Origin of the sequence: Rhizobium sp. 3T7 (assembly GCF_020166565.1) — a bacterium.
In the GTDB taxonomy this organism is placed as follows: Bacteria; Pseudomonadota; Alphaproteobacteria; order Rhizobiales; family Rhizobiaceae; genus Rhizobium.
This window is the reverse complement of sequence record NZ_JAIQXS010000009.1, coordinates 1-57,281: the sequence shown is the minus strand read 5'-3', so window position 1 is coordinate 57,281 and position 57,281 is coordinate 1. Positions and strand designations below refer to the sequence as shown.

Annotated in this window: 51 protein-coding genes, 1 tRNA gene, 2 pseudogenes and 1 riboswitch (1 of these 55 running past the window's edge); of the genes and pseudogenes, 35 read left to right on the top strand and 19 right to left on the bottom strand. The window is 60.3% G+C overall.

Annotated elements, in window-relative coordinates:
* From tolR to K9B32_RS14845, 13 genes are all read left to right on the top strand, one after another.
* Positions 1 to 368: the 3' portion of a protein TolR gene (gene tolR / locus K9B32_RS14905; protein WP_224563618.1), read on the top strand. Its footprint begins 88 nt before the window's first position; only the last 368 of its 456 coding nucleotides appear in the window; its start codon lies off the left edge, out of view; its stop codon occupies positions 366 to 368.
* A gap of 8 nt (positions 369 to 376) precedes the next feature.
* The gene (locus K9B32_RS14900; RefSeq protein WP_224563358.1) at positions 377 to 1,513 is read left to right on the top strand and encodes a hypothetical protein; all 1,137 of its coding nucleotides are present in this window, start codon (positions 377 to 379) and stop codon (positions 1,511 to 1,513) included.
* A gap of 22 nt (positions 1,514 to 1,535) precedes the next feature.
* Positions 1,536 to 2,846 carry a Tol-Pal system beta propeller repeat protein TolB gene (gene tolB / locus K9B32_RS14895; RefSeq protein WP_007802637.1) on the top strand — a complete coding sequence of 437 codons (1,311 nt, stop codon included), beginning with the start codon at positions 1,536 to 1,538 and terminating at the stop codon, positions 2,844 to 2,846.
* Positions 2,847 to 3,002: 156 nt separating this feature from the next.
* Positions 3,003 to 3,533: a peptidoglycan-associated lipoprotein Pal gene (pal, locus tag K9B32_RS14890; RefSeq protein WP_007802639.1), complete on the top strand. Its 531-nt coding sequence runs from the start codon at positions 3,003 to 3,005 to the stop codon at positions 3,531 to 3,533.
* Positions 3,534 to 3,693: 160 nt separating this feature from the next.
* Positions 3,694 to 4,701, top strand: coding sequence for a tol-pal system protein YbgF (gene ybgF, locus K9B32_RS14885; protein WP_224563355.1), 1,008 nt, complete (start codon positions 3,694 to 3,696; stop codon positions 4,699 to 4,701).
* Between the two features lie 11 nt (positions 4,702 to 4,712).
* Positions 4,713 to 6,038, top strand: a complete 1,326-nt coding sequence (tilS, locus tag K9B32_RS14880) for a tRNA lysidine(34) synthetase TilS (RefSeq protein WP_224563352.1) — start codon at positions 4,713 to 4,715, stop codon at positions 6,036 to 6,038.
* Between the two features lie 98 nt (positions 6,039 to 6,136).
* On the top strand, positions 6,137 to 8,068 hold the full coding sequence (ftsH, locus tag K9B32_RS14875) for an ATP-dependent zinc metalloprotease FtsH (protein WP_007802644.1): 1,932 nt from the start codon (positions 6,137 to 6,139) through the stop codon (positions 8,066 to 8,068).
* A gap of 239 nt (positions 8,069 to 8,307) precedes the next feature.
* On the top strand, positions 8,308 to 9,660 hold the full coding sequence (glmM, locus tag K9B32_RS14870; RefSeq protein ID WP_224563349.1) for a phosphoglucosamine mutase: 1,353 nt from the start codon (positions 8,308 to 8,310) through the stop codon (positions 9,658 to 9,660).
* A gap of 179 nt (positions 9,661 to 9,839) precedes the next feature.
* Entirely contained in the window at positions 9,840 to 10,607 is a 768-nt protein-coding gene (locus K9B32_RS14865) for an outer membrane protein (protein WP_224563346.1), read from the top strand.
* A 184-nt stretch (positions 10,608 to 10,791) separates the two neighbouring features.
* Positions 10,792 to 11,592 carry an outer membrane protein gene (locus K9B32_RS14860; protein ID WP_224563343.1) on the top strand — a complete coding sequence of 267 codons (801 nt, stop codon included), beginning with the start codon at positions 10,792 to 10,794 and terminating at the stop codon, positions 11,590 to 11,592.
* 149 nt (positions 11,593 to 11,741) lie between these two features.
* Positions 11,742 to 12,920 (top strand): phosphoserine transaminase, encoded by a 1,179-nt coding sequence (locus tag K9B32_RS14855; protein ID WP_224563341.1) that lies wholly within the window; start codon positions 11,742 to 11,744, stop codon positions 12,918 to 12,920.
* Positions 12,921 to 13,004: 84 nt separating this feature from the next.
* Positions 13,005 to 14,600 carry a phosphoglycerate dehydrogenase gene (serA, locus tag K9B32_RS14850; protein ID WP_224563338.1) on the top strand — a complete coding sequence of 532 codons (1,596 nt, stop codon included), beginning with the start codon at positions 13,005 to 13,007 and terminating at the stop codon, positions 14,598 to 14,600.
* A 152-nt stretch (positions 14,601 to 14,752) separates the two neighbouring features.
* Entirely contained in the window at positions 14,753 to 14,911 is a 159-nt protein-coding gene (locus K9B32_RS14845; RefSeq protein WP_224563334.1) for an entericidin, read from the top strand.
* Between the two features lie 131 nt (positions 14,912 to 15,042).
* Here the strand turns inward: K9B32_RS14845 and K9B32_RS14840 are convergent, their stop codons facing one another.
* Together K9B32_RS14840 and K9B32_RS14835 are read right to left on the bottom strand one after the other, a co-directional pair.
* Entirely contained in the window at positions 15,043 to 15,222 is a 180-nt protein-coding gene (locus K9B32_RS14840) for a hypothetical protein (RefSeq protein ID WP_224563333.1), read from the bottom strand.
* Between the two features lie 484 nt (positions 15,223 to 15,706).
* On the bottom strand, positions 15,707 to 17,932 hold the full coding sequence (locus K9B32_RS14835) for a heavy metal translocating P-type ATPase (protein ID WP_224563615.1): 2,226 nt from the start codon (positions 17,930 to 17,932) through the stop codon (positions 15,707 to 15,709).
* A gap of 71 nt (positions 17,933 to 18,003) precedes the next feature.
* On the opposite strand from K9B32_RS14835, the gene K9B32_RS14830 reads away from it, so the two are divergent.
* Both K9B32_RS14830 and K9B32_RS14825 read left to right on the top strand, forming a co-directional pair.
* Positions 18,004 to 18,426, top strand: coding sequence for a MerR family transcriptional regulator (locus tag K9B32_RS14830; RefSeq protein ID WP_224563331.1), 423 nt, complete (start codon positions 18,004 to 18,006; stop codon positions 18,424 to 18,426).
* A 175-nt stretch (positions 18,427 to 18,601) separates the two neighbouring features.
* A complete protein-coding gene (locus K9B32_RS14825; RefSeq protein WP_224563329.1) occupies positions 18,602 to 20,692 on the top strand; it encodes a putative bifunctional diguanylate cyclase/phosphodiesterase in 2,091 nt (696 codons plus the stop codon).
* 177 nt (positions 20,693 to 20,869) lie between these two features.
* Here K9B32_RS14825 and K9B32_RS14820 read toward each other — a convergent pair whose 3' ends face one another.
* Positions 20,870 to 21,484 carry an O-methyltransferase gene (locus tag K9B32_RS14820; protein WP_224563327.1) on the bottom strand — a complete coding sequence of 205 codons (615 nt, stop codon included), beginning with the start codon at positions 21,482 to 21,484 and terminating at the stop codon, positions 20,870 to 20,872.
* Positions 21,485 to 21,782: 298 nt separating this feature from the next.
* On the opposite strand from K9B32_RS14820, the gene K9B32_RS14815 reads away from it, so the two are divergent.
* Both K9B32_RS14815 and K9B32_RS14810 read left to right on the top strand, forming a co-directional pair.
* A complete protein-coding gene (locus K9B32_RS14815; protein ID WP_224563324.1) occupies positions 21,783 to 22,553 on the top strand; it encodes a siderophore-interacting protein in 771 nt (256 codons plus the stop codon).
* A 240-nt stretch (positions 22,554 to 22,793) separates the two neighbouring features.
* The gene (locus K9B32_RS14810) at positions 22,794 to 23,018 is read left to right on the top strand and encodes a DUF2798 domain-containing protein (protein ID WP_224563323.1); all 225 of its coding nucleotides are present in this window, start codon (positions 22,794 to 22,796) and stop codon (positions 23,016 to 23,018) included.
* Positions 23,019 to 23,108: 90 nt separating this feature from the next.
* On the opposite strand, the gene K9B32_RS14805 is transcribed toward K9B32_RS14810, so the two are convergent.
* Positions 23,109 to 24,317, bottom strand: coding sequence for an MFS transporter (locus tag K9B32_RS14805; protein ID WP_224563322.1), 1,209 nt, complete (start codon positions 24,315 to 24,317; stop codon positions 23,109 to 23,111).
* 258 nt (positions 24,318 to 24,575) lie between these two features.
* On the opposite strand from K9B32_RS14805, the gene K9B32_RS14800 reads away from it, so the two are divergent.
* From K9B32_RS14800 to K9B32_RS14785, 4 genes are all read left to right on the top strand, one after another.
* Positions 24,576 to 25,391 (top strand): chromate resistance protein ChrB domain-containing protein, encoded by an 816-nt coding sequence (locus K9B32_RS14800; RefSeq protein WP_224563320.1) that lies wholly within the window; start codon positions 24,576 to 24,578, stop codon positions 25,389 to 25,391.
* A gap of 1 nt (position 25,392) precedes the next feature.
* Entirely contained in the window at positions 25,393 to 26,802 is a 1,410-nt protein-coding gene (chrA, locus tag K9B32_RS14795; RefSeq protein WP_224563318.1) for a chromate efflux transporter, read from the top strand.
* A 179-nt stretch (positions 26,803 to 26,981) separates the two neighbouring features.
* Entirely contained in the window at positions 26,982 to 28,181 is a 1,200-nt protein-coding gene (gene mnmA, locus K9B32_RS14790) for a tRNA 2-thiouridine(34) synthase MnmA (protein WP_224563316.1), read from the top strand.
* 109 nt (positions 28,182 to 28,290) lie between these two features.
* Positions 28,291 to 28,367 (top strand) — tRNA-Met (locus tag K9B32_RS14785).
* Between the two features lie 37 nt (positions 28,368 to 28,404).
* On the opposite strand, the pseudogene K9B32_RS14780 reads toward K9B32_RS14785, so the two are convergent.
* Positions 28,405 to 29,096 (bottom strand): annotated as a pseudogene (locus K9B32_RS14780) (integrase core domain-containing protein); the annotation flags it as partial.
* 227 nt (positions 29,097 to 29,323) lie between these two features.
* Between K9B32_RS14780 and K9B32_RS14775 the strand changes: the two are divergent.
* Together K9B32_RS14775 and K9B32_RS14770 are read left to right on the top strand one after the other, a co-directional pair.
* Entirely contained in the window at positions 29,324 to 29,965 is a 642-nt protein-coding gene (locus K9B32_RS14775) for a peroxiredoxin-like family protein (RefSeq protein WP_224563314.1), read from the top strand.
* Between the two features lie 1,191 nt (positions 29,966 to 31,156).
* Positions 31,157 to 31,894, top strand: a complete 738-nt coding sequence (locus tag K9B32_RS14770; protein ID WP_224563313.1) for a membrane-anchored protein — start codon at positions 31,157 to 31,159, stop codon at positions 31,892 to 31,894.
* 4 nt (positions 31,895 to 31,898) lie between these two features.
* Here K9B32_RS14770 and K9B32_RS14765 read toward each other — a convergent pair whose 3' ends face one another.
* Positions 31,899 to 32,282, bottom strand: a complete 384-nt coding sequence (locus K9B32_RS14765) for an acyltransferase (protein WP_224563311.1) — start codon at positions 32,280 to 32,282, stop codon at positions 31,899 to 31,901.
* Positions 32,283 to 32,914: 632 nt separating this feature from the next.
* Between K9B32_RS14765 and K9B32_RS14760 the strand changes: the two genes are divergently transcribed.
* A complete protein-coding gene (locus tag K9B32_RS14760) occupies positions 32,915 to 33,502 on the top strand; it encodes a hypothetical protein (protein ID WP_224563309.1) in 588 nt (195 codons plus the stop codon).
* 637 nt (positions 33,503 to 34,139) lie between these two features.
* The gene (locus tag K9B32_RS14755; protein WP_007802691.1) at positions 34,140 to 34,400 is read left to right on the top strand and encodes a hypothetical protein; all 261 of its coding nucleotides are present in this window, start codon (positions 34,140 to 34,142) and stop codon (positions 34,398 to 34,400) included.
* Positions 34,401 to 34,527: 127 nt separating this feature from the next.
* Here K9B32_RS14755 and K9B32_RS14750 read toward each other — a convergent pair whose 3' ends face one another.
* Positions 34,528 to 36,093, bottom strand: coding sequence for a putative bifunctional diguanylate cyclase/phosphodiesterase (locus tag K9B32_RS14750; protein ID WP_224563308.1), 1,566 nt, complete (start codon positions 36,091 to 36,093; stop codon positions 34,528 to 34,530).
* A gap of 382 nt (positions 36,094 to 36,475) precedes the next feature.
* The gene (locus K9B32_RS14745; protein ID WP_224563613.1) at positions 36,476 to 37,039 is read right to left on the bottom strand and encodes a histidine phosphatase family protein; all 564 of its coding nucleotides are present in this window, start codon (positions 37,037 to 37,039) and stop codon (positions 36,476 to 36,478) included.
* Positions 37,040 to 37,140: 101 nt separating this feature from the next.
* Positions 37,141 to 37,213: riboswitch (cobalamin riboswitch) on the top strand.
* A gap of 49 nt (positions 37,214 to 37,262) precedes the next feature.
* Between K9B32_RS14745 and K9B32_RS14740 the strand changes: the two genes are divergently transcribed.
* From K9B32_RS14740 to K9B32_RS14730, 3 genes and pseudogenes are all read left to right on the top strand, one after another.
* Positions 37,263 to 37,472: a CbtB domain-containing protein gene (locus tag K9B32_RS14740; RefSeq protein ID WP_007801801.1), complete on the top strand. Its 210-nt coding sequence runs from the start codon at positions 37,263 to 37,265 to the stop codon at positions 37,470 to 37,472.
* 13 nt (positions 37,473 to 37,485) lie between these two features.
* A complete protein-coding gene (locus tag K9B32_RS14735) occupies positions 37,486 to 38,229 on the top strand; it encodes a CbtA family protein (RefSeq protein ID WP_224563307.1) in 744 nt (247 codons plus the stop codon).
* Positions 38,230 to 38,270: 41 nt separating this feature from the next.
* Positions 38,271 to 38,881 (top strand): annotated as a pseudogene (locus tag K9B32_RS14730) (hypothetical protein).
* On the opposite strand, the gene K9B32_RS14725 reads toward K9B32_RS14730, so the two are convergent.
* The 3 genes from K9B32_RS14725 to K9B32_RS14715 all read right to left on the bottom strand — a co-directional run bounded on the left by K9B32_RS14725 (position 38,878) and on the right by K9B32_RS14715 (position 41,271).
* Positions 38,878 to 39,513, bottom strand: a complete 636-nt coding sequence (locus K9B32_RS14725; RefSeq protein WP_224563306.1) for a helix-turn-helix domain-containing protein — start codon at positions 39,511 to 39,513, stop codon at positions 38,878 to 38,880. The pseudogene K9B32_RS14730 and the gene K9B32_RS14725 overlap by 4 nt on opposite strands.
* Before the next feature lie 333 nt (positions 39,514 to 39,846).
* Positions 39,847 to 40,509, bottom strand: a complete 663-nt coding sequence (locus tag K9B32_RS14720; protein ID WP_224563305.1) for a sulfite oxidase-like oxidoreductase — start codon at positions 40,507 to 40,509, stop codon at positions 39,847 to 39,849.
* 111 nt (positions 40,510 to 40,620) lie between these two features.
* Entirely contained in the window at positions 40,621 to 41,271 is a 651-nt protein-coding gene (locus K9B32_RS14715; protein WP_224563304.1) for a glutathione S-transferase family protein, read from the bottom strand.
* 176 nt (positions 41,272 to 41,447) lie between these two features.
* Here K9B32_RS14715 and K9B32_RS14710 point away from each other — a divergent pair, with 176 nt between their 5' ends.
* On the top strand, positions 41,448 to 42,419 hold the full coding sequence (locus K9B32_RS14710; protein WP_224563303.1) for a DMT family transporter: 972 nt from the start codon (positions 41,448 to 41,450) through the stop codon (positions 42,417 to 42,419).
* A 76-nt stretch (positions 42,420 to 42,495) separates the two neighbouring features.
* Here K9B32_RS14710 and K9B32_RS14705 read toward each other — a convergent pair whose 3' ends face one another.
* Positions 42,496 to 43,311, bottom strand: coding sequence for a response regulator transcription factor (locus tag K9B32_RS14705; protein ID WP_224563302.1), 816 nt, complete (start codon positions 43,309 to 43,311; stop codon positions 42,496 to 42,498).
* Positions 43,312 to 43,505: 194 nt separating this feature from the next.
* Between K9B32_RS14705 and K9B32_RS14700 the strand changes: the two genes are divergently transcribed.
* From K9B32_RS14700 to K9B32_RS14675, 6 genes are all read left to right on the top strand, one after another.
* Positions 43,506 to 44,606 carry an ABC transporter ATP-binding protein gene (locus K9B32_RS14700; protein ID WP_132594914.1) on the top strand — a complete coding sequence of 367 codons (1,101 nt, stop codon included), beginning with the start codon at positions 43,506 to 43,508 and terminating at the stop codon, positions 44,604 to 44,606.
* A 23-nt stretch (positions 44,607 to 44,629) separates the two neighbouring features.
* Positions 44,630 to 45,793: a spermidine/putrescine ABC transporter substrate-binding protein gene (locus K9B32_RS14695; protein ID WP_224563300.1), complete on the top strand. Its 1,164-nt coding sequence runs from the start codon at positions 44,630 to 44,632 to the stop codon at positions 45,791 to 45,793.
* An 80-nt stretch (positions 45,794 to 45,873) separates the two neighbouring features.
* Positions 45,874 to 46,740 (top strand): ABC transporter permease, encoded by an 867-nt coding sequence (locus K9B32_RS14690; RefSeq protein WP_224563610.1) that lies wholly within the window; start codon positions 45,874 to 45,876, stop codon positions 46,738 to 46,740.
* Positions 46,740 to 47,552: an ABC transporter permease gene (locus K9B32_RS14685; RefSeq protein WP_224563298.1), complete on the top strand. Its 813-nt coding sequence runs from the start codon at positions 46,740 to 46,742 to the stop codon at positions 47,550 to 47,552. The genes K9B32_RS14690 and K9B32_RS14685 overlap by 1 nt, the downstream gene beginning before the upstream one ends.
* Positions 47,553 to 47,564: 12 nt before the next feature.
* The gene (locus K9B32_RS14680) at positions 47,565 to 48,326 is read left to right on the top strand and encodes an SDR family NAD(P)-dependent oxidoreductase (RefSeq protein ID WP_224563295.1); all 762 of its coding nucleotides are present in this window, start codon (positions 47,565 to 47,567) and stop codon (positions 48,324 to 48,326) included.
* Between the two features lie 103 nt (positions 48,327 to 48,429).
* Positions 48,430 to 49,605, top strand: a complete 1,176-nt coding sequence (locus K9B32_RS14675; RefSeq protein ID WP_224563292.1) for a M20 aminoacylase family protein — start codon at positions 48,430 to 48,432, stop codon at positions 49,603 to 49,605.
* Positions 49,606 to 49,669: 64 nt separating this feature from the next.
* Here the strand turns inward: K9B32_RS14675 and K9B32_RS14670 are convergent, their stop codons facing one another.
* From K9B32_RS14670 to K9B32_RS14640, 7 genes are read right to left on the bottom strand one after another with little or no spacing between them, the layout of a single operon-like run.
* Positions 49,670 to 51,460, bottom strand: a complete 1,791-nt coding sequence (locus K9B32_RS14670; protein WP_224563289.1) for an adenine deaminase — start codon at positions 51,458 to 51,460, stop codon at positions 49,670 to 49,672.
* Positions 51,457 to 52,377 carry a nucleoside hydrolase gene (locus tag K9B32_RS14665; RefSeq protein WP_224563286.1) on the bottom strand — a complete coding sequence of 307 codons (921 nt, stop codon included), beginning with the start codon at positions 52,375 to 52,377 and terminating at the stop codon, positions 51,457 to 51,459. The genes K9B32_RS14670 and K9B32_RS14665 overlap by 4 nt, the downstream gene beginning before the upstream one ends.
* Before the next feature lie 4 nt (positions 52,378 to 52,381).
* Entirely contained in the window at positions 52,382 to 53,407 is a 1,026-nt protein-coding gene (locus K9B32_RS14660; RefSeq protein WP_224563283.1) for an ABC transporter ATP-binding protein, read from the bottom strand.
* Entirely contained in the window at positions 53,400 to 54,179 is a 780-nt protein-coding gene (locus tag K9B32_RS14655; RefSeq protein ID WP_224563281.1) for an ABC transporter permease, read from the bottom strand. Before K9B32_RS14655 ends, K9B32_RS14660 begins: the two co-directional genes overlap by 8 nt.
* On the bottom strand, positions 54,176 to 55,003 hold the full coding sequence (locus K9B32_RS14650) for an ABC transporter permease (protein ID WP_224563279.1): 828 nt from the start codon (positions 55,001 to 55,003) through the stop codon (positions 54,176 to 54,178). The genes K9B32_RS14655 and K9B32_RS14650 overlap by 4 nt, the downstream gene beginning before the upstream one ends.
* A gap of 60 nt (positions 55,004 to 55,063) precedes the next feature.
* Positions 55,064 to 56,086, bottom strand: coding sequence for a PotD/PotF family extracellular solute-binding protein (locus K9B32_RS14645; protein WP_224563277.1), 1,023 nt, complete (start codon positions 56,084 to 56,086; stop codon positions 55,064 to 55,066).
* A gap of 19 nt (positions 56,087 to 56,105) precedes the next feature.
* Entirely contained in the window at positions 56,106 to 57,131 is a 1,026-nt protein-coding gene (locus tag K9B32_RS14640; RefSeq protein ID WP_224563275.1) for a LacI family DNA-binding transcriptional regulator, read from the bottom strand.
* Positions 57,132 to 57,281 lie beyond the last annotated feature (150 nt).

The following is a 57,281-nucleotide window of genomic DNA, read 5'->3' as shown; positions in this document are numbered from 1 at the left end:
ACGTGACGCCGCTCGTCGACGTTATGCTCGTGCTTTTGATCATCTTCATGGTCGCCGCACCGATGATGACCGTCGGCGTGCCGGTCGACCTGCCGGAAACGCAGGCGAAGGCACTGAATTCCGAAACGCAGCCGATCACGATCTCGGTTAAGAATGACGGCCAGGTGTTCCTGCAGGAAACGCCGATCCCGGCCGAGGAGATCGCTGCGAAGCTCGAGGCGATCGCGACGACCGGCTACAATGAGCGCATCTTCGTTCGCGGCGACGCGACCGCGCCTTATGGCGTGATCGCCGACGTCATGGCCCGCATCCAGGGTGCCGGCTACAAGAACATCGGGCTCGTGACGCAGCAGAAGAAGGACCAATAGCGAACGCTATGAAGGCCAGTATCGTCACATCTGCGGCTCTGCACTGTGCACTGCTTGCCTGGGCGCTGATCTCGATCGGCTCCCCAGAGCAGTTCAAAGTCGAGGATTTCGAGGCGATGCCCGTCGATCTCGTGCCTGTCGAAGACATGTCGCAGCTGCAGCAGGGTGACAAGACGGCGCCCCCGAAGGAAAAGGCGGCGCCGAAGCCGACGACCAAGCCGGCGACAGTCGATAAGGCGGAAAACATGGGCGATAACAATATCGACCTCAAGACGCCGCCGGTCCCGAACGCCAAGCCCAGCAACAATGAGAGCGCTGCTGCCCCGAAGGCGGCCGAAAAGCCTCTTCCGCAGAATGATCCCGTGCCCAACGAGGTGAAGGAGATCATGAAGGAGGAGACGGACGTCGAGCCGAAGCAAGTCGCTTCCATCACGCCGCCGAAGCCGGAAATCACCCCCCCGACCCCGACGCCGCCGAAGGCTGAGGAACCGCCGCAGGAACAGGCCGAGCCGCCGAAGCCGGACGCTGAGGCGCTGCCGGACAAAGTTCCGACTCCGGTCGTGAAGCCGCAGCCAAAACCACCGGAACAGAAGCCAGCCGAAAAGCCCCCGGAAAAGAAAACCGAGGACCAGGCGACGGCCGACGACAAGCCGACGGACAAGAAGAAGGCTGAGAAGAAGCAGGAGAAGGCCAAGTCTGCCTCTTCCAAGCAGAGCGATTTCAACGCTGACGATATTGCGGCTCTGCTGAACAAGCAGGATCCTTCTTCCGGCGGTGCCAAGCGCTCGACGGAAGTTGCGTCGCTCGGTGCGAAGAAGACCACGAGCGGCTCCAAGCTCTCGATGAGTGAGATGGACGCGCTGCGCAGCGCGATTGCCGGCAACTGGTCGGTTATCCCCGGGATGGAAGGCGCAAGCGAAGTTCGCATCAAGGTCCACATGAAGCTCGACCCTGATGGCAACATCATCGGCTCACCCGAGGTTGAAGCGACCGGCGGCACCAACGAGGCGACGCGGATGGCGTTGGCAAGCGGTGCCAAGCGCGCCGTCATGAAGTCGTCGCCCTTCACCAATCTCCCGAAAGACAAATACGACGCCTGGGGCGAAGTTATCGTCAACTTCGATCCTAGCGATCTAGCCCTTTAAAATGCTGAAAGGCTTGTCCTCCATGACCAAGTGTTCCCTCATCCGCGCCTTGATGGTCGCCGTCGGCATGATAACCACTGCGGTTGTCGCCACGCCGGCGAACGCGCTTGTCGAAATCAACATCAACAAGGGTAACGTCGAGCCGCTGCCGATCGCGATCACTGACTTCCTGCAGGGTGACATGGGCGCGCAGGTATCGCAGGTTATCGCTGCCGATCTCCAGCGCTCCGGCCTTTTCGCGCCGATCAACAAGAACGCCTTCATCGAGAAGATCTCCAACCCGGATGCCGCTCCGCGCTTCGAGGACTGGAAGGTCATCAATGCACAGGCCCTCGTCACCGGTCGCGTGACGCAGGAAAGCGACGGCCGCCTCCGCGCCGAGTTCCGCCTCTGGGATACGTTTGCCGGCACCCAGATGACCGGTCAGCAGTTCTATACGCAGCCGGAGAACTGGCGCCGCGTAGCCCATATTATCGCCGATGCGATCTACAAGCAGATCACCGGCGAGGAGGGCTACTTCGATACCCGCGTCGTCTTCGTGTCCGAATCCGGCACCAAGCAGGATCGCAAGCGTCAGCTCGCCATCATGGACCAGGATGGCTTCAACGTCCGCATGTTGACGAACGGCAGCGACCTCGTTCTGACGCCGCGCTTCTCGCCGAACCGTCAGGAAGTCACATACATGTCCTTCGCCAACCAGCAGCCGCGGGTCTACCTGCTGCAGCTTGAGACGGGACAGCGCGAGGTCGTCGGTAATTTCCCGGGCATGACCTTCTCGCCGCGCTTCTCGCCCGACGGTCAGAAGGTCGTCATGAGCCTTCAGCAGGAAGGCAATGCCAATATCTACACGATGGACCTGCGTTCGCGCACCACGACGCGCCTGACCTCGACGGCCGCGATTGATACGTCGCCGTCCTATTCGCCGGATGGCGGGCGCATCGTGTTCGAAAGCGACCGCGGCGGCAAGCAGCAGATCTACGTCATGAACGCCGACGGCTCCGGCCAGACGCGCATCTCCTTCGGTGACGGCAACTACTCCACGCCGGTCTGGTCTCCGCGCGGCGATCTGATTGCCTTCACCAAGCAGTCGGGCGGTAAGTTCTCGATCGGTGTGATGAAGCCGGACGGTTCGGGCGAGCGCATCCTGACGACGGGTTTCCACAACGAAGGCCCGACCTGGGCGCCGAATGGCCGCGTCATCATGTTCTTCCGCCAGGCGGCGGGTGCCGGTGGTCCGCAGCTCTACTCGATCGATCTGACAGGCTACAACGAGCAGCTCATCAAGACCCCGACCTACGCTTCGGACCCAGCTTGGTCGCCGCTTCTCGAGTAGTAAAGCCTGTGGATGTGCCTTTTTGTCGCCGCAAAAATCCCTGATTGGGGCGACTGAGGGACAAATCAACCATCTGTTAACCATAATTCTTGAATGCCGATTAACCCAACGAGGTTACAGTCCGGCAACCTTAATCAAGTCGCAAGGAGACCGGCCATGAGCCGAATTCACACCCCGGCAATGAGCCGCATGCAGAATTTTGCCCGTAACCCCGTCATGATCGCGCTTGTCGCCGGTCTTGCTCTGGCCGGTTGCGCCAACAAGAAGAACATGGCGAACAGTGCAGGCGACCTCGGCCTTGGCGCCGGCGCCGCAACGCCTGGTTCCGCCCAGGACTTTACTGTCAACGTCGGCGACCGCATCTTCTTCGACACGGACTCCACCTCGATCCGCGCGGACGCTTCCCAGACGCTCGATCGTCAGGCTCAGTGGCTCGCCCGCTATCCGAAGTACGCGATCACCATCGAAGGCCACGCCGACGAACGCGGTACGCGCGAATACAATCTCGCTCTCGGTGCTCGCCGTGCAGCCGCCACCAAGGATTACCTTGCTTCGCGTGGTGTTCCGGCTCAGCGCATGAAGACGATCTCCTACGGCAAGGAACGTCCGGTTGCCGTCTGCGACGATATTTCCTGCTGGTCGCAGAACCGCCGTGCGGTTACCGTTCTCGGTGGCGCCGGTATGTAATTGCCGGGAAATACTACAATTTCGAAAGGCGGCTCCATCGCGGGCCGCCTTTTCTTTTTGAACAAACTTTGGCCAGTTTCCGTTGCTTTTTGAAAGCAATTGGAAAAATCTCCTGTTCGTGCCGATGGGCGCGAAGAATCACAGGGACAGGACAAACCATATGAAAAAACTTGTCGTTGCGGGCATGCTGTGCCTCGCGGCCGTGGCCGGGGCGGGCCAATCGGCGAATGCGACGTCGCTCTTTGGGTGGCAGATCGGCGGCAAGGCTGCGGATCGGCAGCCGCCGCAGGCACCGGTTGTAAACGTGCAGGCCGCCGGCGGCGCCGAAGTTCGCATCCAGCAGTTGGAAGAGCAACTGCGTCAGCTGAACGGCCGCATCGAGGAGATGAGCTTCCAGCTCCTGCAGATGCAGGAAACGATCCGCAAGGCGCAGGAAGACAACGAATTCCGTTTCCAGGAGCTGGAAAAGGGCGGTGGCGGTAGTGCCGGCAGCAGCTCCAAGACGATGAAAAAGAGCGAGGCCAATGCGCCTCCTTCGGTTCAAGGTCAGAGCGGTGGTGACGATGTCGCCCGTGTAATCCAAGCACCGCAGGGAGCCGAGACGGCTCCCTCGACCGATGTTCCGGCAAACGATGGCCTCGGCCAGCCGCCGAAGCAGCTCGGTTCGATGGAGTTCGACCAGAACGGCAATCCGATCGGTGGCTCGGTCAACGAGGGTGCCACAGTTGGATCCGGCCCGCTTCCGGGCGTCGATTCCGGCCGCTCGTCGCAGACTGCCTCGCTCGGCAGCGAAGCCGACCAATACAAGGCTGCCTATGGCCACGTCCTTTCGGGTGACTACTCGACGGCCGAGCAGGAGTTCACCCAGTACATCGCTCAATACCCGAGCAGTGCTCGAGCCGCCGATGCCAATTTCTGGCTTGGCGAGGCGCTCTACTCGCAGGGCAAGTACAACGAGGCCGCCAAGACGTTCCTCGATGCTCACAAGAAGTATGGCAGCTCTGAAAAGGCGCCGGAAATGCTACTGAAGCTCGGCATGTCGCTTGCCGCGCTCGACAATACGGAAACCGCATGCGCCACGCTGCGCGAAGTTTCGAAGCGTTATCCCAAGGCTTCTCGTGCCGTGATAACCAAGGTTGCCAGCGAGCAAAAGCGTCTCGCCTGCTAGGGCTTTCCGGTTTGCGCCCGGACGGCCTCCATCTACTCGAGACGGCAGCACGCCGTTTCCTCGACTCGCTGATCAAGCCCTCGCGCATCCTTGTCGCGATTTCGGGTGGAAGCGATTCAACTGGCCTGCTTCTGGCGCTCGCCGAAGCACTCGAGGCCGCGCCCAATTCGAAAATATCCCTTTGTGCCGTAACAGTCGACCATGCGTTGCGGATAGAATCGGCCGAGGAGGCGCACCAGGTTGCAGCCTTCTGTCGGTCGCTCGATATTCCGCACCTGACCAAGACATGGCGCGGTGAAAAGCCCAAGACTGGTACGATGCTGGCCGCACGCGAAGCCCGCTACGCTCTGCTTGCCGATGCCGCTGAAAGCCTGAACGCGGATCTTGTCGTGACCGCGCATACAGCCGACGATCAGCGCGAGACACTCGCCATGCGACGGGAGCGTTCAGAACAGCCAAGCACCGGCATTGCCGATCTCGTCCTCTTTGATCGCCGCTTGTGGGTCGCTCGACCGTTGCTTGGTTGCCGGCGGGAGGCGATCCGCGATTACCTTCGCGCGCGGCAGGTCGCCTGGATCGACGACCCAAGCAATGATGACCCGAAGTACGAACGTGTGCGGATGCGGTCGCGCCTTGCTGAAGAGGCTGATGTTGTTTCGGCTCCGGACGAGGTGGGCGATTTACGAGCGGGCGTCGCCGTTTTGGCGGCTCGATGGCTGGATCAGTATTTCGTTCTACATTCTCCCTTGATCGGCCACGTGATCCCGGCCGGGCTCGTCGCCGAGAGGCAGATCCTTAGCTACGCCGTCGCCCGCCTTGCAGCGGTATTTGGTGGGCAAGCGTTTACGCTCGGTCGCAAGCAGATAGACAACGTGCTGGCGTTTATCGAAAAAGGTGGGGTGGGCCGGATGACGGCGGGGAGGGTGGTTTTCGACCTTCGGCGCGACGGGCTCTTTCTCGTTCGCGAGAACCGCGGCATCGTGCCGTTGACGCTGGCATCCGCCACGCGCGCTGTGTGGGACGGCCGATTCCTGGTTGAAAACGCAGCTCAAACGGAAATCGGCATCGTTGCTGGCGGAACAGTGGCACAGAGCGGTCAACTACCTAGGGGCGTCGTCAGACAGGCCCTGGTGGCCATGCCACGTATCGTCGACGTGGCAGGACACGAGGCTCCTGGCAGTGTTGCGGAGAAAGTCCGCATCACACCCTATTTTTCACCCTTCGACCGTTTTTTGACACGATTTGATTTCATCTTTGCGGAGAGCCTTGCGGCTGCCTTTGGAACACGCCCCTATCCAAAACCGCCTTTAGGTCGTATTGACGGAAAATCTATCTAACAGTCCAGTTTGCCTTGGCAATCACCTACGGCAATCCTATGTTAGAGGCCAAATAAGACGGTCGCCATGAGGCGGTTGTTCCAGTGCTGGGGAGTTCGATGAACCCTAACTTACGTAATTTCGCCTTGTGGGCAATCATAGCGCTTCTGCTGATTGCCCTGTTCAGCATGTTCCAGACGTCGCCGGCGCAGACCAGCTCCCGCGAAATCCCTTACTCGCAGTTCCTGCGTGAAGTGGATGCGGGCCGCGTCAAGGAAGTCGTCGTCACGGGCAACCGCGTTTCCGGCAGCTATGTTGAAAACGGCACCACCTTCCAGACCTATACGCCAGTCGTTGACGACAACCTGCTCGATCGTCTGCAGCAGAAGAATGTTCTCGTTTCCGCGCGCCCGGAAACCGATGGTTCGTCGGGCTTCCTAAGCTATATCGGCACGCTGTTGCCGATGCTTCTGATCCTTGGCGTCTGGCTGTTCTTCATGCGGCAGATGCAGGGCGGTTCGCGTGGCGCGATGGGCTTCGGCAAGTCCAAGGCTAAGCTTCTGACCGAAGCGCATGGCCGCGTGACCTTCGATGACGTCGCAGGCGTGGACGAAGCCAAGCAAGACCTCGAGGAAATCGTCGAATTCCTGCGCGATCCGCAGAAGTTCCAGCGTCTCGGCGGCAAGATTCCGCGCGGTGTTCTGCTGGTTGGCCCTCCCGGTACCGGTAAGACACTGCTCGCCCGCTCTGTCGCCGGCGAAGCAAACGTTCCGTTCTTCACGATCTCCGGCTCCGACTTCGTTGAAATGTTCGTCGGCGTCGGCGCGAGCCGTGTCCGTGACATGTTCGAACAGGCCAAGAAGAATGCGCCTTGCATCATCTTCATCGACGAAATCGATGCCGTCGGTCGCCATCGTGGCGCCGGTCTCGGCGGCGGTAACGACGAACGCGAGCAGACGTTGAACCAGCTGCTGGTCGAAATGGACGGCTTCGAGGCAAACGAAGGCATCATCTTAATCGCGGCGACCAACCGCCCCGACGTTCTCGATCCGGCGCTTTTGCGTCCGGGCCGTTTCGACCGTCAGGTCGTCGTTCCGAACCCCGACATCGTCGGCCGCGAGCGTATCCTCAAGGTGCATGCCCGCAACGTGCCGCTGGCACCGAATGTCGATCTCAAGGTTCTGGCGCGCGGTACGCCCGGCTTTTCCGGTGCCGATCTGATGAACCTCGTCAACGAAGCTGCCCTGATGGCTGCGCGCCGCAATAAGCGCGTCGTCACCATGCAGGAGTTCGAAGACGCCAAGGACAAGATCATGATGGGCGCCGAGCGCCGCTCTTCGGCGATGACCGAAGCGGAGAAGAAGCTCACGGCCTATCACGAAGCTGGTCATGCGATCACAGCGCTCAACGTTGCCGTCGCCGATCCGTTGCACAAGGCAACGATCATCCCGCGTGGCCGTGCGCTTGGCATGGTCATGCAGCTCCCCGAGGGCGATCGCTACTCGATGAGCTACAAGTGGATGGTCTCGCGTCTCTGCATCATGATGGGCGGCCGCGTTGCCGAAGAGCTGACGTTCGGTAAGGAGAACATCACTTCGGGTGCATCCTCGGACATCGAGCAGGCCACCAAACTTGCCCGTGCGATGGTGACCCAGTGGGGCTTCTCCGACGAGCTCGGCCAGGTTGCCTACGGCGAGAACCAGCAGGAGGTCTTCCTCGGCCATTCTGTTTCGCAGTCGAAGAATGTCTCCGAAGCGACAGCCCAGAAGATCGACAATGAAGTGCGCCGCCTGATCGACGAAGCCTACACTCAGGCTCGCGACATCTTGACGGACAAGCACGACGAGTTCGTTGCGCTTGCCGAAGGCCTGCTCGAATACGAGACGCTGACTGGCGAGGAAATCAAGGCGCTGATTCGTGGCGAGAAGCCGTCGCGCGACCTCGGTGACGATGCACCGCCCAGCCGCGGCTCTGCTGTGCCGAAGACCGGTACGCGGCCGGTGGCAAAGGGTGACGAGCCGGAAGCCGGCTTGGAGCCGCAGCCACATTGATTTCTCTTGAAGAATGACGGTAAGGCCGGGGTCCATTCTGGACGCCGGCCTTTTGCGTCGGTAACGCGATGTAATGGGTTTTCTTGCTAATTTACGTGATGGTCACCGCGATTTGTGTCATGCCGGTGACATAGCGAGGCCTCATTTGGGGCTCTTGTAGCGATATTCCGCCTGTGGCGGCTGATTTTTTGCAAGTGATGATGCGCAGCCTGAAGGCGCGCCAAGGCACAGGGGTGCATATGAAAAGACGCTATTTCGGTACGGATGGCATTCGCGGTCAATCCAACGTGTTCCCGATGACACCGGATCTTGCGATGCGGGTCGGCATTGCAGTTGGGACGATCTTTCGCCGAGGCAACCATCGTCACCGCGTCGTCATAGGTAAGGACACGCGCCTTTCGGGCTACATGTTGGAAAACGCGATGGTTGCCGGCTTCACCGCTGCCGGTGTCGATGCGTTCGTTCTCGGTCCTATCCCGACACCGGCCGTGGCGATGCTGACACGTTCGCTGCGCGCCGACATTGGTGTCATGATCTCTGCCTCCCACAATCCCTATCAGGACAATGGCATCAAGCTCTTCGGGCCTGATGGCTACAAGCTTTCCGACGATCTGGAATCGCAGATCGAAGACCTGCTTGAAAAGGATCTCTCCACGCAGCTTGCGAAGGCCGATGATATCGGCCGCGCCAAGCGCGTTGACGGCGTTCACGACCGCTATATCGAGCATGCCAAGCGTACGCTGCCGCGCGACGTCACATTGCAGGGCTTGAGGATCGCGATCGACTGCGCAAACGGGGCCGCCTACAAGGTGGCGCCTGCCGTGCTCTGGGAGCTCGGTGCTGATGTCGTGACCATCGGCAACGAGCCGAACGGCACGAACATCAACCTCAATTGTGGCTCCACGAGCCCGGTCGCGCTGCAGAAGAAGGTCGACGAAGTGCGCGCCGATATTGGCATTGCGCTCGATGGCGACGCCGACCGTGTCATCATCGTCGATGAGAACGGTGCGGTCGTCGACGGTGACCAGCTGATGGCCGTTATCGCCGAAAGCTATGCCGAGAGCCAGCAGCTTCGCGGCGGTGGTATCGTCGCGACGGTCATGTCGAATCTCGGGTTGGAGCGCTTCCTCGGCGATAAGGGACTTGGTCTTGTGCGTACGATGGTCGGTGATCGCTACGTTGTCGAACACATGCGCCAGCACAACTACAATGTCGGCGGCGAGCAGTCCGGCCACATCGTGCTGTCCGACTATGGCACGACGGGCGACGGTCTTGTGGCGGCCCTGCAGATTCTTGCTGCGGTCAAGCGGACCGGCAAGACGGTGAGCGAAGTTTGCCGTCGCTTCGACCCGGTGCCCCAACTGCTACGCAACGTCCGCATCTCCGGCGGCAAGCCGCTGGAGGATATGCTGGTGCAGAAGGCGATCGCCGATGCAGAGGCCGAGCTTGCCAAGAACGGTCGCCTCGTTATCCGTCCGTCGGGCACCGAGCCACTGATCCGTGTCATGGCCGAGGGCGACGACCGCGCCCAGATTGAACGCATCGTCAATGATCTGACCGGCGTGATCGGTGGGGTGCGCGACGCGGCGTGAAGGCGGCCGTGCATGGCGAATGTCGATTCGACCTCGCTATGCACCTTTTTGCATAAGGTCATGATGAATATCTTGTAAATTTAATCGGACATTAACTCTGATTTGTAAGACTTCGGAACGAATAAGAGCCGTATGCGGTCGACTGACACGCGGACTATTTGTGTTCCTGGAGAATTATTATGAAGAGATTTTTGATTGCCGTGGCTTCGGTGCTGGTGGGAACTACCCCAGTTCTCGCGGCCGATCTCTATGTTGACCCGCCGGCACCGGCGCCTGTCTTCGGCGGATGGTATTTGCGCGGCGAATTGGGCATGAGCAACCAGCGTCTTGGCGGGTTGCAACAAGAATTGTTTGACGATGTCGAGCTCCATCCATTTCTGGACGATGGCGGCTTCGACAGCGCGCCGTTGGGTGGACTGGGTGTAGGCTATCAATTCAACCAGTGGCTACGCGCTGACGCGATCGTCCAGTATCGCGGCAAAGCCGACTTCTCCGCACTCGATCGTTATGGACACACCGACGCATCCGGGACGGCTGTTTGGGATGGCACCAATGACTATGACGGTGCCAAGTCGGAATGGCTGTTGATGGCCAACGCCTATGTCGATCTAGGCACCTGGTACGGCATCACGCCATATGTCGGAGCCGGTGTCGGTACCTCCCGCAACACCATCTCCGGGTTCAGGGACATTAACGTCCCGACGCAAGGCGTCGCTTATGCCGATAGCGACTCGACCTGGAACTTTGCCTGGGCGCTGCATGCGGGCCTCGGCTATCAAGTGACAGATCGTCTTACCGTCGATTTCGGTTATACCTACCTTGATCTAGGCGATGCAAAGACCGGCCGGATCCACTCCTATGACGACACGGTGGACACCGGGCCGATGCATTTCAACAACATTACCTCGCACGATTTCAAACTCGCCTTGCGCTACTCATTGCAATAGCCAGCCACGTTCCTTGTTGCATGAGTTCTAAACTTACAAGGCTGCCTTCACGGCAGCCTTTTTCGCATGGGTCGAACGCTGATCGCAGTTAACAAATATGGTTAACCGCGCGTTAGCATCTCGCTGGAATAATGTCCGCGTAGTCAGTCATGCGGGCGTTCTATTGTCCGGCCGGGAATTTGCAATGAAATCGTCCAAAGTGATGCTTGCCACGGTAGCAAGCCTTATGCTGCTCGGCACTCCGGTGGCGGCGGAAGAACCACTGATCACGGACGTACCGGAGGTTAGCATTGCCGGCAGCTCAATGACGACTGGATGGTATCTTCGGGGTGATCTCGGCTATGCGATGTGGACGGGCAACGAAAAACCGACTTATCACGTCGGTGGTGCCGGCGACGGCGAGTTCGATGCGGCACGCTTCTCCCAGCCCGTTTCCGGTGGCGTCGGGATCGGTTATCAATTCACCGACATCTGGCGCGCCGATTTAACGACAGATTTCTTCAAGAGCGATTTTGCCGGTACAGCACGCCTCGATCTGCCTTGTGCGGCCTCTGCTCCAGCCGGAACCGGTTGCGCCTACGGCACACGTGCCGATGTTCGCGCGTATGGCATCATGACAAACGGCTATGCCGACCTTGCGACCGTTGCCGGCTTCACCCCCTATGTCGGTGCCGGCTTGGGGATAACTAACGTCAGATGGGGGAGCGTGAGATCCCAACCGGAGTGCGTCGACGGCGCCTCGACATGCGCGGGAGCCACGTTCGCCCCACAAAATTTCAATGGCGAAAACAGCTGGCGCTTCACCTATGCCCTGATGGTTGGCGTCAGCTATGAAGTCGCCGATAACATCAAGGTCGATTTTGGCTATCGCTTTTCCGATATTGCCGGTGGCAGCATGTTTACAGGTCCCTCCGCGGTAAGCGGGCGCGATCACGGGATGACCCGGCACGAAGTCCGTGTCGGCCTGCGCGTTGCTGGCTGGTAGGCCGGCAGATCCGCGACGCAATGACGCGTATAGACCAAAAATTTCTCTCGTTGCGCCGCCGACTGCTTGACTTCGATCTCACCGCCCTATAACGACGGCGGCGGGACACTCCTCCCCAACGAGGAGCTATCTATCTGGAAGGATAGCACATGGCGAAGACCGCAAAGCCGGACGTACGTCCGCAAAATACCCATTTTTCTTCTGGCCCTTGCTCGAAGCGCCCCGGTTGGTCGCTCGAAGCCCTTTCCGATGCGCCGCTTGGCCGTTCGCACCGCGCGAAGATCGGAAAGACGAAGCTCAAGCAGGCCATCGATCTCACACGTGAAGTGCTCGAAGTGCCCGCGGATTACCGCATCGGCATCGTTCCTGCCTCCGATACCGGCGCCGTCGAAATGGCGCTCTGGTCGCTGCTCGGCGAGCGTGGCGTCGATATGGTCGCCTGGGAAAGCTTTGGCGCCGGTTGGGTCACCGACGTCGTCAAGCAGCTGAAGTTGAAGGACGTCCGCAAGATCGAAGCCGGTTACGGCGAGTTGCCTGAACTTTCGACCATAGATTTCGACCGGGACGTCGTCTTCACATGGAACGGCACAACCTCGGGCGTTCGCGTTCCGAATGGCGATTTCATTCCCGCCGACCGCAAGGGTCTGACGATCTGCGATGCGACCTCGGCCGCCTTCGCTCAGAACCTCGATTTCGCCAAGCTCGATGTCGTCACCTTCTCCTGGCAGAAGGTTCTTGGCGGCGAGGGCGCCCATGGCGTCATCATCCTGTCGCCGCGCGCCGTCGAGCGCCTGACGACCTATGCACCGGCTTGGCCGCTGCCGAAGATCTTCCGCATGACCTCGGGCGGCAAGCTGATCGAGGGCATCTTCACCGGCGAAACCATCAACACGCCGTCGATGCTTTGCGTCGAAGACTATATCGATGCGTTGCTGTGGTCGAAGCAGGTCGGCGGTCTCAAGGGCCTGATGGCCCGCGCTGATGCCAATGCCAAGGTCATTGCCGACTTCGTCGCCACCAACGACTGGATCGCCAACCTGGCGGTGAAGGCTGAGACGGCTTCGAACACCTCCGTCTGCCTGAAGATCACCGACAAGGACGTTCTCGCACTCGACGCCGACGGCCAGGCGAACTTCGCCAAGGGCATCGTCAGCCTGCTCGACAAGGAAGGTGTCGCCTATGACATCGGCCACTATCGCGATGCGCCGTCCGGCCTTCGCATCTGGGCAGGTGCGACCATCGAAACTGCTGACATGCAGAAGCTGATGCCGTGGCTGACCTGGGCGTTCGAGACCCAGAAGGCGACGCTTTCCCAGGCAGCTGCCTGAGTTGATCGCATCCGGCTCCGCCGAATGGGCGGAGCCTCGCATCCTGATTTCATCCATCGTTGAACTTTTTGAAGGAAGCCCCCAATGGCACCTCGCGTTCTCGTATCCGACGAACTGTCGGAAACCGCCGTCCAGATCTTCCGTGATCGCGGCGTCGAAGTCGATTTCCAGCCGCAGCTCGGCAAGGACAAGGACAAGCTCGCCGAAATAATCGGCAATTACGACGGTCTCGCCATCCGCTCCGCTACCAAGGCGACGGAAAAGCTGATCGCCTCCGCGACCAACCTCAAGGTCATCGGTCGCGCCGGCATCGGCGTCGATAACGTCGACATCCCGGCCGCATCGCGCCGCGGCATCATCGTCATGAACACGCCGTTCGGCAATTCGATCACCACCGCCGAGCACGCCATCGCGCTGATGTTCGCGGTCGCCCGCCAGCTGCCGCAGGCCGATGCCTCGACGCAGGCCGGCAAGTGGGAAAAGTCGAAGTTCATGGGTGTCGAAATCACCGGCAAGACGCTTGGCGTCATCGGCGCCGGCAATATCGGCGGCATCGTCTGCAAGAAGGCCATTGGCCTCGGCATGCATGTTCTCGCCTATGATCCTTTCCTGTCGGCCGAACGCGCGCAGGAAATGGGCGTCACCAAGGTCGAACTCGACGAGCTGCTGGCCAAGGCCGATTTCATCACCCTGCACGTGCCGATGACCGACAAGACTCGCGGCATTCTCGGCAAGGAAAACCTCGCCAAGACCAAGCCCGGCGTTCGTATCATCAATTGCGCCCGTGGCGGCCTGGTTGACGAAGCGGCACTCGCCGAAGCCATCAAGTCCGGTCATGTCGCCGGTGCAGGCTTCGACGTCTTCGAAGTCGAGCCCGCCAAGGAAAGCCCGCTCTTCGGCTTGCCAAACGTCGTCTGCACGCCGCATCTCGGCGCCTCGACCACGGAAGCCCAGGAAAACGTTGCGCTGCAGGTTGCCGAGCAGATGTCGGACTACCTGGTGAAGGGTGCCGTTTCCAACGCCATCAACATGCCGTCGATCACGGCTGAGGAAGCGCCGATCCTGAAGCCGTTCATCCGGCTCGCCGACGTTCTCGGCGCCTTCGTCGGCCAGGTCACGGAAGAGCCGATCAAGGAAATCGAAATTCTCTTCGACGGTGCGACCGCCACGATGAACACGCGCGCCCTGACGAGCGCGCTGCTTGCCGGCTTGATCCGCACGCAGGTTGCCGACGTCAACATGGTTTCGGCCCCCGTTATGATCAAGGAAAAGGGTATCGTTCTCTCCGAGATCAAGCGCGACAAGACGGGCGTCTTCGACGGTTACATCAAACTGACTGTCAAAACCGACTCGATGACACGCTCGATCGCCGGCACGGTGTTCTCGGACGGCAAGCCGCGCTTCATCCAGATCAAGGGCATCAACCTCGATGCCGACGTCGGTTCGCACATGGTCTACATAACCAACACCGACGTCCCCGGCATGATCGGTTTTATCGGTACGACGCTTGGTTCTGCAGGCGTCAACATCGCGAACTTCCAGCTCGGCCGTGACAAGCAGGGCGGGGATGCTATCGCGCTGCTCTATGTCGATGGCCCGATCGGCGACGAGGTGCTTGCCAAGCTTACGGCGAATCCGGCGATCCGCCAGGCGAAGCCGCTGGTCTTTGCGGTCGATTAAGGTTTGCTCCCAAGGCAATGAGAAAGCCCGGCGCGGGAACCTGCGCCGGGCTTTCTCGTTTTGCCTCTCGGACGACCAAGTTGATCGCTGTCACGCGGGCGACTATCGTTATCCTTCAGCGGTTTGTTCCAATATCAGTTTCAGGAGCTTCCATGACAAAGTCAGCCGTCGCTATTACCATTGCGCTCATATCGCTTATTGGGCTCTCTTCATGCGCAAACACGGCGAATGGACTCGCCAAGGATGGCAGGGAGGCGGGCAATGCGCTGGATGCTAGCACGCACCGCATTCTCAAGGCCGGCGCGAACTAAATCGCTCTGCCGGCCCTCTGCCTCCGCGTAGCGTAGCCCGCCAGACCAAGCGGGCTCGCGATCACTGCGGCGTTGCCGGAGCCGGAGTAGCCGGGGCCGGAGCGGCGGGAGCCGCAGGGGTTGCCGGAGCTTCAGCTGCTGGTGGCGTTGCTGGTGTTGCCGGTGCAGTCGATGCAGGCGGTGGCGAAGCCGGTTCGGAAGCCGTCGGCGCTGGCGCAGCGGGTGCAGTCGTGGTCGAGGAACTCTGTGATCTCGGCCAGTAGGTGGCTGCCAGGGCCACGATGACGACGATCGCTGCCAGTACAATCCATATGGTCTTACTCTTCGACGCCGACGTGTTCATCGGGTTTGGTTTGTTGAAATCATTTGTCATGTTACTCCTCCTCTAAACGTTAACTCCCTGGCGCGTAAAATGTTCCAATACGCGCAAATCTGCGTGATTGCTCTATGAGGCTGCCGGCGTGATGCGCTCGTATCGCCGGAAGCTCACAAGGGCTTGCAGGCGCCATCTTAGCGATTTTACAGTAACGAACTTCCAATTTACACTTGCTCGTATCTCGCTTCGCACCGCCGCTTCGCATGTATCTGGACCTTGACGGTGGGCGGGAGGCCAGGCTCGACAGCCTTGCTGCGGAAGATCTTTTCGATGTTGGGGCCCGGGTGCGAAGAGTATAACGGCAATCCTCTTTGTGGCTCTCTTCGCGCGCAATGAAGGTACAGCTGAAGCGGTAAGCGAACGAGCGGTGCCTGCGTGATCGGATTTCGCCGAGGATGGATCGCCGGTAACGGCGACCCTCACTCGACCGGTTTCAGCAGTCTCAGCGCATTGATGGTGACCAGCACCGTGGCGCCGGTATCGGCCAGAATGGCGGGCCAGAGACCGGTAATGCCTGCGATCGTTGTCACCAGGAATACGGCCTTCAGGCCGAGTGCGATGGTGATGTTTTCGACGATGTTTCGCATGGTGCGCTTGGAGAGCGCAATCATTGCCGCAATGTCGCTGACGCGGCCATGCAGGATCGCAGCGTCAGCGGTTTCGAGCGCCACATCGGTGCCGCCGCCCATAGCGATACCGACATCGGCGGTCGCAAGGGCAGGGGCGTCGTTGATGCCGTCACCGACTTTGGCAACGATCAAGCCGTCACGCTTCAACTCGTTCACGATGCGCTGCTTGTCGTCGGGCATCAGCTCGGCGCGTACCTCGATGCCGAGCTGCCTGCCAATGGCCTCCGCCGTGCGGTGATTGTCGCCGGTGAGCATCACGATCTTGATGCCTGCCTCAGTCAATTCCTCAAGGCCGGACTTGGCGTCATCGCGCGGTTCGTCGCGCATGGCGATGGCTCCCGCCAGCGTGTCGCCGATGATGAGCACGGACACAGTCTTTCCATCGTCATTGAGCGCGCTGATGCGGGTGGTCTGATCGGACGAAAGAGGAGTTCGTTCGCCGGCAGCCTTGGGAGATCCGAAAAACAGCGGCTGGCCCTCGACCGTCCCGGTCATGCCTTTTCCTCCCAGAGCCTTGGCGTCGGTCGCTGCGGGGAGGGTGATCCCCGCCGCTGCTGCCCTTACCAGGATCGCGAGCGCCAGCGGATGGCTAGATCCTGTCTCAAGCGCAGCCGCATACTTCAGGACTTCCGCTTCGTCCTTTCCAAAAGCGATCACATCGGTCACCTGCGGCTTGCCTTCCGTCAGCGTGCCTGTCTTGTCGAGGGCAACGGCGGTGACTTTGCCAAGGGTCTCAAGGACCGCGCCGCCTTTCAGCAGCAGTCCACGGCGCGCGCCCGAAGAAAGCGAGGCGGCAATTGCGGCCGGGGTCGAAATCACCAGGGCGCAGGGGCAGCCGATCAGCAATATGGCGAGGCCCTTGTAGATCCACTCGTCCCAAGCGCCACCGGCAAGAAGCGGGGGCAGGATTGCGACAAGAGCAGCGGCGACGACCACACCGGGTGTATAGTAGCGAGAGAAACGATCGATGAAGCGCTCCGTCGGCGCCTTGGATTCCTGCGCCTCCTCCACCAGCCGTACGACGCGGGCTATCGTGTTGTCGGCGGCCGCCGCCGTCACCTTGACCCGAAGTGCTGCGTCACCGTTGACGGTGCCGGCAAAAACCATGTCGCCTTCGCCCTTGCGCACCGGCGTGCTTTCGCCGGTGACTGGCGCTTCGTCGATTGCGCTCTCGCCGGAGAGGACGGTGCCATCGGCTGCGACACGGTCGCCGGGACGAACCAGAATGGTCGAACCGACCGCGAGGCTTTCGGCTGACACTTCCCGGGTCGTACCGCCCTCTTCAAGGAAGGCACGCTTTGGAACCAGCGTCGTCAGAGATTGGATGCTCGCGCGCGCCTTGCCGGCGGCGACGCCTTCCAGCAGTTCGCCGACCAGGAACAGGAAGACCACTGTGGCGGCTTCCTGGCCGGCATTGATGACCACTGCGCCCACCGCCGCGATCGTCATCAGCATCTCAATCGAGAAAGGGGTGCCCGCGAAGGCGGCGACGACGGCGCGTCGAGCGATCGGAACAAGCCCGACGAGCATTGCCACGATGAATGCATAAGGTGCAATTGCCGGCACCAGGTGACCAATAGCGTAGGCGACAACGAGCGCTGCGCCGGAAAGGATTGTTAGGCGGCCTTTCTTGCTTTGCCACCAAGGTCCGGCCATCGGGGCGTCGTGACCGTGCAGACCTTCAAGTGCGTCCGTCGCCTTTTCCTCTGCATGTTGGTTTTCGGCATGATCATGATCAGCGTGGTCGTGATGGTGGTGGGTATGGCTCGTCGGTGGGGTTTCCGCCGGCGACCTTCCGACGAGTTGCGAGACGGAATAGCCAAGGCTCGCCACTTTCCTCTCGATGGCGACAAGGTCGCTGTTGCCATTGTGGCGTACGGTCATCGTTCCTGCCGTCACGGAGACCGAAACGTCTTCGACGCCTGGCATACGCCGCACGGCCGTATCGATCTTGGCTGCGCAGCCGGCGCAATCCATGCCGTCAACCCTGTAACGGTTCTCGACCATTTCACCCATGATCCGCTTCCTTGTCATAAAGAAGCATCCTTCCTACATCCTCTAGCGACTAGAGGTGCAAGAGGAAAATCATGAAAAAGATCACGATCGGCGAAGCCTCCCGGAAAAGCGGCGTCAAGGTACCGACGATCCGCTATTACGAGAGCATCGGCCTCCTGCCAGAGCCGAACCGCAGCGAGGGCAATCAGCGCTCGTACGAGCTGGCGGATCTACGCAGGCTCGCCTTCATCCGTCATGCCCGAGAGCTTGGGTTCGAAGTGGAAGCAATCCGCACACTGCTGACCCTGCAGGACGATCCACATCAGTCCTGCGCTTCCGCGGACGCGATCGCCAAGGCCCGTCTGATCGAAGTCGAGCAGAGAATCCGCAGCCTGATGGCCCTGAAGGCGGAGCTGGAGCTAATGGTGGAAGGCTGCGGTCATGGTCGCGTCGATCAGTGCCGCGTCATCGAGGTTCTGGCGGATCACGGTCAATGTAGTCACCCGCACAACTGACGGTCGGATACTAGATCGGTAAGCTCAAAGAGACGACAATAGGCTGGACGATATACTGCGTTGCACAATACGAAGGCTTTGCGCCTAAAGTTTGTGCGAACTATGATTCTGATTTTATTTAGCTTTTCTGTCTATAACCTATCGATCCGCTGCCATTATTTCATGTGATTTCCTCATGACCGGTCTCCAGAAAGCATTTGTTCCGATCGATGCGCCGAATGATGATTTTCAGTCGCTGTTTGCAACCCATCCGTCGCCGATGTGGGTCTACGATCCCGGCAGCCTTCGCTTCCTGATCGTCAACAACGCTGCCATCGATCTCTACGGCTATTCGCGCCAGGACTATGCGCGCATGACGGTCCTCGACATTAGGCCGGAGCAGGAGCGCAAGCGAATGCTCGATGCCGTGCAGCGTCGAACCGACATGGAACGCGCCGAGCGTTGGACGCATCTGAAGGCCAACGGCGAAACCCTTGAAGTGCTCACCTATGGACGGGCGGTTCGTTTTGACGGGCGGGATGCGATCCTGGCGATTGTTCAGGACCGGACCGAGGTCAACGCAGCCCAGAGGCAGGTGAGCGATACGCGCTCGATGCTCGACAGCATCGTCGACAACCTGCCCGTCGGCGTCTTTGTGAAGGATATGGAAGAAGACGGACGCTATATCCTTTTCAACGAGGCGTGCGGCGGCATCGTCGGCTATGATCCGAAAGACATTGTCGGCAAGAGCGATCGCATCCTATTCGACGACAGGCAAACGGACATCTTTCGCGAGCAGGACTCCAGGGCTCTTGGGGCCGGAGCAACCATCAGCTTCGAGGAGACGATGCAGCGTGCCGATGGGACACCGCGGATTCTGCGGACGATCAAGCGTGCACTCCCTGCGCTGGATGGCGGAGCGCCGCGCTATGTGCTCGGCATTTCCCGCGACGTGACCGAGGAGCGATCGGTCGAGGCCCGCCTCGCTTACATGGCAATGCATGATGCACTGACCGGCCTGCCGAACCGCGCATTCTTCGCCGATCATCTCCAACGGGAAGTACGGATTGCCACCGTGGAAAACCCGCTCGCGCTGCTTTACCTCGATGTCGACCATTTCAAGCACATCAATGACAGCAAGGGCCATGCGGCGGGCGATGCACTGCTCTGCCAGGTCGCCGCACGTCTGATGCAACTGGTGGCGGACGGCGACCTCGTCGCTCGTCTGGGCGGCGATGAATTCGCGCTCCTTCTGTGTTCGGAGCAACGCGAGAGCATCGAACGCTTTGCCGAACGCCTGCTCAGGTCGTTATCGGCCCCGTTTGATCTCGACGGTGTCAACGAGCACGTCACCTGTAGCATCGGCATTGCGCTTGCGCCTGAGCATGCCGAGGACGACGATGTTCTGATGCGGAACGCGGACCTTGCGCTCTACGCAGCCAAGGAAAGTGGCCGCTCGACTTACCGCTTCTATCTGCCGGAAATGCGCCTGGAAGCAGAGCGCCGGCACATGCTCACGGCCGAACTTCACGAGGCGCTGCTAAAAGGTCAGTTCGAACTTCACTACCAGCCGATCGTGCAACTTGATGACGATGGCCTTGCGGGCTTCGAGGCCTTGATCCGCTGGCGCCATCCCGTTCGAGGACTGGTCGCGCCGATGGAATTCATTCCTCTCGCCGAGGAGACCGGCCTCATCGTTCAGATCGGTGAGTGGGTGCTGCGCGAAGCCTGCCGCGCGGCGGCCGCCTGGCCTAGTCATTTGAAGATCGCGGTCAATCTCTCCGTGTGCCAGTTCCGGCACAACAGCCTGCTTGCGACGGTCGTCTGCGCACTCGACGAGACCGGCCTTCGTCCGGAACGCCTCGAGATCGAGATTACCGAATCCGTCTTTCTTGCCGACGTCGAGCAAAGCCTGCCGCTGCTGCGGGCATTGAAGGAACTTGGCATCCGCATCGCCATTGACGATTTCGGCACCGGCTATTCGTCCTTCAGCTACTTGCGGGCCTTTGCCTTTGACAAGATCAAGCTCGACCGCAGCTTCGTCTCTGGCATTGAAACGGATCCGGGCAATCTGGCGATCGTACGTGCGGTCGTCGGTATCGGCTCCGGCTTCAATGCGACGACGCTTGCGGAAGGGATTGAAACCGAGGAGCAACTGCAGAAATTGCGCGCCGAAGGCTTCAGCGAGGTGCAAGGCTTTCTGCTCGGCAGGCCGATGATACAGGCCGAGGCGCAGGCTCTGATCGAAGGCGGCGCCTCGCCCTTGCCAGTCGGAGCTCGGGGCTGAAATCGATCGCATTCAAGGTGTCGGCAGTCATGCTGCGATGGCATTCCTGATGGCGCAGCAGAAAGAATGCCGGGCAGTGATGCAACGTGGGCCTCCGTGAGACTTCCTGCCGGCAGCAACGGTGCGACGATGCTGCGCGACATCAGAGTTGCTCCCAACACTCAGCTAATCTCGGTTTCATCGGTCGAAGCGACTGACCTCGATGCCGCTGCCGACGGGCAGAAGCACACTGGTAATGCCCGGCTTAGCCCGGATAGCTTTGCCGTATTGCCTGACGTTCTCGTCGCCCGGGCGCAGCATGTTGTCGGCAACGACGATCGCGCCCGGATTGAGCTTGGGATAAAAAGCCTCAAGGCAAGGCAGGTACAAGTCTTTCCAGAGATCCACCAGGACAAAGTCGATGCCACCCCTGAGTTCGCCGATCATCTGGACGGCGTCGCCGATCCTGAAATCGATCCAATCGGCAAGCCCGGCCCTTGTCGCCATCTCCTTGGCGTGTGTCGACTTGTACTCGTGCAACTCCATGGTGATCAGGTTGCCGCCTGCGGCCCGGGCAGCTTCCGCCAGCCAGATGCCGGAATAGCCGAAGGATGTGCCGAGCTCGAGAATGAGCGGCTGCTTGAGGCTCTTGGCGAGAATGTTGATGAACTGCCCGGTTTCGCGGCCGACCGCGCGCAAGCGCATGTCCTGCCCTCCATCGCGACCGCCGGGCGGAAGCTCGCGTGGGCTGTTTTGCTCCTCGCGGATCATGGCATGATAGGTTTCAAGCACGTCCTGGATCTTGCTATCCATCGTTAGTTCCTCGCTCGGGCGGCGTCCTGAGGTAAACCGCTCCAGAGCGGCCCGTCGGTTGGCGAGTTTTGACCGGCTGGAACTCCCGCGAAAGTTAAACTTTCGCAACAATCGACATTTGCTGGCGGCTGTTGTTGCAGAGCCTTGAGATGTCGACTACATCAGGTTCGTCAATGGCCTGGATATCCTGGCCACGTAAGCGTTAACGTCACTCAACGCGTATGATCGAACGGCTCTGCGGCTTCGATCTGCGCGACTGTGTCCTGCGGATCGAGGTGAAGAGCCTCTGAAGGACACAATGGATAACAATCAAAACCCAACTCACAGCCTGCCAGCTCCCCCGGTCGAACGGGTTCGTCACGAACTGCGTCGCCGCTCTCTGACGGTCGCCGAAGTCACCGACATCACGCCGTGCATGCGCCGCATCGTCCTCACGGGTGAAGATCTTGCGCACTTCGTCAGCCTGGCGCCCGATGACCACGTGAAGATTTTCGTTCCCGCGGCCGAGGGCGAAGCGCGCCGCGACTACACGCCACGGCGGTACGACACCAATGCCCGCACATTGACCATCGACTTTGCCTTGCATGAGGCGGGTCCAGTGACCCAATGGGCGATCGATGCGTCTGCGGGCGATACGCTCTCAATCGGTGGGCCGCGCGGCTCAGCGGTGGTCTCCGCAAGTGTGACCCGGTGGCTGCTGGTCGGCGATGAAACTGCCCTGCCAGCCATGGGACGTCGGATCGAGGAAAGCGACGCCGATACAACGATCACCGCGATCGCGGCGGTGACCGGTCCGGCAGAGAGACAGATCTTCGAAACAAAGGCGGACCTGTATATGCATTGGGCGGACCGTCCCCTTTCGGATGCGACGGACGCCTGGCCGCTCCTGAACATCTTGCGCAGTATAGACATCGAGCCCGGGACGTTTGCTTGGGTCGCGGCAGAGGCTTCGGTCACGCGCGCCGTCCGCGAGTATCTCGTGACCGAAAGAAGCTACCCGCTGCACTGGATCAAGGCGTCCGGCTATTGGGTGAAGGGGAAGGCAGATACGACTGAGAAGTTCGACTAGGAGCGGGCTGCGAGGCAGGCGACGGCTCGCTGTTCCTTTGGCCCTGTCGATTGACAGACTCTGTAAGCCGCAATAACCAGAGCGGGGCGAAAAATGATCGGCCGGCTGGTTATTCCGGCCCTCGCACCAGCGGGGATTAGACGCCAGAAGCGAACCCACGGCACCTGACCTTATCAAGAGGCGGTGCTGTGTCTTCGAAGAAGGCTTCTAGCGCAGTCCACCTCAGCGTGGAGAACAATAATGACCGATACAAAGACCCTGCTGATCGCCCAACTGCTGATCGCTTGCATGATGGCCTTTTGCACGACGGGATTGTTTAGCTTCCTGAAACGTGGACTGACAGCCGAATGGTTGCGCGAATGGCTGAAAGCCTTCTGCACTTTCTGGCCGATCGCATTCTGCCTGTCGATTTTCGTGGGCAAGCTTTCCTTCAGGATTGCCGGCCGGATCACCGGTGGTCGCTGATCAACGATCCGCGTGTTCGCTACCGGGCACGCGGATTTTCGTTGTGAGGTTCGTCATTTATTCAATATGCCGGATCACCAGCTTCTGGCTTTAGGAAGCACTTCTTAGTCGCTTCCTCAGCGGCAGCAGCGAAAGGCCGGCGAGCAGCGCGAAGGCCGCGCCGGCGAGGAAGGTCATCTGGTGTCCGCCCCAATCCCAAAGCGCACCGGCAAGCACGCTCGCTGCGAGAAGCGCGACACCGGCAATCAGGTTGAAGATGCCGAAAGCGGTTCCGCGCAGCTCGGCGGGTGCGGCATCCGCAACGAGGGTGGCTAACAACCCTTGCGTAAATCCCATGTGGAGACCCCACAGCAATACCCCGATCCCGAGGCCCGCCAACCCGGGAAGAAGCGCGAGGCTGAGGTCGGCGAGAACGAGAAGCACTAGCCCGACAATCAACAGTGTTATTCGGTCGACACGATCCGCCATGACGCCCGCGGGGTAAGCCGAAAACCCATAGGCAATGTTCATGACGATCAGGACGATCGGCACGAACATGACGGGAAGTCCCATCTGTTGGGCGTCGAGGATGAGGAAGGCTTCGCTGAAGCGTGCGAGGGTGAAGACTGCGGAGACGGCAACGACCAGCCAGTAGATCGCAGGCAACCGGACGAGTTCCGAGCCTCGGAGCGGCAGCCGGGCGCGTCGCTGGTCAGCATGTGGCGGTTCCTTAACGACAAAGAGGATGATCGCGACGGAGCAGAACGCAGGGATGACCGCGATCCAGAAGACTGTCGAATAGTGGTCGGCGGTCCACCACATCAAAACAAGAGCCAGCGCTGGCCCAAGGAATGCGCCGACCGTGTCGAGCGACTGGCGCAGACCGAAACTTGCGCCGCGGATTTCCTTCGGGCTGATATCGGCGATCAGGGCGTCGCGCGGCGCCCCCCTGATGCCTTTCCCGATGCGATCTATGAAGCGGGCCGCCACCAGCCAGCCCAGCGACGGCGCCAGGGGAAACACCGGCTTTGTCAATGCAGCCATGCCGTAGCCCAGGGCGACCAGCAGCTTTCGCTTGCCAAGCCAATCGCTGAGTGCTCCGGAAAACACCTTGGTGATGGCGGCGGTCGCCTCGGCAATACCCTCGATCAGGCCGACTGCAAATGCCGAGGTGCCGAGGACGGCAACCATGTAGACCGGCAGCAGCGCGTGGATCATCTCCGAGGAGATGTCCATGAACAGGGAGACGAAGCCAAGAGCCCAGACGCCTTTCGGGATTGCCCGCAGGGCCGCGGGTCTTGAGCCGGCAACGTCGACCATTCGAACGACCTTTCACAAACTAACCCGCCATGGGTTTTCTGCCTTTGAAATCTGACGGCGACCTGAAGACCCCTTCAGGCTGCTGCGGCATCGCCCTGGTTCAGTCGTTACATCTCAGTTGTCCGGCAGCGCAAGCAGATGGAGTGTTGACATAGCCCATCCACCGTGGATCATATGGCTCATGGGGTCGCGATCACCCCACGAGGCGCCAGCCGAAGAGTCGCGTCCAACGAAACCGCTAAAACGGAGGGACGCGCGATGCCGTCATTCACCGAAATCTCGAGCGATAAACTGAACCGCCTCATCGGCACGCCGGGTGCGCCTGTCTTGATCGATGTGCGCAATGATGAGGACTTTTCCGCCGATCCCCGTCTCATCCCCGGATCAGTCCGCAGGCCATTCAAGGATGTGGTCCAATGGGGCGCTGAAATTCAAAGCCCGGCCATCGTCGTCTGCCACCATGGCGCCAAGCTTAGCCACGGCGTTGCCGCGCATCTTCGCGTCATGGGGGTGCAAGCCGAAACACTCGAAGGTGGGTTCGAGGCATGGATCAAGGCAGGCGGTCTCGCGGTGCCAGAGGATAAGCTGCCGTCTCGCAACGCGAGGGGGCGGACGGTTTGGGTCACGCGTGCCCGCCCGAAGATCGACCGTATCGCGTGCCCCTGGTTGATCCGCCGCTTCGTGGATCCCTTGGCCGCCTTCCTGTTCGTTCCCACCGCGGAGGTGCTGATGGTCGCCGATCGGTTTGGGGCAACACCATTCGATATCGAGGACGTCTTCTGGAGCCACCGTGGCGATCGATGCTCGTTCGATATCATGGTGGAGGAGTTCGCCCTTCAATCCGGGCCGCTCCTTAGGCTTGCTACAATCGTCAGGGCTGCAGATACCGCAAGGCTTGATCTCGCGCCCGAAGCGGCGGGATTGCTGGCAGCCTCACTCGGGCTTTCACGGATGTTTGCCGACGACCTCGAGCAATTGGAGGCAGGCATGACCTTGTACGATGCCTTCTATCGATGGTGCCGGGACGCGACCGAAGAGACCCACAATTGGCCCTCCGTGAAGAAGGGAAGCTGAGATGGTCAACCCTGTCACCGAAACGCACGCGGAGGGTACGGCGGACAACACGAGCCACGGCATCTCGTTCGGCGAGGCGCTTCGCGTCTGGTTGCGTGTGGCGGCGCTGAGCTTCGGCGGCCCGGCCGGGCAAATCGCCGTCATGCATAGGATCGTCGTCGACGAAAAGAAGTGGATCGGCGAACAGCGCTTTCTGCACGCCCTGAATTACTGCATGCTGCTGCCTGGGCCCGAGGCGCAACAACTCGCCATCTACATCGGCTGGCTTATGCACAGGACGGCAGGAGGGCTTGTGGCCGGCATCCTGTTCGTTTTGCCCGGCTTCCTGTCCATCCTGGCCCTCAGCTACGTCTACGTGCTGTTTGGAAGCGTCGACGCCATCGAAGGCATGTTCTTCGGTCTCAAGGCCGCGGTGCTTGCGGTCGTCGTACAAGCCGTCATTCGGATCGGGGGCAGGGCGCTCAAGAATCCTGCCATGGTCGCTATCGCCGCCGCCGCATTCATAGGGATCTTTGTTCTTCATGTCCCATTCCCGCTGATCATTCTGGCTGCGGCGATGATAGGTTTCGTGGGTTCCAAATCCGGCTCGAGCCTTTTCCAGGCAGGCAATGGCCACAAGGCAGCCTCCGGCCGTGTCCTGGCTGACGCCGACTCCGCTCTTGGCGGGGAAACGCCGGTCCATGCGCGGCCGAACCTGGTGTGGTCGCTGAATATCTCGGCTGTCTTGCTCACGCTTTGGCTCGGGCCGCTTCTGCTGCTTTATGCCTTCCGCGGCGGAGATGATGTGTTCACGCAGATTGGCGTCTTTTTCAGCAAGATGGCCGTGGTGACCTTCGGTGGCGCCTACGCCGTGCTTGCCTATGTCGCGCAAGAGGCGGTTCAGCACTATGGCTGGCTGCGGCCGACGGAGATGCTCGACGGGCTGGGTATGGCCGAGACGACGCCAGGACCACTGATCATGGTGCTCCAGTTCGTCGGGTTCATGGGCGCCTATCGCGATCCGGGCAGTCTCGATCCGATCACGGCAGCCACGCTGGCTGCGATCCTCGCGACGTGGGTGACGTTCGTACCGTGCTTCCTGTGGATCTTTCTCGGCGCGCCATTCATCGAAAAGCTCAGGGGTAATGCGGCGCTCGCGAGCGCGATGTCGGCCATCACCGCTGCCGTGGTCGGCGTCATACTGAACCTTGCCATCTGGTTCGGTCTGCACTTCCTGTTCACCGAGGCGCGCATCCATCGGTTCGGCCCCATATGGATCGAGCTGCCCGTCTGGTCGTCGCTAGCCCTGCCGTCCTTCGTTCTCAGCGTCGCCGCAGCCATTGCGATCTTTCGGCTTAGAATGTCGGTTATTCCCACACTGCTCGGATGTGCGGTGGCTGGGATGGCTTGGAGGCTGTTCGGGATCCTGTGAGACAATTGCGCAAGGGTTGAAATCTATCTCCGAGATCTCCGCAAATTCCCCGCCTCTTGCGCCGGAACCCAATCCTTTCTATATCCTCGCCAACGAAAGTCCGGCGGCCGATCCCGCGGACATGAAATCCGCCGGCTCTGATGGGCGGATCGCAGCAAGCTTAGAATTGGCAGCCACCCGTGAACACACTGGATTTTGACAAGAAGCCGGAAGATACCCGTGTTGTCGTCGCCATGTCCGGCGGCGTTGATAGCTCCGTGGTCGCAGGCATTCTCAAACGCCAAGGCTACGACGTGCTCGGCATTACGCTGCAGCTTTATGATCACGGCGCGGCCGTTCACCGCGCCGGTTCCTGCTGTGCCGGCCAGGATATCGACGACGCCCGTCGCGTTTGCGAGACGCTCGGCATCCCGCACTACGTGCTGGATTACGAGAAGCGGTTTCGTGACACGGTGATCAATCCGTTCATGGAAAGCTATGTCGCGGGCGAGACGCCGATCCCCTGCGTCTCGTGCAATCAGACCGTCAAGTTTGCCGATCTGCTCGCGACCGCGAAGGAACTCGGCGCCGACGCGCTGGCGACGGGCCACTACATCCGCTCGCGGCCCAATCCGGTGCCTGGCAATCCCGGCCGCCGCGCCCTTTATCGTCCTGCTGACGCCGACCGCGACCAGAGCTACTTCCTGTTCGCGACCACGCAGGAGCAGATCGACTATCTGCGCTTCCCGCTTGGCGGCCTGCCCAAGGCCGAAACCCGCAAGCTTGCTGAACAGATGGGCCTTGTGGTCGCCAAGAAGGCTGACAGCCAGGACATCTGTTTCGTGCCGCAGGGCAAATATTCCGACATCATCAACAAGCTAAAGCCGAATTCGGCGCTTGCAGGCGAGATCGTCCATCTCGACGGCCGCGTGCTGGGCCAGCATGAAGGCATCCTGCACTACACCATCGGCCAGCGCCGCGGGATCGGCATCGCCACGGGTGAGCCGCTCTATGTCGTCTACCTCGATGCCCGGTCCCGCCGGGTCATCGTCGGGCCCAAGGAAGCGCTGGAGACACACCGCGTCTATCTGCGCGATGTCAACTGGCTCGGCGACGAACCGCTTGCTAAGGCTGCCTCGGACGAAGGCTTCGCATGCTTTGCCAAGGTCCGCTCGACGCGTGCCCCAACACCAGCCGTCCTGCACGCCGATGCGAGCGGCATCTATGTCGATCTAGCGATCGGCGAAGCCGGAGTTGCACCGGGCCAGGCCTGTGCGCTTTATTCAGCGCCCGGCGACGACGCCCGCGTTTACGGCGGTGGTTTTATCGAGCGCTCCGAGCGGGAACCGGCAGCGGAAGCCTCGCTGAAGGCGCTGCTGGCCAGCTCCGTCGCCGCCTGAAAAAGCCTGTGGCATTTTCTCGATCATGTGCTTGACACAAAGCCGAAGCGCACCTTATAAGCCGCTCATCCCACGGGCCACCGCATTGCGAACGGCACCGTTGATCAGTGGCGGAGTAGCTCAGTAGGTCAGAGCAGAGGAATCATAATCCTTGTGTCGGGGGTTCAAATCCCTCCTCCGCTACCACACGTCCCCGGTCCGTTCTGGACACATGGGTTACGTTTTATTCCTGAGACATAGGTAACACTTTTGGACCGAAAGGGTTCGGCAAAGGTTCAAGCCTGCATGTTTCATCATCGAAGTATCCCAGATCGTAATCCATAAAGCTTGTAAGCCAGATCTGGTCTTCGACCTGTTTGACGCCGACGGCCTGACCGGCGAAGACCAGACTGAGATTGATCGTCTTCCGCTTGTAGCAGATGCGTCCGCATGTTGTGACGGTGACTGTCTGGTCGTGGAACGGGTAGTCGAGATCGGGTAGGCCGTGGTAGGCGCGCGGTGAAGCGTCGTAGCGCTCTGCCGGGCAGGCCATGTTGAGCGCCTCGTGCGGCCCCTCCTGATTGAATTCCCTGACGAAAGCGTCGAAGCGGGCCTGCTGCTGGAGAATGTTTTTGCCAGACGGCTTGGTCGCCTCTTTCTTCAGCGTCAGGTGCGCGCTCATGCCGGCCGTTTTGTTGGGGACGGCCCGGCCTGATGCGCTCCAGCGTGATGCCGAGCGCAGCCACCAGACCGACAGCTTCGACAGATTGTAGAGCCCGTTTGGGCTGGACAAAGGCAAGCCGTCGTCGCTGCGGATCGCGAGCGGCAGGCCATGTTCGGCAAGCAGCCGCCGGAATGCGTCGAGGCAACCCGCTCTCGCGTCGACTCAAAGGCTTCGCAGGCGAGAAGATAACGTGACGCCTGGTCGGCAAGGGAACGACGCGTGTCTGGAAGTCCATTCGGCCTCGCCGCCGTGTCGTCCCATGGCATGGATCACGATTCGCTGTTTACCGCTTGCCCGCGGGCCACTTTGAGGCCATTCTCAGATCGGATCCTGGCTATGCGGTAAGACGAGAGGTCAGGCCTTGCAACGCTCAATCTCGACCTCGAAGCACTTGCCGTGGCGCCTTATCTCGACTGATCCCTGAGCGAGGAGGTTGTCCATGTCCACGGCCTATGTCGACCATCCGCTGCAACCGGGCGACCGGGCTCCGAACGTTGTGTTTGATGCGATCTCGCGCGAGGGGAAGATCGCACTTGATGATTTTCGTGGCCGCAGCCCATTGTTGATCGGTTTGTTTCGGGGCCTGCATTGTCCGTTCTGCCGGCGCCATGTCGCGGCCATGGCACATCTCAACCCGATGCTGCGTGAGAAAGGCGTCCAATCCCTGGCGGTTGTAAACACCCCGGTCGAACGCGCGCGGCTCTATTTCCGTTACCATCCGATACCCGATCTTCTTGCTGCTTCCGACCCGGTACGGGCTTCGCACCAAGCCTTCGGCTTACGCGAGGTCGGGATCGCCACGGTCATGGCGATACGGATCGATCTTCCGGGCGAGTTGCCCGAGCCTATGGGTGTGATGGCAATGGACGAGTTTCTCAACAAGAAGGAAGGATATCAGATTACGGAAGCCGATCAGCAGATGATGACTGCCGACCAGGGGCAGCTTGTCGGTCAGTTCCTAATCGACCGGGAGGGCATCGTACGCTGGAGCTTCACTGAAGTTCTGGAGGCTGGGCTCCATACATTCAAGGCACCGAATTCCGAGGAATTTATGTCGGTAGCTTCCCAAGTCGCACATTAACAACGAAAAAGGCCGAAAGCGGACCATTCATGCTGTAAACCGTCCTATAACGAACTGGGGGGATGGGTGAAAACGGTCCTCCGCTACCATCTTTATTACAGATAGTTCTGTGTTTGACCGAGCCGGAAAGCTACCCTTTGTAGCCGGTCGCTTCATTGCGAAATTCTTCGAGATTATGATCAACGGACTTGACGCGCTGCCGCTTGTTCCGACCGAATAGCGGTGGCCAAAAGTCGTAAACTCGGCGCGACCAAGGTCCAATGCCGACCTTGCATCGTTCACCTATATTTCCGTTGCCAGGGTGCTCCCGGTGGCTCGGGCCGGTTGAGGGGGATCGCGTCGGTTCGAACCAAAGGGAACCTCGCAGTTCGGCTACCGCAGGCTGCAAGGTTCCCCTTTTGAGACATCGAGAAAAGAAGTCGGTCCCATTAGCGGGGCCCTGAGACTGGTTCACAGGGCCTGGTCCATTCCTCAGGGTCACACGCCAAGTTGCTCGAGGAAGGTGTACGCTTGACCTGCGACGGGCAGCCCGATCAATATACGCTCACTCCGTCTTACTCGCCACTGATGTTCAAGGCATCGGGCGCTAACGCATTGGCAAGCGCGATCGATAGGCCCTCACGCGTCCGGAAGCCGGCTTCGATCAGGTCAAGCGCCGTGGCGATTACTGCCCGAGCGCACTCACTTTCCGGGTCTATTTGGTTTGTTCGGCACCAGGCTTGGATGACGGACGCGAGGACTTCAGCCTCTCCATTGTCCAGTGTGAATGTAGGGAATTGCATGGTGGCGTTCCCCATAACGACAAGAGCGCTAGACTCTTGATCGGACCGTGCCGTGCATCTGGTCCAACGCGATATTCTACGCCTCATTCTCAAGGCGGTCATTAAAAAAGCCTTGCGATCATGGCGGGCAGAACTCGTCGACGGAAAGGTCGCGCTCTCGCCCGAGTGGATGAAGAAACCGCGATATTGGCCAGCGGAGTCTATGGAAACTCTGCCGCCGCCGCATTTGTGAGGGCAGCTTCTTGCGCAATATCCAACCCGCCACTAGCATCGCATCGAGTGCAGGACGGAGGCAGTGCGCTGAGGCGGGATCTACTGCTTCTTCTTGCGACGGCATTGTATTTCGCGATCGTGATCATCGTCGAATTTTAGTAGACCGGGAAACGCGCCGAGGAGGGGACAGCAGAGCATGTCGTACTTCGAAGAGCTGATAGGCGCTAAGCGCTATTTAAATCGCTGGCTAAGGTATCGGTTGGCTGCTCCGCGAGTTCCAAAGTTGGAGCGCCTCTTTCTCGGAAAAACCGTCGTGGTCGCTGGCTCCGCACCCTTTTCCACGAGGCCTCAGGGCTGGAACGATTCATTTCGCGTACTGACGATAAATGCCTCCCAGGTGGCGGCCCAGGGTTGGTTAACCCAGCCGCCTGACGCGACATTGATGCAGTTCAATCAGATTGAAGGGCTCAATGCGGCCGCGGTCGAGGTTCGCAAAGTGCTCCAACATAAGAAAACAGGACTACTTTGCGTTCTCAATTGGCGGCATGAGCTCGATCGGCTCGTGAGAGGACTTGATACATTCGACTACCGTTATAACGAATTGATGCTGATAAGCCGTCATGAGCGCATCGCCCTGATGCATCGGATGACAGGAAGACTGAATCTGGAATTGGAGGGCGAGGCCAAGTGGTCAAACGGCATCGTTGGTGCGGCTTTGGCACTCGCAAGTGGCGCGGCGAATGTGATTCTCACCGGCATCGATCCGCTCTCGAAGGGCCACCAATACAATTCGCTAAATCTTTCTCGCATGCATCAAGAAACCGACCTGCAAGCGCTTCAGATATTCCGTGAGCAGAGGCTCCCGGTCTTTACCGCCGACCCGCACGTCGCTCAGTCTACGAAACTGGCACTTTGGCCTTCTCGAGGGATCTAGCACTTCAACGTCCACGGAGTCTGACCAGCCGAGCCGGCGCGCCGACATAGATGCCGCCAGGAACCGTGGTTCCCTTGACGACGCTATTAGCTCCGATCACGCAACCGCGACCGATATGAGCGCCGGCCAAAATCTTAGCGCCGGCTCCGATCCAGACGTCGTCCTCAATCACGACCGGTGCTTTCCGTAGCGGTTGGTCCTTTATGGGGGCAACCGGATCGTCGAAACCATGCTCGAAAGAAACAATCGCGGTTTGAGCAGCGATCCGTACGCCATTCCCGATGCGGATACCCCCGTGGCCGAGCAGTACCGCAAAGTCGTTGAGCGAAACATTGTTGCCGATCTCGACGCGTCCGCTCTGGGCGTCAATCACGACGCCGTAGCGCATCGAGACGCGATCGCCAATTGCTATCGTTCCTTTACGCCATCTGAAACGTGGCCAATACAGCATTTTGGGTTTTGCTCCGATCGTGAGGCGCCCACCGGAGAAAACCGAGTAAAATTTAACGAGCGCGCCAAGGTTCACTGCTTATACCGGGGCGAACTGCGGATCCATCGCGAGCGCCTTGTCAAGCCACATTCGGGCATACTCGACATCCTGCCAGTTCTTGAACCTAGGGCCGCCTTTGGTGTAGTGCCCTTAACTTCGTCGGCAATATCTTCGCGGGAATTCCATAAAATACAGACCGAAAGTTCTGCCACCAGCCCTCTCCCTTGAATTGGCCTCTGCTGAGGGTGGACGACGAACGTTTGCAAAGTCAAGGCCGCGCCGGGTCGGAATCGGCCGCGACCGCATCAAAGGGCGCTGAAACAACGGTTCCCACCGGTCGATTGGCGTCTTCGCGGAACGACCTGTCCCGATGCTCCGCGTTGTGCCGTCCACGCTGAGGCCAGCTCAGTTCCTACAATGGTTGAACTACGTCCAAAGACGAACTTGGCGACGAGAGCGCGAACCGCAAGGATTGCACTTGAAGAGGCGCTTGGCTTGCATCTTGAGGGCCAGCATCTTGAGGATCGAGAGTGGCGCACGATTTCAATTGGGAACCGGGCATTGGTGACCCTACAATCGGGGGATGGATTACCGTCATCCTGTACCTGCTGGCCTGTGCGAGCTGCTGGAAGACGACCAGGGTCGTCGCTCGGCAATATTGGAACGAACGATCCGACGGCTATATCTGGCGTACCATCTCCGTAGTGTTTTTCCTTCTCGGCATAAACAAGCAGCTTGATCTCCAGTCTGCGATGACGGAACTGGGCCGCATGGTCGCTTTCTCTGGCGGGTGGTATGAGCAACGCCGGGCAATGCAAGTCGATTTTATTATCGGTGTAGCCGTCATGTGCGCGGCCACCGTACCGGTTTTTCTCTTCTGGGCCAGAAGATCCCCGATCCAGACTTGGCTAGCGCTCGTCGGTTCAACGTTTGTATTGGGGTATGTGCTAATTCGAGCCGCATCCTTTCATCATTTTGACCGCTTCATCAGTAGCCATTTTCTAGGCTTCAAATGGAATTGGATTCTGGAAATGACTGGGATCGCGATGGTGTTGCTTGCGAGCGAGTCGCGACGAGCAAAAGTCTTTCGGCAAATGGGTCGGCGGGTCGCCCGCTGACAGGCGCTTGCGATCGCCAGCAGGCGCGGCTCGGTTCCTTATTTTTCATTGCTCCGGTGCGGACTGAATTTCAACGTGTCGCCTCTGCACTAGCGCGCCACGGTTTGCTCCGAACGATGATGACAATCGTAAACTGGGCGTTTCTATAGTCCACCAAAAAGCCGCCGCGGTCGGCACAGAAGCCGCAATCGATAGTATCCACCAGAACAATTCCGTTCCGGCCCCCCGATGGGGATATGATTTTGCCCACGCGAAACACGGCGCCCGTTACGACGCTCTGGGTGAGGTATAGCGAGTAGGAAGTGAGGCCAAGGAATTGGAGCCAACGCCAATTCAGACCGGAAGAGAGCTTGCCCTGCTATGGCGACAACGGACGCTGGCGCTCGGCGTTGCGTCAACATTGAAGACGCTCGAAAAAAGGGCGGCGTCACGTAGCATCGACACGGCTTGGCGTGATCCCGAAGATGGGTTGAAAACGGGCTTCGCTACCAGTCGAATGACGCATTTTCTTCTGTGGAACTTCTCGTAAACTTCGACTTTGGGTCTTTCTCTGTTGCTTACGCTATGCACCATGGCTACGAGGCGTGTCATCATTGCCGCTTAAACTGCTCGTCGAAATCACGGACCGGATTTGAGAATGGCGAAGAAGCCGAAGCTGGAGCATTCCGACCTTGCTGGTGAGTTTACCGATGATGGCGTGACGGTGCTCGTCGACATCTTCCGCCCGGCAGGCACGAATGGCGACTGGAAAATGGAAGTCGTGACCCAGCACGAGGACCTCATCGAATGGGAAGAGCCTTTTGCCACCGATCGCGAGGCGTTTGACGAGTTTCTGGCGACGGTCGCACGCGAGGGGATCAGAACATTTCTGGAAGAAGAGGACCCGTCGGTCCACTAACCCTTGCCAGGGTGGCGGCAACCAAGGTGGCGGTAAGGAGGGTGGCGGACCAACGAGCTAACGTTGGCCCGTCTGAAAGGGTTCCATCACGGATTTTTGATGTGCGGAGGTGCGGATTTCGTGGCGGTCAGCCACCAGCCAACACCTCGTCGCGATTGAAAATGAAGGAGCGCGTCTCTTCGGCAGGCATCGCTTTGCCGAAGAGATAGCCTTGGCCGACGTCGCAGCCGAGCTGAAGCAGGTGGCCGAGTTGGCGATGCTCTTCGATGCCTTCGGCAGTCGTCTGTATATTGAGGCTGCGGCCGAGCCCAAGCATGGCGCGGATGATTTTTTCCTGGCGCTCATCATCGCGGCAAGTCGCGATGAAGCTCTTGTCGATCTTGATCTTGTCGAAACGATACCGGGCGAGTTGGGCGAGGCTGGAGTAGCCCGTGCCGAAATCGTCGAGGGCGATCTGGACGCCAGCTTCGTGGAGCTCATCCAGAATGATGGCGGCAACTGCCGGATCCTGAATCAGGGAATTTTCGGTGATCTCGATCTCCAGGCGGCGCGGTGGCAGGCCGTTTGCCGACAGCACCTTGAAGATGCGCGAGGCCAGCAGCTTGTCTTCCATCTGCACTGGAGAGACGTTGAAGGACAGCATGACGTGGTCGTCCCAAGCCAAGGCATCCTGGCAGGCCTGCGCGAGCAGATCTTCGAAGAGCTCGGTGATCATTCCGGTTTCTTCGGCAATGCCGATGAAGACGGGCGGTGGAATGGCAACACCCTCCTCATCCGTCCAGCGCGCCAGCGCCTCGAAGCCGCAGACCGTGCCGCTCTTCAGGTCGACTAAGGGTTGATAGAATGGCCGGATCGCCTTTTTCTGGATCGCGATACGGAGCTTCGATTCCAGCGTGGCGCGTTTTGCCACTTTGTCCTGCATCGAAGCTTCAAACGCCATGTGCTGGTTGGGGCCGCGTGACTTGGCCTCGTACATGGCGAGGTCGGCACGGTGGGCGGCGTGCTCTAGCGGTTCTCGACCCTGTTCCCAGCGATCATAACCGACGCTGGCGCCGACTTCGACGGCAAACCCATTGATATGGATAGGGCGTGTTACCGCCTGGATCAGCAAGCGCGCGAAGCGCTCTTCATGCCGCGGCGAGAGGCCGAGCGCAACGACGACGAACTCGTCGCCGCCAAAACGATAGACGCAGTCGGCATTGCCGATCGCGCAGATGCGCTTTGCCACTTCGATCAGCAGCGCGTCGCCGCCATTGTGGCCGACAAGGTCGTTGACCTTCTTGAAGCCGTCGAGGTCGATAGAGAAGATCGTAATGTTCTGCTCCCATTCGTCGCCCTCGACGTCGGTCTTCGTCCTTCGCGGAAGGACCTTGCGCTCGAATGCATAGCGGTTTGGAAGCTTGGTCAGGTGATCGTGGGTTGCCGTCCAGTCGGCCTTGGCCTGGGCGCTGGCTCGCAACTCCATCTCTTTGCGCAGGTCGACAATGCGCAGCATCGAATAGACGAAGCTCATGGCGCCGCCGATGCCAAGCCCGAGGACGAGCTTGTCTGCTCCATAGTTCTCGTAGGCGCCGACGAAGGCGACCAGCCAGTTATCCAATTCGAGGATCGCGCCGACGAGCCACAGCGTTACCCCCAACGCCATGACCAACAGGCATTGCCTTCCGGCCCTGCTCTGGAAGAATACCGGCATGCCTCACTCCATCTCCACCCGGGCGCCGGTGTATCACTGAAGTCTGAAGCGTTTGTTGAAACCAAAGGGCGAATTCTTGGTATCTGCGGCTAACCTGGAGCATGCGCCGCTCGAAAGGTGTCCGGCAGACCTGGCGAGCGGCGTGGCCGCCCGCCTGTTGTCTTCAAAGTCTGATCAGCAAAGACGCGCCGATGACGATCGCGAGAAGCGTCAATGCGCTGGTCATGCGCAGCAGGCGCGCGCGTCGCATCCGCGCGCCGCTCCAATCATATGGCATGCTTGTTCCTCCTTGGGACGAGGATTGACGGCCCGACTGTGCCGGGTCGGAAAGCTATGCCATGGCTTGCTTGCGTAAGACTTGCCTAAATTATCGCCTTGAGTATTAGGCGGTCGTGCCTTCCACGCGCAGCGACCACCGGCTTCCATTGCTGGTCATGTGGATGATCGCGAGTGGTTCGATATCGGCGATCCAGAAGGACGATACGGGTGCGTTCAGCGTAGTTATGATGGCCGCCCTGACAACCGCTGCATGGGTAATGGCGACGATGTGGCCGCCCGCCTGCAAACGCTCGTTCATCCAGGCTTTCACGCGCGCGCATACGGCGGCGATAGCCTCGCCACCATGCGGGGCTTCCTCCGGCCGCGCCATCCAGGCCGCCAGATTGTCAGGCTCGGCTTGCTGGATCTCGGCGATCGATCGTCCCGCCCAGCGGCCGAAATCGCAATCGCCAAGCGCATCGGAGAATATAGGCTCCAGGCCAAGCGCATCAGCCGTCTGCCGGGCGCGCAAAGTCGGGCTGGCGAATACGCAGTCGGCATGCTGGAGGCGAGGCGCGATTGCCCGCGTGGCACCGATTGCCTTCTCGTTCAGCGGCTCGTCCAGTGGAAAGCGCGCCTCGCGGTTGGCCGCAGTCGAGCCGTGGCAGATCCAGGTGAGGCGCGTCATCACGTTGGTCGTCTCCGCAAACGGGGATGGTGGGCCTGTCGCTGCATGAAGTTTCGTTGACAGGTTCGAAGTCGCAGATATAACGATGATGTTGTGGGTTTGGAAACCGGTGAAATTCCGGTGCGGTCGCGCCACTGTGATCAGGATGAGGATACCTCGGACTGGAAGTCAGACCCTACCACGCAACAATTCTCGACTGAACGCGTCATTCCAGGAGGAATTCATGTCTGACATCACTTTCGCGCCCGTTGCCGCACCGGCTCCGATTCCGGTTGGCGAGCTTTTGCCCTGGGCGATCTTCGGCGGCCTGCTGATGCTCATCGTCATCTACTTCGTCGGTACCGAAGAAGGCGCAATGTCGCTTCTCAACAGCATGTACGTGCACGAGTTCGTGCATGACGGTCGGCATCTCCTCGGCTTCCCCTGCCACTAAGGGAGTTTCGGACATGGTTGGAAATCTCTTACTTCGCGGAATGCTCGCGGGGCTGATCGCTGGTGTCCTCGTTTTCGCCTTTGCCCATATCTTCGGCGAGGCACTTGTCGACCAGGCGATCGCGTTTGAGGAAGCTGCTGCCCAGGCTGTGGGCGAAGCTGGCGAACCTGAAATCGTCAGCCGTGCCACACAGGCGGGGATCGGCCTCTTCACCGGCGTGATGGCCTACAGCATCGCCGTCGGCGGTCTGTTTGCGCTCGTCTTCGCTTTCGTCCAGGGGCGCTTCAGCAATCTCGGCGCACGGGGAACATCTGCCGTGATCGCGATTGCGGCCTTTGTTGCCGTCGTCATCGTTCCCAGCATCAAATATCCCGCCAATCCGCCGGCGGTCGGCAATCCTGACACTATCGGCATCAGGACCGAGCTGTTCTTCCTGATGATCGTTGTTTCGATCGCCGCGCTCGTTGCGGCAATTGCTTTTGCGCGCCGCCTGACTCCGCGGTTCGGCGTGTGGAATTCAGCAATCGCAGCAGGCCTTGCCTATGTCGCCTTCGTCGGGCTCGTGCAGTATCTGCTGCCGCCGATCAACGAGGTGCCGGAGAACTATTCGGCTGCGGTCCTCTGGCGTTTTCGCACGACTTCGATCGGCATGCACGTGATCCTCTGGGGCGTCCTTGGCATGGCTTTCGGTGCACTCGCCGAGCGCAAACTTGGTGTCGCTGCGAAGCTGCGCGGTCGCGCGCCGGCTTTCCATTGATCGGAGAAGGCTCCGGGGCAATCCGGAGCCTGCCACAAGTGATGACCTGTCGACGTTCCATTTTCCTTACGGCCATGATCGCGTTGCTGCAGCTTTGGCCTCTTGCGGCCAGCGCGCACCTGCAAAGCAGCAACGGTCCCCGTACCGGAATTGCAATTGCCGAGATCTCACATGGCGAAAGATCATGATCGCGGAGTATCGCAATCGGATCATCGATCTCGCTGCACGCGCCAGGGACACGAACGAGCCGTTTCGACGCGTGCTGAACTATGCACAAATCCAGCATGCCTATTGCCTCTGGGGCAAAATGCCCGGCGGCGTGACGGACGAGGCGAGCCCGTTCAACGAGTGCTCGCATGCCTATCTCGCGGCAACAAAGGCCGTGCTGCTATCGATGCGGAGCATGGGCGGTGAGGCGGTCGAGGCCGAGACGATCGTCTCGGCGATCGATGCCGGCATGGTGCTGCGCGGCCTGGCACTGATCACTTGCCAATTCAGCGGTGAGGCGTTCAATACTGCAGATGTCATTCGTCCGTCGTGGAAGGACGTTCCGCTGCATCCCGCCAGTATGGCGACGTTGACGGCGCTCGCGGCGGCAATCCTGGCTCTCGTCTATTGCGGGCGGCGCCTGCTTCGGTGGATCGCGCCCTAGCTCTTCTCGACATCGCGGTCGAAGTGCGTCGCAACCAGCATGGCTGCGAGGTGGACGGTATTCTTCGCGCCGTAACGCTCTTTCATGCGCTCCAGGCGGTGCTCGACCGTCCGATGCGAGATTCCGAGATCAGCAGCGATCTCCTTGGCCGTCGCGCCTTCAGTCAAGAGCTGGATCACCGCTTCGTCAGTCGCATCCATGCGGGCCTGCTGTTGCGGCGGATTGAACATGAAGCGGCCGTTGGAGACGGTCAAAAGCCAGGATGGGCGCCGCGCCATTGTCTTTTGCGGAAGGATCAGCCGCTCATATCCGAGGTTGACGCCAAGCACCCTCGTCTTGACCAGTTCCATGGACGGCTTCTGGGTGGCGACCACCTCGCGATAACGCGGGATGACGGCCGTCTCCATGTAGGCGCGATCCTTGAATTCGCCGATGCGTTGATCGGCGAAGAGCTTGTTGATGTTGAGAAGACGCGAACTGAAGCCGGAGGGGCGTACGACCTTCAGTTGCCATTGCAGTGGATCCTCACCGTCGAGAACGACTAGCGTCATCCTCATCCTGATTGTCAGAAGGTCGAGGACGTCCCGATAGATGTCTTCCGGCGCGGCAGGCGACTGTGATGTGGTATGCAACCACGCATCCAGCAGCTTCTGCGTGACAGTGTGAAATGAAGTGTCCTTATTCATCAACCCATACGCGATATCTGGAATCGATGCGCCACAACAACCCAAAATGGCTAACGGTTCAATAGCCGACAGTGCTCAAATCGTCGTAAGGCTTTAATTTGAAAAATATATTGCTTTTCGTATCTATTCTGAGGTGAATCTTCAATTGTGCAAACTACTCGTTAAACGGGTTTGTAGTCGCGGGTATCGAGAGGCAGCGGCAAGGCATCTGGCAAAACTATAGCGCGCAGATTGCACTAACGGCTCTGTCATCTGGCACCTGGTGAACCGTCACCGGTATCAATCCCCGGAGTAGCGCTGTTCACGCCAGGGATCGCCATACATGTGATAGCCGTTCTTTTCCCAAAAGCCTGCAGCATCGCCCGCCAGTAGCTCGATACGCCGCAACCATTTTGCGCTCTTCCAGAAATAGAGATGCGGAACGACGAGCCGCATCGGGCCGCCATGATCTCGCGTCAACGGCAAGCCTTCCCAGGAGATTGCGAGGATCGCATCCTCGGCAGCGAAATCGGAGAGCGGCAGGTTGGTCGTATAGCCATCATAGCTTGTCAGCATGACATAGTGCGCTTCCGGCTTGGGCATTGCCTGATCGAGCAGGTCGCGGGTCGATACACCCTTCCATTTATTGTCGTAGCGCGACCACGTCGTCACGCAATGAATGTCGGTGACCTTGGTGCTCTGCTCGAGGGCCTGGAAGGCCGTCCAAGTGAGATCAAGCGGGGTTTCGACAAGTCCTCGGACTTCCAGACGCCAGGTATCGGTGGAGATGAACGGCTGCTGGCCGAGATCGAGGACCGGCCAATTCTTAACGAGGTGCTGACCGGGCGGCAGGCGCTCGGTTTCCGGGCGACTGATACGGCCCGTCAGGAATTTTCCTTCGGATGCCCACCTGCGCTTCGATGTGGTGAGCTTGCTGTCTGTCGGGGGTTGATCGTCGCTCATCGGTGGGCCCTTTCGCGTTGCAGCGATTAGGGCATTCGCCTTTGAGCACTGTCAAGCGCGACATTGGATGGCAAATGCCGCGAGCGGAGGGCCGTCCTGAGCGGCACTTTCTCAGCCGGCGGATGCGGCGGTGAAAACCGCCAACTGAGCGGCGAAGGCACGCTTGTATGCGGGCCGCGCTTCACCGCGCGCGACATAGGCGGAGAGATTCGGATAATCGTCGAGCATGCCCGATCCTTTTACCCTCAGCAGTACCGACACCATCTCGAGGTCACCAGCACTGAATTCGCCGTCGAGCCAGTCGGCATCGCCAAGCCGGGCGGAAAGTTCCTTTAGCCGCTTACGGATGCGTTCGTCGATCATCGACCGGCGCTGCTCGTACCAGGGCTGGTCGCCTTCCAGGTACCTGGCGATTTCACGATCAACGATCGGCGGCTCGATCGTGGTGAGCGCGGCGAACATCCATGTGATCGCTCGCGCTCGGGCATTCGCGTCGTCCGGCAGCAGGCCAGCATGGTGCTGCGCGATATGGAGCACGATTGCCCCCGATTCGAATATGGCGAGATCGCCTTCTTCATAGGTCGGAATCTGCCCGAAAGGTTGAAACGCGAGGTGCGCGGGTTCCTTCATGGCCTTGAACGAAAGAAGACGAACGTCATAAGGCTGCCTCACTTCTTCGAGCGCCCAGCGAACGCGCATGTCGCGCGCCAGGCCCTTGCCGCGATCGGGCGACCTTTCAAAGGCGGTGATTGTGATCGTCATCGCTGCTCTCCATAGCTTGTCTGTCTTGAAGACGACTGACCAAACGGAATTCCGACACTTCATGCTCGAGATAATCCTCGCGGTCAGTTCAACCACCGCTGAAAGGATACGTTCCCGGGTTCCTCGCCAGCGCAGCTCATCTGTGCAGCGCATGGGAACTGTGGCATAACTAAACTATGGCGATACATGTCTTGGCAGTCCATCGCGAGACGGTCGGGACGGAACAGGCGGCGGGCGGTTCGCTTGCAACCGCCTATTCCGTGGGTGTTCTCTGCTGGCTGCTATCGGCCGGCGTCTATATCGCTGCGAAATGGGTTTCTTCTGAAATGCCGCCCTGGGCGCTTTGCTTTTGGCGTGTGTTGATCGCCTGGGCGATCCTGATGCCGATCGTACACAAGCACTTTGGCGACATGGTCGCACTGGTGCGGGCGCGCGTCCTTGAACTGCTTGTGATTGGCGGCATGGGGCTTGCGATTTGTCAGGGCCTGATCTTCGTCGGCCTCGAACATGCCGACGCCACCACCGCCGGCATCATCATCGCCCTGATCCCGATCATCACCATGATCCTTGCCCGGTTAATACTGGCCGAGCCGATGGGAAGGTGGCAGGTGATCGGATCGATCCTGGCCTTTCTCGGGATCGTCGTCATCATCATCAAGGGCAGTCCGGCCGCGCTGATGCGTCTCGACTTCAATCCCGGCGAACTATGGATCGTCGCTGGCGCGTTCTGTTTCAGCCTCTATACCGTGCTGCTTCGCCGGGCGAAATTCGATGGGAACCGGCTTGCGCTTCTTGTCCTGCTTCTCGGTGCGGCGGTGCTGACGGCGCTGCCGTTCTATCTCTTCGAGCTTGTTTCCGACGAACGTTCGACGCTCAACAACAGCGGGCTCATTGCACTCGCTTATGTCGCCATCCCCGGCGGGGCGATTATGTATTACCTCTTCAATCGAAGCATCGAGGCCTTGGGTGCTGCCCGGGCGGGCGTCCTCCTCTACATCCAGACGATCTTCATCGCCGTGCTCGCCTACCTAATCCTCGGCGAGCAATTGCAGCGCTACCACCTCGAGGGGGCGGCACTCATCGTCGCCGGCTTGCTTCTGATAATCCTGTTGAAGCCGAAGACGAAGGCTGGGGCCGTCAAGGCCTGAAGGGCGAGTGCTGTGATGTCGGTCGCCAGCAGGAAGGCGCGCAGGTGGTAGTGGTCCACAATTGGCCGAACGCGTCTCACGAAAGATTCTTTAGATACAGAGATAGCAGTTGTGTCTGTGAGGAGATCCCGAGCTTGCGATAGACATTGCGCCGGTGAACCTTCACGGTTCCTGTCGAGATGTTGAGCTTCAGGCCGATCGACTCCGAGGAGTGGCCTTGAAGGACGAGATCGACGATCGCGGTCTCGCGGCTGGTGAGATTAAGATCGCGCCACACCGCTTCGGCAGGCTGCAAGGAGCTTCCACTGGCGTCGCGCTTGCGATCGCCACGAACTCGAGAATGCAGTTGTGCGTCAAAGCGGGCCCCGAGCCCGGCCCAATAGTGGCGGACCATGTTTGCGATCAAGGGTTCGGCTTTCTTCAGCAAGGCAAATTCCGCGGGCGGGAAGGGGCCGGTCTTTTCCCGGCGCATGAGAGAAAGAACGATGGTGATATCGTCATCGGCCGTGACGAAAAAGCCGATTTCCTCGGCAAGCCCCGTCTGGACATAATAGGTCCGGTAGTACTCGCTGGAGAAGAACCGGTCGGGCGCCAGCTCTCGCATGCGAAACACGCCGGCGCGGCGCTCGTTGGCGGTGTGGTAGAAAGGATCGAGCAGATATGGGCCGGCCTGATAGAGGGTTACGAAAATGATGTGGTCCTTCGGGTCGAAGGTGCTGTAGAGGTCGATCGGCCGCTCCTTGCCGCGATAGGCAAAGACAACGACATAGTCGAAGCGCACGAGCGCCGCCATCATCTGCCGAAAGATCTCGCCGAACTCCGGATCATCCATCGTCTGCCGGCCGATGGTGGAATTGAAGGCTTGAAACAGCGCCTCCAAGTCAGTGCTCATTCCCGGGACCTCCTGATCGCCTCGCGCGGAAATTTGCGCTCCTGCGTGTATATACCTTCCACGAAGGCTTTGTGGCTAAAATACCTCTCTCGGGGTATATACCGTGAGGGAAGGCCGAGCTTAGTCTTTCCTCAACGACGGTGGCAAAAGGCAGCGCTAGACTGCCCAATCCAAACCAACCGCAGGGAACAGACGTGGCATCCGCTTCGACGAACGATATCGAATTCCGTTCGGTCACAAAGAACTATGGCGCCGTGACCGCCGTAACGGACATCAACCTCAATGTGCCGAAGGGCGCCTTTCTGGCGTTGCTCGGTCCTTCCGGCTGCGGCAAGACCACTTGCCTGCGCATGATCGGCGGCTTCGAACAGCCAAGCGAAGGCACGGTGCTGATCGACGGGCGCGAGATGAACGGCGTGCCTGCCTATCGGCGCCCAGTGAACATGGTCTTCCAGCACTATGCATTGTTTCCGCATTTCGACGTCCGACAGAACGTTGCCTATGGTCTGAAACAGATGCGGCCTAAGCTTGCGGCGACCGAAATCGACCGGCGCGTCAGCGAGGCGCTTGAAATGGTTCGGCTCGGCGGCTTTGCAAAGCGCCGCATTCACGAGATGTCCGGCGGGCAGCAGCAGCGCGTGGCGCTGGCGCGCGCGATCGTCAATCGTCCGTCGGTGTTACTCCTAGACGAACCGTTGGCCGCGCTCGACAAGAAGCTGCGCTCGGCCATGCAGATCGAACTGCAGACATTGCAACGCGAGCTCGGCATTACCTTTGTTCTGGTCACGCACGATCAGGAGGAAGCGCTCTCGATGGCGGATATCGTCTGCGTGATGAGCGCAGGGCGCATTCGCCAGCTGGGCTCGCCGCAGGAGGTCTATGACCGCCCGGCCGATCTGTTCGTGGCCGATTTCGTCGGCAAGACCAATCGGGTGAGGGCAACGATGGAGGCGGATGGCGCGACGCTGCGTCTGGCGGACGGTTCTGCGATCGCCGCGGGGAGCCGGGCGCGTGTTTCGACGGGTGAGGCGATCGTCGCGATCCGCCCGGAATCGATCCGCCTGACACGGACGCAGGCGCCTGATGCGACGAGCTTCAGGGGGACGGTCACTCACCGCATCTTCTTGGGTTCGTCGGCGGAATACGCCGTCACGGTGCCGGGGCTGGGCGATTTTCTGGTGACCGCCGACCGTCGCAGCATGAATGAAAACGATCTCGTCGAGCCCGGCGAAGCCGTCTACCTCGGCTTCGATCCTGGCGCGGCCCATGTCTTCTCAGCATCAAGTGCAGCCTAAAATCAAAACAAGGGAACAGCATCATGAGCAAAGACTACAAGGATAATCTTCCCATTTCCGCCGAAGGCTTCATGGACGAGTTCATGCGCCTGAAGCGCGGCTCCGTCAGCCGCCGCCATTTCCTCGGCATCACCGGCCTTGGTCTTGCGACCGCCGTTCTGTCGCGCTTCCCAGGCGCCTTGTCGACACCAGCCCATGCCGCTGAAGACCTCGGCACGCAGATGTCGATCGCGACCTGGCCGAACTACCACGATCCGGCGACCTTCGAGAACTTCAAGGTGGCAACCGGCGTTGCCGTCGAAGTAAACGTCTTCGGCTCGAACGAGGAAATGCTGGCAAAGTTGCAGGCGGGCGCGTCCGGCTGGTCGCTGTTCGTGCCGACCAACTACACCATCTCCACCTACCACAAGCTCGGCCTGATTGACGAACTCGACCTTTCGAAAATCACCAATTTCAGCCAGTCGACAGAGAGCCCGCGTTTCACCAAGGAAGGCCAGATCGACGGCAAGGCCTATGCCCTGCCAAAGAACTGGGGCACGACCGGTTTTTCGGTCAACACCTCCAAGATCAAGACAAAGCTGACGAGCTGGAAGGACTTCTTCGAGATCGCTCAGACGGAGGCTGATGGTCGCACCATGGTACACGACTATCAGTTGACGACGATCGGCAGCGCGCTGGTGTCGCTGGGCTACGGTTTCAATTCGATCAAGCCGGAGGAACTGGCAAAGGCCGAGGAGCTGTTGATCAAGGTGAAGCCGCATCTCTTCGCCATCAACAGCGACTATCAGCCGGCCATGCGCGCAACCGATGCATGGATGACAATGTGCTGGACCAATGACGGGGCGCAGCTCAACCGCGATATCCCCGAGATCGACTTTGTGCTCGGCAAGGACGGCGGCGAAATCTGGACGGATTACTACGCGATCCCGAAGGACGCGCCGAACAAGGCTGCCGGCTATGCGCTGCTGAACTACCTGATGGACCCGGCCAACGCCGTGAAGGAGCACATCGCCAACGGCGCGCCGGCCACCGACAGCCGTGTCATCTCGCTGCTGCCGAAGGAGATTACCTCCAACAAGATCGTCTATCCGGACGAGGCATCGCTGACACCGCTGGAGTTCGGCGCCGCCGTGACACTGACGGATCCTGGTCGTGCCGAGTTGATGGCACGGTTCAAGTCGGCGTGACCTTGCCTTCGTGCAACGCCTCTCCCCGGTTTTGGGAAGAGGCAAGCCGCCTCGTGAACTCCAAACAGCGAACCTTCGGAATGGCCCTGTCACCGGATACCAGAAAACGCCTGATCACTGCGGCTCTCGTCGCGCCGGCAAGCGCATGGCTGTTCGTGTTCCTGGTCTTGCCGTTCATCGCCATCGTTGTTTTCTCCTTCGGCCAGCGGGCGCCGGAGGGCGGTTACCAGGCGGCATTTACCTTTGCCCAATTCGCCAGTCTCGGATCCCGTGCCGCCGCCTTCAAGAATACGTTGGTGCTTGCGCCGATCGGGGCGTTCACCTGCCTGCTGGTGGCCTATCCGGTCGCCTACTATCTGGCGGTTAAGGCAAGTCCACAGCATCGGTTGTTGCTGGTGTCGCTCGTTGTGGTGCCGTTCTGGACCAGCCTGCTCGTTCGCACTTATGCATGGATGTATATTCTCGGTGCGCGCGGCATCCCGCATCTGCTGGAATTTGTCGGTATCGAGAACGTGCGACTTCTGAACACGCCGGGCGCAGTCCTTCTCGGCATCGTCTACGGCTATTTGCCGCTGATGATCATGCCTATCTATGTCAGCCTGGAAAAGCTGGACCGGCGGTTGCTGGAAGCTTCGGCGGACCTCGGAGCAAGACCGCTCTCGACTTTCTTCGGCATAACGCTGCCGCTGTCGCTGCCGGGCGTGATGACGGGTGTGGCGCTGGTCACCATCCTGTTGCTCGGCGAGTACCTGATCCCGCAGTTGCTGGGCGGCGGCAAGGTATTCTTCATCGGCAACGCGCTGGTCGACCTCTTCCTGCAATCGCGCAACTGGCCGTTCGGCTCCGCGATCGCCGTCACCCTCGTTGTCGTCGTCGTCATCGTGCTTCTCGTCGCCATGCGGATTGCGTGGCGCGTCGCGGGCACCCGCCAGGTGGACCTTGTCTGATGCGTGGGCTCGTTACGGCAGTCTATCTGTTTCTCTATACGCCGATTGCGCTGGTGGTGCTGTTCTCGTTCAATGCGGGCCGCAACGCCTCGGATTTCACGGGATTTTCCACGCAATGGTACGGCAAGGCGCTGTCCAACACGTTCCTCATGGAAGCGCTTCAGAACAGCCTTATCATCGCGCTTACCAGCGCAGTCCTCGCGGCCATCTTCGGCACCATGGCTGCGCTCGGCATGGAGCGGCTCGGCGCCCGGACACGGGCCGTGTTCGATGGTCTGTTTGCCGCGGCAATCGTCGTTCCGGGCGTCGTGATCGGCATCGCGACGCTGGTCGCCCTCGTTGAAGTCTTCGGTTTCATCAACCCATTGCTGGCAGCCGTCTGGCCTGGCGACCAACCGCCGAAGCTGTCGCTCGGTTACGGTTCGATCATCGCCGCGCACGGACTTTTCACCATGGCGCTGGTAACGATGATCGTGAAAGCCCGTATCGCCAGCCTCGGGCGCGATATCGTCGAAGCGTCGAGCGATCTTTACGCGACGCCGCTGACGACCTTTCGCCAGATCGTGCTGCCGCAGATCCTGCCGTCGATCCTGGCGGGCTTCCTGCTCGCTTTCACCTTCTCCTTCGACGATTTCATCATCGCGTTCTTCGTCGCGGGATCGAACACGACGCTGCCAATCTACGTCTTTGCCTCGATCCGTCGCGGCGTGACGCCGGAGATCAACGCGATCGCCACCATGGTGCTCGTCGCATCGCTTGCCCTCATTCTCATCGCGCGTTTCCTGATGCGCGAAAGGATAACAACAACCTAAGTGGGAAACACCATGATCCTCAAGAACCGTGTTGCAATCGTCACCGGCGCCGGGTCCGGTATCGGTCAGGCCGGCGCGCTCGTCATGGCGAAAGAGGCCGCCCATGTCGTCGTCGCCGACATCGACGTCATGAATGCCGAGGAGACAGTCAGCCAGATTCGCGCGTTTGGCGGCAGCGCCGAGAGCATGGCGCTTGACGTGACCGACGACAAGGCGCTGGAGGCGGGCATTGCCGCGGTGGCAGAGCATCACGGCCGCATCGACATCCTGCACAACCATGCCGGTGCGCAGGTCGCCGGCGACCTAGAGCAAGTCGCGATCGACGGCTTCGACAAGTCCTGGAGCCTGAATGTCAGGGCCCACTTCATGGCGGCGCGCTTTGTCATGCCAGTTATGAAGAAGGCGGGCAAAGGCGTGATCCTCAACACCTCGTCCTCATCAGGCGTGCTCTATGATCGCGAGATGATTGCCTATACCACGACCAAGCATGCCGTCATCGCCCTGACACGACAGATGGCGGGCGACTATGCCAGGTTCGGCATCCGCGTGAACGCGCTTTGCCCGGGCTGGGTGGACACACCCTTCAACGAACCCTTCATTGCCCAGATGGGCGGACGTGACGCGATCGAGGCCTATATTGCGCAAAAGGTGCCGCTTGGGCGCTGGGCCGATGTGTCGGAGATCGCTGAGCCGATCCTCTTCCTCGTGTCGGACCGCTCCTCTTACATGACCGGGCAGATCCTGGTCGTCGACGGTGGCGAGACCGTGGTCTAACCCGGTTGAGGCGGTTGAATTCTTAGGCCAATTGCTAAATAACGGATGGACTATGACGGGCGTCGTTCTGGCGCCCGCTTGCATTTACAGGACATCCAGGCCCATGCCCATTCCCGCCCGGATCAAGACCGATCTGCCCTTCCTCACCGAGTTGCGTCGCGACCTGCACGCACATCCCGAGCTTGGCTTCGAGGAGGAGCGCACGAGCGGCATCGTTGTGAGATTGCTAGATGAGGCCGGCATCAAGGTTCATCGAGGGCTCGGCGGTACGGGCGTCGTGGGCACGCTGCAGGTCGGGAATGGCACGCGTACGATTGGATTGCGGGCGGATATGGACGCGCTTGCGATGCCGGAGATGACGGATCGCCCTCATAGATCCAGATTTGATGGCAAGATGCATGCCTGCGGGCATGATGGGCATACAACGATGCTTCTCGGCGCGGCGCGGCATCTGGCGGCAACACGTGACTTTTCCGGAACCGTGCATTTCATCTTTCAGCCGGCCGAGGAGGGCAGGGGCGGCGCCCGCAAGATGGTGGAGGACGGACTGTTCGAGCTGTTCCCGTGCGACGCCGTCTACGGCCTCCACAATATGCCGGGCCTGGCCGTCGATGAAATAGCCGTCGGCGAAGGGCCGCAACTTGCATCGTCCGATAGTTGGCGCGTGACCTTTCGAGGCACCGGAACGCATGGCGCCAAGCCGCACCTCGGCAAGGATCCGATTACGGCCGCCGGGACGTTCCTCACGTCGTTGCAGACGATCGTCGGGCGCGTCGTCGATCCACTGCAGCCGGCCGTCGTCAGCGCCTGCTCGCTGCAGGCCGGTGACCCGAAGGCGTTGAATGTCATACCTGATATTGTTGAGATCGGCGGCACCGCCCGGGCCTATTCGCCGGAGGTCCGCGATCAGCTTGAGGAAGAGATCGGCCGGCTTGCGAATGGCACGGCGGCGATGTTCGGCATTGCGGTCGACTATCAGTTCGAACGGCGTATCCCGCCCGTGGTCAACGACGGCGACGCGACCGCGCGTGCGCTCGGGGCAGCCGGCGCAGTTTTCGGCGAGAGGGTGCGAACGAGTTTTCCTCCCTCGACGGCGGGGGATGATTTCGCGTTCTTCGGCCAGAATGCTCCGGGCTGTTATGTCTGGCTCGGCAACGGTCCTGCTGTCGATGGCGCCCTGCACCACAATACGGCGTATGACTTCAATGACGGTGCGATCGGTTTCGGCGTGGCCTTTTGGACAACGCTGGTCGAGCGCGAGCTGAAGGCGGCGCCTTAGCTCGTTCGCTTACTGGCCTCGATAAACACTCCTCGCCGTGGCGACAAAAGACGTCCGGATGCGGCTATGCCCCGCGATCGAGAATCTCGATCACTGGGTTTTCGAGTACCTTGCCGGTCAGGACGTCAGCGGTCCCGCGATCCGTCTGGTGCGGACCGATATTGCAGGCAAGCGTTGCGCCGAAGCAGGCCTTGAACACAAGGTAGGGCGGCTTCCAGTCGACGATCTTCTCCATCGCCTTTCGGATCGCCCGGAAAGAAGCGGCCGTCTCTTCCAACGGCGCCTCGGTGACAAGGCCCGATACTGGAAGAGGCAGAAGGACTTCAACCTTGCTATCCCTGGCCACGGCCATGCCGCCGCCTGCGGCAATCACGGCGTTGGCAGCGACCGCCATGTCGCGCGCATTGCCGCCGAAAACGGTGAGGTTATGGCTGTCATGCGAAACCGTCGTACAGAAGGCTCCGCGCCATGCTCCCCAACCGGTGAGGAAGCCGACACGCGGCCGTCCGTCCACCTTTCCATGCCGATGTGCGACCGCAATGTGGGTACTGCCGGCAGGAGGCACGACGAAACCGTCCTCTACGACGGTTTCTGCCTCGCCCCATTGTGTAAATCGGGGACGATCGATTGTGGCTACCCGAACGCGCTTTCCCGCTGAGGGAACCCGGAAGTCACTCTCCGTTAGCGGTGGCAGCTTGACCGAGTCTTGCAGGGATGTGGTCTCGAAGGAAGGTATTGGGGCTTTCATCTCGCCGCCCGTCGATACGATCTCGCCATTTGCGATGACCGCCCTCGTGGCAAGGCCGATCAGATCCTCGAACAGCACGATATCGGCGCGCCGGCCGGCAGCGATGAGGCCAAGATCCGAGCGCTTCAATCGCTGGGCTGCGTTGAAGGTCGCTGCCCTCAGCGCCCACTGCGGCTTCATTCCATAGCGGACAAGCCGGCGGATCACGTCATCGAGACCGCCGCCGTCCTTCAGTTCGTCGGGGAAAACGTCGTCGGTGCAGAGCGTAACCGTCGACGGCAGATGGCCGATGCCGTTGAGGGCGGTTACGAATTCCTGCAGCAGATGATCGTGCGAACCGCGCAGTTCGATGGTCATGCCGGCGGCCAGCTTTTGCAGCAGATCGGCGCTGGAGGTCAGCTCGTGATCGGAGGTGACGCCGGCAGCCATGAAGGCGTTCAGATCGGCACCTTCAAGCCCACGCGCATGGCCGCAGACCAGTTTTCCGGAGGCGAGCGCGGCGTTGACGATATCCGTCATGCGTGGATCGCCGTCGATGACGCCGCGCATGTTCATCACTTCGGCAACGCCGCCGATGCCAGGCCATCGGAGCATTTCGGCGACTATCGACGCGTCGAAATCGGCGCCGGCGATTTCAAGCCCTGGGGCGGAGGGAACGCAGGAAGGAGCGAGCACGATCGTGCGCAAAGGCAGGCCGCGGGACGCTTCGATCGCCCAGCGCACACCATCGAGGCCATGCACATTGCCAAACTCGTGCGGATCCCAGACGATCGTCGTGACGCCACGCGGAACGACGGCTGCAGCATATTCGGCCGGCGTCACCATCGAGCTTTCGATGTGCATATGCGTATCGATGAGGCCGGGCGAAATGATGCTGCCTGCGGCATCAATAGTTTCTGCGGCATCCATGCGGCTACCCGGTGCGTGGACGCTTGAGATCAACGGTCCGACGATGCCGATGTCGGCTTGGCGGATCAGGCCGGTGACGACATCGAGCAGGCAGCCACCCGATATCAGGATGTCGAAGGCCGCATCGCCACGCGCGGCGGCGACGGCACGCGCGCGAAGCGTGGGGTCGTTGAGGTCCTTCGGTTCCGGGCTGCTCATCGGCGGGCCTCATCGATCAGCGCGCCGAGGATAAGTGCGCGCGCTTTCTCTACATCGATGTCGGCAGCATATTCGGCATTGAATGCGGCGTGCGTCACCCTCGTCTCGACGACGGTGCGGCCGCGTGTATGCTGGCCCTGCAATTCAGCGTCGATGCGGGCAGGACGGAAGCTGACGATGTCGGGCGCGACGAAGGCTGCGGCGGCGGAGGGGTCGTAGATTGCCATGCCTGATCTGCCGCGGCTCGTGCCGATGCCGATGTAGCCGTCGAGCATATCGGCCAGCAGCGTCGCATTGCTGCCGCCGGCGCCTTGTACTGGCACGACATCGTCAGGCCTTGCGATGACCTTGCGGCAGAGATCGAGATCGACCATGCGCAGCGGCAGGCGGTGGGCGAGAACGATGGCGAGCGCTTCCGGATCCGCCAGTGCGTTGAACTCGGCCGATGCCGTGTGATTGCCCGACGTTACGCCGCCGCCCATCCAGGTTATTTCGGTGATGCGAGCTGCGAGGTCGGGACGTGCCAATGCAAGGGCGGCTAGATTGGTCAATGGGCCGAGCGCCAGGATGCGGTGCGGGCCGTCCGCCTCCAGCCAGCGGCAGAGGCCGGTAAACGCGTCGCTTTCCGCCAAGGGCGAGGCGTCGGGCAGGCCTTTTCCGGTGGTAGGAATTCCCGTCTCGCCGAGGATCGCCTGTGCCGTTTCGAGCGCGCCGAGGACCGGCATCGCGCGGCCGGTGTGGATCGGGAAGGTCCAGCCGAAGGCCTTGGCAGCGCCTGCGGCGTTGACCCGCACCTGCGGCAGTGGCGTGTTGCCGAAGACGAGCGAGATGCCTGATATGTCGAGCTTTGCGTGCGTCACCACGAGGATCGCGGCGATATCGTCGAAGCCCATGTCGGTGTCGATCCAGACGCCCATGATGTTACCTGTAGCGTGAGAGGGGCGCTGCTGCCGCAAGCGGCAGGTCGAAGGGAAGCGTGGAGCCAATCGCGTGCGTCGGCAGCTCTGCGTCGATCTCGGCCTTGATGGGGCCAAGCGGTGTGTCGAGTAGATATTCGCGGGTGTTTCCGGCAAACGAGGTGCCGCGCACGGTGCCCTGGTAAGGACCTGAACCAAGGTTCACCATACGCGGACGCCAGGCCAGGCCCTTTGCGGCCTGCGGCGCTGGACCGGAAAGCTCGACGAGCGTGTTGGATGTCGCGAGCTTGCCGTTGTCCAGCGCAAAGACGTTTTCAAAGCCGACGAAATCGGCGACGAAGGCCGAGACGGGCTTGTTGTAGATTTCCTCCGGTGTGCCGATCTGCTCGATGCCGCCGTTCAGCATCACTACGATCCGGTCGGCGAGCGCTAAGGCCTCGATCTGATCATGGGTCACGAAGATCATCGTGACGCCGGTTTCCTTGTGGACGCGCTGCAGTTCGGCACGCATTTCGAGGCGCAGGCGAGCGTCGAGGTTGGAGAGAGGCTCGTCGAGCAACAGGACCTTCGGCTCCATGACCATGGAGCGGGCAAGGGCCACGCGCTGCTGCTGGCCGCCCGAAAGCTCGGCGGGCTTGCGCTCGGCAAACTTGGCAAGGCCGACGGATTTGATGCCGGCGTTGACCTTGGCATCGAGATCCCTGCCGCCGATGCCCTTCAGACGCAAACCGAAGGCGACGTTCTCGTAGACCGTCAGATGCGGGAAAAGCGCATAGGATTGGAAGACGAGGCCGACATTGCGCTTGTTGGCGGAAACACGGGTGATCTCATCGCCATCGAGTGTGATGCGGCCGGATGCGGGGGAGAGCAGGCCGGCGATCGAGCGCATCGTCGTCGTCTTGCCGCATCCGGAGGGGCCGAGCAGCGCAACGAGCTCGCCCTTGGCGATCGAGAGGTCAAGATCCTTCACCGCGACCGTATCGCCGTAGGCAAGCGTCAGCTTGTCGAGTTTGAGATAGGCGTCAGACATAACGAGAAAATCCCAGGAAGCGTTCGGCAAGGAAGACGATGCCGATGGAAAGGAAGGCGAGCAGCGAGGAGAGTGCCGCAATCGACGGATCGTAGGTCGTCTCCATGTAGCCCAGCATGTCGATCGGCAGCGTGCGCACGCCCGGACCGGAGAGGAAAAGCGAGATGGGAACCTGATTGAAGCTCGTCACGAAGCCGAGGATGAAGGCCGCCAGGATGCCGCCGCGGATATTCGGCATGACGACGCGGAAGAACGCGCCGACGCGCGAGGAGCCGAGCAGGACGGCTGCTTCCTCCATATCGGAGCGCAGGTTGTTGAGGCTGGCTGAAACGACCCGCACGGCATAGGGCAGCACAAGCGCTGTGTGAGCCATGAACAGGGCCAGCGTGATGTTGAAGCCGAAGGGCACGACGAGATAGCGCAGCAGCGCCAGACCGACGATGATGCCCGGAACGATGATCGGCAGCGATACGATCGTTCGGACGGTTTCGCCGAGGTGCAGCTTGTAGCGCGAGAGCGCATAGGCGGCGGGAATGCCGAGGACGAGCGCGGCCAGCGTGCCGAAAACGGCGAGGAACATCGACATGGCGAAGCTCTCGCGGAAGCTGTCGATGGTGAAGACCTTGACGACCCACTTCGGGGAAAGACCCTGAGGTGGGAAGGCAAGCGTGTCGCCGGCCGAGAGCGATGCGGCGATGATGATCAGGAACGGCCCGATCAGGAAGATCAATAGCAGGCCGAGTACGAGCGGCGAGAGAATACGGGCGGTCATCGCTTGTTCCTCGCCGTGGCAAGGCGCTTGAGCAGGATGTTGGCGGCAAAGCTCATGACGATCAGCATGAAGGCGATGACGCTCGCAGCCACGAAATTGTTGGCCACCGACACCTGCTGATAGAGCAGCGTTTCCAGCATCAGCACCTTCGAGCCGCCAAGCACTGCAGGCGTGATGTAGGCGGTCAGCGATCCGGTAAACACGAGCGTGCCGCCGACGACGAGGCCCTCACGTGTCAGCGGCAGGATCACCTTCCAGAACACCTGGAACCAGTTGGCGCCGAGCACGCGTGCAGCGGGAATGGCATCCTTCGGTATGTTTTCGAGCGCACTGATCAGCGACAGGATCATCAGCGGCAGGAAAAGCTGCAGCAGGCCGATGAAGACGGCCGTTTCGGTAAACAGCAGGCGCAGCGGCGTATCGCTGAGGCCAAGGCCGGTGATGGCCTCGTTGACGATGCCGGTCCGGCCAAGAATGACGATCCACGCATAGGTGCGGGCGACCGGCGAGATCATCAGCGGCAAGGTGACGAGCCCGATCATCCGGCCTTTGCCCGTGGATGGCAGGTTGACGATCGCAAAGGCTGCGGCATAGCCGATCACGGCTGAGACCGCCGTCACCTCAAGCCCCAAGCGGAAGGTCCGTAGGAAGACGGTGCGGTTCAACGACTCGGAAAAGAAGCCGGTATAGGCGCCAAGCGTCCAGCTGCCGTCGATACGGAAGCCCTCGGAGAGAAGGACGACGACCGGCAGCAGGAAGACCAGCGACGCAAATACTGCTGCGGGCAGGGCAAGCGCCAGGGCTTCTGCGCGGTTCTGAAACATGAATCGACTTTCAACGGGTGAAAGAGCCGGCTCCAGCAAGCGTCGGAGCCGGCCTGAAGATTACTGACCGACCTTCTCGTTCCATTCCTTCAGCCAGGCGGCGCGGTTGTCGAGCGCGGCTGCGGAGGGGATGAGCTTCAGGCTCTTGGCGGTCTCTTCGCCATAGGTCAGGTTGTTTGCGGCTGCCTCGGAGAGCTTGACCTCCTTGTTCGCCGGGCTGTCGACCAGCTTTTCGGCGAGCTTCGTCTGGATTTCGGTGGAGAGCCAGAAATCCATGAACTGAAGGGCCAGATCGCGGTTCTTGGAGCCCTTTGTGACGACCATGACGTTCATGCCGCCGGTCTGGCCTTCCTTCGGGGTCGCCCACGCGACGGGAACATCGAGCTTGGTGAAGCCGGCCCAGGAGAAGCGGCCGATCGGGGCGGCCCAGATCTCTTCCTGCTGCATCAGCTGCACCAGCTGTGAGGACTTCTCATAGAAGGTGACGATCTCATCCTTCTTCTCGCCCAGCGCCTCGATCGGTGCCTTCAGATCCGGGCTGTCCTTGCCGAGTGCCTGGCCGAGCATGTAGAGCGCTGGCGGACCCTGATTGGTGGTGACGTTCGGGAAGGCGACGTGGCCGATATATTCCGGCTTCAGCAAGTCTGCCCAGGACTCGATCTTCATCTTGTCGGAGCGGTAGGCGATCGAGGTGGCGTAGAAGGTGTAGCCGACGCTCATGCCGTCGGCGTTCGGATCCTTGGCGAGGTCATAGAGCTTGCCGAAATTGGAGAGCTTCGAGGTATCGACCTTGTCGATGAGATCCTTTCGCGAGGCGGACAGGGCATCGGCCATGGAGACGACGGCCATGTCGATAACCGGGCTTTCCTTATTGGCTTCCATCTTGGCGAGACGTTCGACGCTGTTGCCGGTCTCGACCACGATCTTGCAGCTGCACTTCTGCTCGAAGGGATCGTAGACAATCGTCTTGAAGTCGTCCTGAGCGAAGGCATAGACGGAAATCGTCAGCGTCTTGTCTTGCGCTTTCGCGGCGAGGGGCGACAGCGCCATTAGCGCGGCGGAAGCGATGAGGGCATTCTTCATGTCAGCTGTTCTCCGTCTGTCAGGATATTCTCGTCGGGTCCGCCGGCCCAGAGGACTGGCGAACGATCAGTTGCATCGGAACGCGGTCGGTCTCGGACGTGACAAGTACGCCTTCGCGGCTGCCGCGGGTCTGTATGGTGCGCAGCAGGGACGAGATGGCGATCTCCGCGATCGTGTGCATGTCCATCGCCACCGTCGTCAGCGATGGGGTGACGACGGGCGACCAGATGAGGTCGTCGAAGCCGGTAACGCTCGCCATGCTGGGCACGTCGATGCCGTCACGCTGCAGTTCGGTGAGCGCCCGCAGCGCCTGCAGGTCCGAGAGCGCGGCAAACGCGGTATAGCCCTCCCGCACCTTTTCAGCGAGGCCGAGGCTGCATCCTCTGCCGCCCTGCCGTTCCAGCGTCTCGATCCAGAGAGTTGCCGAACTCATCCCGGGACGGAGACCTGAACGGATCCCGCCTGCGCGGTCGTTCTGTACGTTCGAACCGGGATTGTTGCCGATGATGAGGATACGCCGATGTCCAAGCTCGGCCAAATGGTTGGCGATCGCCCAGCCGCCCTGCATGTGATCGGCGGCAACGGTGTTGCCAGGTGTGGAGGTCGTATCGATGACGGCAACCGGACACGCTGCTGCAGAAATTCGCGTCGCCCGGCGCGGTACGATTACCATACCTTCGACGCCACGCTCTAGCAGTCGGTTGATCGCCTCGGTCTGGGTGGCAACGTCTCCCCGGGAGTCGGCAATCAGCACGCCGTAGCCGGCAGCGCTGGCGGCGAATTCGATGGCTTGCGCGAGCTTGGGAAAAAGCGGGTTAGCGATATCCGGCAGTACAAGGCCAAGGACGCCGCTACGACCGGTGCGCAGCGCGCGTCCAGCCTGGCTCGGAACATAGCCGAGTTCGGCTGCATGTTCCTTGATCCTGTCCGCCAGCTGCTCGGAAACACGGCCCTTGCCCGAGAGCGCATTGGAAACCGTCGCGACGGAGACGCCTAGCGACGTTGCAATCCTGCTCAGATTCGGTCCAGGTCGCGTTGGAGGCATGGTTTCCGAGGTGCGTAGATTAATCGTTTAATCACCGCGTACATCAGGCCACTGGCCTTGTCGAATCCAAAATTGCCGACGCGGTCAATTATCCGCAGGGATGCGACAATAATAGAAAAGCCCCACTGTGGGCGGGGCTTTTTGTCTCAC

Coding starts and splice junctions, on each gene's coding strand:
- K9B32_RS14675 (WP_224563292.1), top strand. CDS start 48,430: ATGCCCATTCCCGCCCGGATCAAGACCGATCTGCCCTTCCTCACCGAG.
- K9B32_RS14810 (WP_224563323.1), top strand. CDS start 22,794: ATGACCGATACAAAGACCCTGCTGATCGCCCAACTGCTGATCGCTTGC.
- K9B32_RS14830 (WP_224563331.1), top strand. CDS start 18,004: ATGAAAAAGATCACGATCGGCGAAGCCTCCCGGAAAAGCGGCGTCAAG.
- K9B32_RS14680 (WP_224563295.1), top strand. CDS start 47,565: ATGATCCTCAAGAACCGTGTTGCAATCGTCACCGGCGCCGGGTCCGGT.
- K9B32_RS14805 (WP_224563322.1), bottom strand. CDS start 24,317: ATGGTCGACGTTGCCGGCTCAAGACCCGCGGCCCTGCGGGCAATCCCG.
- K9B32_RS14820 (WP_224563327.1), bottom strand. CDS start 21,484: ATGGATAGCAAGATCCAGGACGTGCTTGAAACCTATCATGCCATGATC.
- K9B32_RS14715 (WP_224563304.1), bottom strand. CDS start 41,271: ATGACGATCACAATCACCGCCTTTGAAAGGTCGCCCGATCGCGGCAAG.
- ybgF (WP_224563355.1), top strand. CDS start 3,694: ATGAAAAAACTTGTCGTTGCGGGCATGCTGTGCCTCGCGGCCGTGGCC.
- tolB (WP_007802637.1), top strand. CDS start 1,536: ATGACCAAGTGTTCCCTCATCCGCGCCTTGATGGTCGCCGTCGGCATG.
- K9B32_RS14765 (WP_224563311.1), bottom strand. CDS start 32,282: ATGCGCTACGGCGTCGTGATTGACGCCCAGAGCGGACGCGTCGAGATC.
- ftsH (WP_007802644.1), top strand. CDS start 6,137: ATGAACCCTAACTTACGTAATTTCGCCTTGTGGGCAATCATAGCGCTT.
- K9B32_RS14900 (WP_224563358.1), top strand. CDS start 377: ATGAAGGCCAGTATCGTCACATCTGCGGCTCTGCACTGTGCACTGCTT.
- K9B32_RS14640 (WP_224563275.1), bottom strand. CDS start 57,131: ATGCCTCCAACGCGACCTGGACCGAATCTGAGCAGGATTGCAACGTCG.
- K9B32_RS14800 (WP_224563320.1), top strand. CDS start 24,576: ATGCCGTCATTCACCGAAATCTCGAGCGATAAACTGAACCGCCTCATC.
- K9B32_RS14825 (WP_224563329.1), top strand. CDS start 18,602: ATGACCGGTCTCCAGAAAGCATTTGTTCCGATCGATGCGCCGAATGAT.
- K9B32_RS14655 (WP_224563281.1), bottom strand. CDS start 54,179: ATGACCGCCCGTATTCTCTCGCCGCTCGTACTCGGCCTGCTATTGATC.
- K9B32_RS14835 (WP_224563615.1), bottom strand. CDS start 17,932: ATGGGTGAAATGGTCGAGAACCGTTACAGGGTTGACGGCATGGATTGC.
- K9B32_RS14690 (WP_224563610.1), top strand. CDS start 45,874: ATGGCCCTGTCACCGGATACCAGAAAACGCCTGATCACTGCGGCTCTC.
- K9B32_RS14695 (WP_224563300.1), top strand. CDS start 44,630: ATGAGCAAAGACTACAAGGATAATCTTCCCATTTCCGCCGAAGGCTTC.
- K9B32_RS14665 (WP_224563286.1), bottom strand. CDS start 52,377: ATGGGCGTCTGGATCGACACCGACATGGGCTTCGACGATATCGCCGCG.
- K9B32_RS14650 (WP_224563279.1), bottom strand. CDS start 55,003: ATGTTTCAGAACCGCGCAGAAGCCCTGGCGCTTGCCCTGCCCGCAGCA.
- K9B32_RS14775 (WP_224563314.1), top strand. CDS start 29,324: ATGTCCACGGCCTATGTCGACCATCCGCTGCAACCGGGCGACCGGGCT.
- K9B32_RS14815 (WP_224563324.1), top strand. CDS start 21,783: ATGGATAACAATCAAAACCCAACTCACAGCCTGCCAGCTCCCCCGGTC.
- chrA (WP_224563318.1), top strand. CDS start 25,393: ATGGTCAACCCTGTCACCGAAACGCACGCGGAGGGTACGGCGGACAAC.
- K9B32_RS14710 (WP_224563303.1), top strand. CDS start 41,448: ATGGCGATACATGTCTTGGCAGTCCATCGCGAGACGGTCGGGACGGAA.
- glmM (WP_224563349.1), top strand. CDS start 8,308: ATGAAAAGACGCTATTTCGGTACGGATGGCATTCGCGGTCAATCCAAC.
- K9B32_RS14645 (WP_224563277.1), bottom strand. CDS start 56,086: ATGAAGAATGCCCTCATCGCTTCCGCCGCGCTAATGGCGCTGTCGCCC.
- K9B32_RS14840 (WP_224563333.1), bottom strand. CDS start 15,222: ATGGATTGTACTGGCAGCGATCGTCGTCATCGTGGCCCTGGCAGCCAC.
- K9B32_RS14770 (WP_224563313.1), top strand. CDS start 31,157: ATGTCGTACTTCGAAGAGCTGATAGGCGCTAAGCGCTATTTAAATCGC.
- K9B32_RS14745 (WP_224563613.1), bottom strand. CDS start 37,039: ATGACGCGCCTCACCTGGATCTGCCACGGCTCGACTGCGGCCAACCGC.
- K9B32_RS14845 (WP_224563334.1), top strand. CDS start 14,753: ATGACAAAGTCAGCCGTCGCTATTACCATTGCGCTCATATCGCTTATT.
- K9B32_RS14685 (WP_224563298.1), top strand. CDS start 46,740: ATGCGTGGGCTCGTTACGGCAGTCTATCTGTTTCTCTATACGCCGATT.
- pal (WP_007802639.1), top strand. CDS start 3,003: ATGAGCCGAATTCACACCCCGGCAATGAGCCGCATGCAGAATTTTGCC.
- serA (WP_224563338.1), top strand. CDS start 13,005: ATGGCACCTCGCGTTCTCGTATCCGACGAACTGTCGGAAACCGCCGTC.
- K9B32_RS14755 (WP_007802691.1), top strand. CDS start 34,140: ATGGCGAAGAAGCCGAAGCTGGAGCATTCCGACCTTGCTGGTGAGTTT.
- K9B32_RS14750 (WP_224563308.1), bottom strand. CDS start 36,093: ATGCCGGTATTCTTCCAGAGCAGGGCCGGAAGGCAATGCCTGTTGGTC.
- K9B32_RS14865 (WP_224563346.1), top strand. CDS start 9,840: ATGAAGAGATTTTTGATTGCCGTGGCTTCGGTGCTGGTGGGAACTACC.
- K9B32_RS14670 (WP_224563289.1), bottom strand. CDS start 51,460: ATGAGCAGCCCGGAACCGAAGGACCTCAACGACCCCACGCTTCGCGCG.
- K9B32_RS14720 (WP_224563305.1), bottom strand. CDS start 40,509: ATGAGCGACGATCAACCCCCGACAGACAGCAAGCTCACCACATCGAAG.
- K9B32_RS14705 (WP_224563302.1), bottom strand. CDS start 43,311: ATGAGCACTGACTTGGAGGCGCTGTTTCAAGCCTTCAATTCCACCATC.
- K9B32_RS14740 (WP_007801801.1), top strand. CDS start 37,263: ATGTCTGACATCACTTTCGCGCCCGTTGCCGCACCGGCTCCGATTCCG.
- K9B32_RS14660 (WP_224563283.1), bottom strand. CDS start 53,407: ATGTCTGACGCCTATCTCAAACTCGACAAGCTGACGCTTGCCTACGGC.
- K9B32_RS14855 (WP_224563341.1), top strand. CDS start 11,742: ATGGCGAAGACCGCAAAGCCGGACGTACGTCCGCAAAATACCCATTTT.
- K9B32_RS14735 (WP_224563307.1), top strand. CDS start 37,486: ATGGTTGGAAATCTCTTACTTCGCGGAATGCTCGCGGGGCTGATCGCT.
- K9B32_RS14860 (WP_224563343.1), top strand. CDS start 10,792: ATGAAATCGTCCAAAGTGATGCTTGCCACGGTAGCAAGCCTTATGCTG.